56 protein-coding genes (2 of these 56 running past the window's edge) are annotated in these 56,792 nt (G+C 66.5%); 42 read left to right on the top strand and 14 right to left on the bottom strand.

Going from position 1 to position 56,792, the window contains the following annotated elements; all coding sequences use genetic code 11:
* The 7 genes in view from AU197_RS22110 to AU197_RS22080 are tightly spaced (at most 29 nt apart) and all read left to right on the top strand, a layout consistent with a single transcriptional unit that may run on beyond the window.
* Positions 1-410: the 3' end of a cytochrome P450 gene (locus tag AU197_RS22110; protein WP_064405458.1), read on the top strand. 814 nt of this gene lie to the left of the window's left edge; 410 of the gene's 1,224 nt are visible here — the last part of the coding sequence; the start codon falls outside the window, past its left edge; its stop codon occupies positions 408-410.
* Entirely contained in the window at positions 407-1,456 is a 1,050-nt protein-coding gene (locus AU197_RS22105) for an NAD(P)H-dependent amine dehydrogenase family protein (RefSeq protein WP_064405457.1), read from the top strand. The genes AU197_RS22110 and AU197_RS22105 overlap by 4 nt, the downstream gene beginning before the upstream one ends.
* Complete coding sequence (locus tag AU197_RS22100; protein WP_064405456.1) at positions 1,449-2,507, top strand: NAD(P)H-dependent amine dehydrogenase family protein; 1,059 nt, start codon at positions 1,449-1,451, stop codon at positions 2,505-2,507. The genes AU197_RS22105 and AU197_RS22100 overlap by 8 nt, the downstream gene beginning before the upstream one ends.
* A 29-nt stretch (positions 2,508-2,536) precedes the next feature.
* On the top strand, positions 2,537-2,923 hold the full coding sequence (locus AU197_RS22095) for a VOC family protein (protein WP_156434521.1): 387 nt from the start codon (positions 2,537-2,539) through the stop codon (positions 2,921-2,923).
* Entirely contained in the window at positions 2,920-4,095 is a 1,176-nt protein-coding gene (locus AU197_RS22090; protein WP_064405452.1) for a cytochrome P450, read from the top strand. The genes AU197_RS22095 and AU197_RS22090 overlap by 4 nt, the downstream gene beginning before the upstream one ends.
* Entirely contained in the window at positions 4,092-5,318 is a 1,227-nt protein-coding gene (locus AU197_RS22085; protein WP_064405611.1) for a cytochrome P450, read from the top strand. Before AU197_RS22090 ends, AU197_RS22085 begins: the two co-directional genes overlap by 4 nt.
* Positions 5,318-5,893 carry an isomerase gene (locus AU197_RS22080; RefSeq protein WP_064405450.1) on the top strand — a complete coding sequence of 192 codons (576 nt, stop codon included), beginning with the start codon at positions 5,318-5,320 and terminating at the stop codon, positions 5,891-5,893. Before AU197_RS22085 ends, AU197_RS22080 begins: the two co-directional genes overlap by 1 nt.
* Here the strand turns inward: AU197_RS22080 and AU197_RS22075 are convergent.
* The 6 genes from AU197_RS22075 to AU197_RS22050 form a co-directional block, all read right to left on the bottom strand.
* A complete protein-coding gene (locus AU197_RS22075) occupies positions 5,810-7,114 on the bottom strand; it encodes an MFS transporter (protein ID WP_064405609.1) in 1,305 nt (434 codons plus the stop codon). The genes AU197_RS22080 and AU197_RS22075 overlap by 84 nt on opposite strands.
* Before the next feature lie 85 nt (positions 7,115-7,199).
* A complete protein-coding gene (locus tag AU197_RS22070; protein WP_064405448.1) occupies positions 7,200-8,498 on the bottom strand; it encodes an MFS transporter in 1,299 nt (432 codons plus the stop codon).
* Between the two features lie 29 nt (positions 8,499-8,527).
* Entirely contained in the window at positions 8,528-9,994 is a 1,467-nt protein-coding gene (locus AU197_RS22065) for an adenylate/guanylate cyclase domain-containing protein (RefSeq protein WP_064405446.1), read from the bottom strand.
* A gap of 13 nt (positions 9,995-10,007) precedes the next feature.
* On the bottom strand, positions 10,008-10,310 hold the full coding sequence (locus AU197_RS22060) for a hypothetical protein (protein ID WP_064405444.1): 303 nt from the start codon (positions 10,308-10,310) through the stop codon (positions 10,008-10,010).
* 13 nt (positions 10,311-10,323) lie between these two features.
* Complete coding sequence (locus AU197_RS22055) at positions 10,324-11,823, bottom strand: class I adenylate-forming enzyme family protein (protein ID WP_064405442.1); 1,500 nt, start codon at positions 11,821-11,823, stop codon at positions 10,324-10,326.
* On the bottom strand, positions 11,820-12,671 hold the full coding sequence (locus AU197_RS22050) for an SDR family oxidoreductase (RefSeq protein ID WP_064405440.1): 852 nt from the start codon (positions 12,669-12,671) through the stop codon (positions 11,820-11,822). The genes AU197_RS22055 and AU197_RS22050 overlap by 4 nt, the downstream gene beginning before the upstream one ends.
* Before the next feature lie 209 nt (positions 12,672-12,880).
* Here AU197_RS22050 and AU197_RS22045 point away from each other — a divergent pair, with 209 nt between their 5' ends.
* The 4 genes from AU197_RS22045 to AU197_RS22030 are packed head-to-tail and all read left to right on the top strand — an operon-like array spanning position 12,881 to position 16,916.
* Positions 12,881-14,458: a methylmalonyl-CoA mutase family protein gene (locus AU197_RS22045; RefSeq protein ID WP_064405438.1), complete on the top strand. Its 1,578-nt coding sequence runs from the start codon at positions 12,881-12,883 to the stop codon at positions 14,456-14,458.
* Complete coding sequence (locus AU197_RS22040; RefSeq protein ID WP_064405436.1) at positions 14,458-14,874, top strand: cobalamin B12-binding domain-containing protein; 417 nt, start codon at positions 14,458-14,460, stop codon at positions 14,872-14,874. Before AU197_RS22045 ends, AU197_RS22040 begins: the two co-directional genes overlap by 1 nt.
* Before the next feature lie 36 nt (positions 14,875-14,910).
* Positions 14,911-15,867, top strand: a complete 957-nt coding sequence (locus tag AU197_RS22035) for an LLM class F420-dependent oxidoreductase (RefSeq protein WP_064405434.1) — start codon at positions 14,911-14,913, stop codon at positions 15,865-15,867.
* A complete protein-coding gene (locus AU197_RS22030; protein WP_082696800.1) occupies positions 15,864-16,916 on the top strand; it encodes a CaiB/BaiF CoA transferase family protein in 1,053 nt (350 codons plus the stop codon). The genes AU197_RS22035 and AU197_RS22030 overlap by 4 nt, the downstream gene beginning before the upstream one ends.
* On the opposite strand, the gene AU197_RS22025 is transcribed toward AU197_RS22030, so the two are convergent.
* The gene (locus AU197_RS22025; protein WP_064405432.1) at positions 16,904-17,218 is read right to left on the bottom strand and encodes a 2Fe-2S iron-sulfur cluster-binding protein; all 315 of its coding nucleotides are present in this window, start codon (positions 17,216-17,218) and stop codon (positions 16,904-16,906) included. The genes AU197_RS22030 and AU197_RS22025 overlap by 13 nt on opposite strands.
* Before the next feature lie 112 nt (positions 17,219-17,330).
* On the opposite strand from AU197_RS22025, the gene AU197_RS22020 reads away from it, so the two are divergent.
* From AU197_RS22020 to AU197_RS22005, 4 genes are read left to right on the top strand one after another with little or no spacing between them, the layout of a single operon-like run.
* Positions 17,331-18,728 carry a class I adenylate-forming enzyme family protein gene (locus AU197_RS22020; protein WP_064405429.1) on the top strand — a complete coding sequence of 466 codons (1,398 nt, stop codon included), beginning with the start codon at positions 17,331-17,333 and terminating at the stop codon, positions 18,726-18,728.
* Complete coding sequence (locus AU197_RS22015) at positions 18,713-19,525, top strand: acyl-CoA dehydrogenase family protein (protein ID WP_064405427.1); 813 nt, start codon at positions 18,713-18,715, stop codon at positions 19,523-19,525. The genes AU197_RS22020 and AU197_RS22015 overlap by 16 nt, the downstream gene beginning before the upstream one ends.
* Positions 19,512-20,609, top strand: coding sequence for an acyl-CoA dehydrogenase family protein (locus AU197_RS22010; RefSeq protein WP_064405425.1), 1,098 nt, complete (start codon positions 19,512-19,514; stop codon positions 20,607-20,609). The genes AU197_RS22015 and AU197_RS22010 overlap by 14 nt, the downstream gene beginning before the upstream one ends.
* Before the next feature lies 1 nt (position 20,610).
* A complete protein-coding gene (locus AU197_RS22005) occupies positions 20,611-21,378 on the top strand; it encodes an enoyl-CoA hydratase/isomerase family protein (protein ID WP_064346498.1) in 768 nt (255 codons plus the stop codon).
* Positions 21,379-21,640: 262 nt separating this feature from the next.
* Here the strand turns inward: AU197_RS22005 and AU197_RS22000 are convergent, their stop codons facing one another.
* A complete protein-coding gene (locus AU197_RS22000; protein ID WP_064405423.1) occupies positions 21,641-22,405 on the bottom strand; it encodes an SDR family NAD(P)-dependent oxidoreductase in 765 nt (254 codons plus the stop codon).
* A 74-nt stretch (positions 22,406-22,479) separates the two neighbouring features.
* Between AU197_RS22000 and AU197_RS21995 the strand changes: the two genes are divergently transcribed.
* Both AU197_RS21995 and AU197_RS21990 read left to right on the top strand, forming a co-directional pair.
* Positions 22,480-23,625, top strand: coding sequence for a thiolase family protein (locus AU197_RS21995; protein ID WP_064405421.1), 1,146 nt, complete (start codon positions 22,480-22,482; stop codon positions 23,623-23,625).
* Positions 23,626-23,671: 46 nt separating this feature from the next.
* Positions 23,672-24,559 carry an ArgK/MeaB family GTPase gene (locus AU197_RS21990; RefSeq protein WP_064405419.1) on the top strand — a complete coding sequence of 296 codons (888 nt, stop codon included), beginning with the start codon at positions 23,672-23,674 and terminating at the stop codon, positions 24,557-24,559.
* Here the strand turns inward: AU197_RS21990 and AU197_RS21985 are convergent.
* Entirely contained in the window at positions 24,514-25,140 is a 627-nt protein-coding gene (locus AU197_RS21985; protein ID WP_064405417.1) for a TetR/AcrR family transcriptional regulator, read from the bottom strand. The genes AU197_RS21990 and AU197_RS21985 overlap by 46 nt on opposite strands.
* Before the next feature lie 87 nt (positions 25,141-25,227).
* Here AU197_RS21985 and AU197_RS21980 point away from each other — a divergent pair, with 87 nt between their 5' ends.
* The 4 genes from AU197_RS21980 to AU197_RS21965 are packed head-to-tail and all read left to right on the top strand — an operon-like array spanning position 25,228 to position 27,661.
* Positions 25,228-25,935 (top strand): hypothetical protein, encoded by a 708-nt coding sequence (locus AU197_RS21980; protein ID WP_064405415.1) that lies wholly within the window; start codon positions 25,228-25,230, stop codon positions 25,933-25,935.
* Complete coding sequence (locus AU197_RS21975; RefSeq protein ID WP_064405413.1) at positions 25,932-26,771, top strand: hypothetical protein; 840 nt, start codon at positions 25,932-25,934, stop codon at positions 26,769-26,771. The genes AU197_RS21980 and AU197_RS21975 overlap by 4 nt, the downstream gene beginning before the upstream one ends.
* On the top strand, positions 26,768-27,364 hold the full coding sequence (locus AU197_RS21970; protein ID WP_064405410.1) for a cytochrome c oxidase subunit 3: 597 nt from the start codon (positions 26,768-26,770) through the stop codon (positions 27,362-27,364). The genes AU197_RS21975 and AU197_RS21970 overlap by 4 nt, the downstream gene beginning before the upstream one ends.
* A 3-nt stretch (positions 27,365-27,367) precedes the next feature.
* Positions 27,368-27,661 carry a cytochrome C oxidase subunit IV family protein gene (locus tag AU197_RS21965; protein ID WP_064405408.1) on the top strand — a complete coding sequence of 98 codons (294 nt, stop codon included), beginning with the start codon at positions 27,368-27,370 and terminating at the stop codon, positions 27,659-27,661.
* A 49-nt stretch (positions 27,662-27,710) separates the two neighbouring features.
* On the opposite strand, the gene AU197_RS21960 is transcribed toward AU197_RS21965, so the two are convergent.
* Both AU197_RS21960 and AU197_RS21955 read right to left on the bottom strand, forming a co-directional pair.
* Positions 27,711-29,315, bottom strand: a complete 1,605-nt coding sequence (locus tag AU197_RS21960; protein WP_064405406.1) for an FAD-dependent oxidoreductase — start codon at positions 29,313-29,315, stop codon at positions 27,711-27,713.
* Positions 29,316-29,342: 27 nt separating this feature from the next.
* A complete protein-coding gene (locus tag AU197_RS21955; protein ID WP_064405404.1) occupies positions 29,343-30,068 on the bottom strand; it encodes an IclR family transcriptional regulator in 726 nt (241 codons plus the stop codon).
* Between the two features lie 141 nt (positions 30,069-30,209).
* Here AU197_RS21955 and AU197_RS21950 point away from each other — a divergent pair, with 141 nt between their 5' ends.
* The 19 genes from AU197_RS21950 to AU197_RS21860 are packed head-to-tail and all read left to right on the top strand — an operon-like array spanning position 30,210 to position 51,014.
* Positions 30,210-31,127: an alpha/beta fold hydrolase gene (locus AU197_RS21950; protein ID WP_231745150.1), complete on the top strand. Its 918-nt coding sequence runs from the start codon at positions 30,210-30,212 to the stop codon at positions 31,125-31,127.
* Entirely contained in the window at positions 31,124-32,824 is a 1,701-nt protein-coding gene (locus tag AU197_RS21945) for a bifunctional 3-(3-hydroxy-phenyl)propionate/3-hydroxycinnamic acid hydroxylase (RefSeq protein WP_064405402.1), read from the top strand. Before AU197_RS21950 ends, AU197_RS21945 begins: the two co-directional genes overlap by 4 nt.
* A complete protein-coding gene (locus AU197_RS21940) occupies positions 32,748-33,692 on the top strand; it encodes a 3-carboxyethylcatechol 2,3-dioxygenase (protein WP_064405400.1) in 945 nt (314 codons plus the stop codon). Before AU197_RS21945 ends, AU197_RS21940 begins: the two co-directional genes overlap by 77 nt.
* Entirely contained in the window at positions 33,685-35,457 is a 1,773-nt protein-coding gene (locus AU197_RS21935) for an FAD-binding protein (RefSeq protein WP_064405398.1), read from the top strand. Before AU197_RS21940 ends, AU197_RS21935 begins: the two co-directional genes overlap by 8 nt.
* Positions 35,454-36,794, top strand: coding sequence for an LLM class flavin-dependent oxidoreductase (locus tag AU197_RS21930; RefSeq protein WP_064405396.1), 1,341 nt, complete (start codon positions 35,454-35,456; stop codon positions 36,792-36,794). Before AU197_RS21935 ends, AU197_RS21930 begins: the two co-directional genes overlap by 4 nt.
* A gap of 23 nt (positions 36,795-36,817) precedes the next feature.
* Positions 36,818-37,636, top strand: coding sequence for a coniferyl-alcohol dehydrogenase (locus AU197_RS21925; RefSeq protein ID WP_064405394.1), 819 nt, complete (start codon positions 36,818-36,820; stop codon positions 37,634-37,636).
* 30 nt (positions 37,637-37,666) lie between these two features.
* Positions 37,667-38,662, top strand: coding sequence for a cyclase family protein (locus AU197_RS21920; protein ID WP_064405392.1), 996 nt, complete (start codon positions 37,667-37,669; stop codon positions 38,660-38,662).
* An 11-nt stretch (positions 38,663-38,673) separates the two neighbouring features.
* Positions 38,674-39,264 (top strand): NADPH-dependent FMN reductase, encoded by a 591-nt coding sequence (locus tag AU197_RS21915; RefSeq protein WP_064405605.1) that lies wholly within the window; start codon positions 38,674-38,676, stop codon positions 39,262-39,264.
* Positions 39,261-40,100 carry an alpha/beta fold hydrolase gene (locus AU197_RS21910; protein ID WP_064405391.1) on the top strand — a complete coding sequence of 280 codons (840 nt, stop codon included), beginning with the start codon at positions 39,261-39,263 and terminating at the stop codon, positions 40,098-40,100. Before AU197_RS21915 ends, AU197_RS21910 begins: the two co-directional genes overlap by 4 nt.
* The gene (locus AU197_RS21905) at positions 40,097-40,906 is read left to right on the top strand and encodes an SDR family NAD(P)-dependent oxidoreductase (protein WP_064405390.1); all 810 of its coding nucleotides are present in this window, start codon (positions 40,097-40,099) and stop codon (positions 40,904-40,906) included. Before AU197_RS21910 ends, AU197_RS21905 begins: the two co-directional genes overlap by 4 nt.
* A gap of 5 nt (positions 40,907-40,911) precedes the next feature.
* Entirely contained in the window at positions 40,912-41,628 is a 717-nt protein-coding gene (locus tag AU197_RS21900) for a TetR/AcrR family transcriptional regulator (protein WP_064405603.1), read from the top strand.
* A complete protein-coding gene (locus tag AU197_RS21895; RefSeq protein ID WP_064397455.1) occupies positions 41,625-41,819 on the top strand; it encodes a ferredoxin in 195 nt (64 codons plus the stop codon). The genes AU197_RS21900 and AU197_RS21895 overlap by 4 nt, the downstream gene beginning before the upstream one ends.
* 10 nt (positions 41,820-41,829) lie before the next feature.
* A complete protein-coding gene (locus AU197_RS21890) occupies positions 41,830-43,068 on the top strand; it encodes a cytochrome P450 (protein ID WP_064405388.1) in 1,239 nt (412 codons plus the stop codon).
* A 36-nt stretch (positions 43,069-43,104) separates the two neighbouring features.
* Positions 43,105-44,274, top strand: a complete 1,170-nt coding sequence (locus AU197_RS21885) for an amidohydrolase family protein (protein WP_064405387.1) — start codon at positions 43,105-43,107, stop codon at positions 44,272-44,274.
* Between the two features lie 59 nt (positions 44,275-44,333).
* Positions 44,334-45,509, top strand: coding sequence for a M24 family metallopeptidase (locus tag AU197_RS21880; protein ID WP_197415630.1), 1,176 nt, complete (start codon positions 44,334-44,336; stop codon positions 45,507-45,509).
* 5 nt (positions 45,510-45,514) lie between these two features.
* Positions 45,515-46,657 (top strand): M24 family metallopeptidase, encoded by a 1,143-nt coding sequence (locus tag AU197_RS21875; protein WP_064405383.1) that lies wholly within the window; start codon positions 45,515-45,517, stop codon positions 46,655-46,657.
* Between the two features lie 6 nt (positions 46,658-46,663).
* A complete protein-coding gene (locus AU197_RS21870) occupies positions 46,664-47,614 on the top strand; it encodes an enoyl-CoA hydratase/isomerase family protein (RefSeq protein ID WP_064405381.1) in 951 nt (316 codons plus the stop codon).
* A complete protein-coding gene (locus AU197_RS26715; protein ID WP_064405379.1) occupies positions 47,614-50,196 on the top strand; it encodes a CaiB/BaiF CoA-transferase family protein in 2,583 nt (860 codons plus the stop codon). Before AU197_RS21870 ends, AU197_RS26715 begins: the two co-directional genes overlap by 1 nt.
* A gap of 8 nt (positions 50,197-50,204) precedes the next feature.
* A complete protein-coding gene (locus AU197_RS21860) occupies positions 50,205-51,014 on the top strand; it encodes an SDR family NAD(P)-dependent oxidoreductase (protein WP_064405377.1) in 810 nt (269 codons plus the stop codon).
* 8 nt (positions 51,015-51,022) lie between these two features.
* On the opposite strand, the gene AU197_RS21855 is transcribed toward AU197_RS21860, so the two are convergent.
* Both AU197_RS21855 and AU197_RS21850 read right to left on the bottom strand, forming a co-directional pair.
* Entirely contained in the window at positions 51,023-51,865 is an 843-nt protein-coding gene (locus AU197_RS21855; protein ID WP_064405375.1) for an SDR family NAD(P)-dependent oxidoreductase, read from the bottom strand.
* An 18-nt stretch (positions 51,866-51,883) separates the two neighbouring features.
* Positions 51,884-52,966 carry an NAD-dependent epimerase/dehydratase family protein gene (locus AU197_RS21850; RefSeq protein ID WP_064405373.1) on the bottom strand — a complete coding sequence of 361 codons (1,083 nt, stop codon included), beginning with the start codon at positions 52,964-52,966 and terminating at the stop codon, positions 51,884-51,886.
* Positions 52,967-53,060: 94 nt separating this feature from the next.
* Here AU197_RS21850 and AU197_RS21845 point away from each other — a divergent pair, with 94 nt between their 5' ends.
* On the top strand, positions 53,061-53,867 hold the full coding sequence (locus AU197_RS21845; RefSeq protein ID WP_064405372.1) for a lysophospholipid acyltransferase family protein: 807 nt from the start codon (positions 53,061-53,063) through the stop codon (positions 53,865-53,867).
* A 3-nt stretch (positions 53,868-53,870) separates the two neighbouring features.
* Positions 53,871-55,478, top strand: coding sequence for an acyl-CoA ligase FadD12 (gene fadD12, locus AU197_RS21840; RefSeq protein WP_064405370.1), 1,608 nt, complete (start codon positions 53,871-53,873; stop codon positions 55,476-55,478).
* Here fadD12 and AU197_RS21835 read toward each other — a convergent pair.
* Positions 55,475-56,792, bottom strand: partial view of a WS/DGAT/MGAT family O-acyltransferase gene (locus tag AU197_RS21835; RefSeq protein ID WP_064405368.1) — the 3' portion only. 116 nt of this gene lie beyond the right edge of the window; only the last 1,318 of its 1,434 coding nucleotides appear in the window; the start codon falls outside the window, past its right edge; the stop codon is at positions 55,475-55,477. The genes fadD12 and AU197_RS21835 overlap by 4 nt on opposite strands.

The following is a 56,792-nucleotide window of genomic DNA, read 5'->3' as shown; positions in this document are numbered from 1 at the left end:
TGGCGCGCGCGGTGGAGGAGTTCATCCGGTTCGGGGGCTCGATACACGGAATTCCGCGCACCGTCGCCCAAGAAGTCGAGATCGGAGACCGGACTTTCCGCCCCGGCGACTCGGTCATCGTCAACTACGCCTCGGCCAACCGGGACGAAGAGGCGTTCGTCGATGCGCACCGCTGCATCCTGGACCGCCGGGACAACCGCCATCTGGGCTTCGGCGCCGGCGTGCATCGCTGCCTGGGTTCCAGCCTGGCCCGGCTGGAATTGCAGGTGGGCTTGGAGCAGGTGCTGAGCCGAATGCCGAATTTCACGCTGGACCAGGCGGAATCACCTGTGTTCACCGGCAATTCCATCACTCGCGGCTTCCGCTCGCTTCCCGTTGTGTTCGACCCGGCCGAAACCTCCGCCGCATGACCTATCGCATCGTCCAGTGGACCACCGGCAACGTCGGCAAGCGATCCGTCCGCGCGGTCGCACTCAACCCGCACCTGGAACTGGTCGGGTGTTATGCGTGGTCGAAGGACAAGGTCGGCCGCGATGTGGGGGAGCTGTGCGGCATCGACGCGCTGGGCGTGGCCGCGACCGACGACGTCGATGCCCTGCTGGAATTGGAGCCCGATTGCGTTGTCTACAACCCGATGTTCGCCGACGTCGACGACATGGTGCGAATACTGAGCGCCGGCATCAACATCGTCTCCACGTCCGAGTTCATCACCGGCCATTTCTTCGGGGAAGACCGCGACCGCATCGTCGGGGCCTGTCGGGATGGCGGCTCGACCATCTTCGGCAGCGGCATCAATCCGGGGTTCATCCAGCTTTTCGCCGTCGTCTCGGCCGGGCTGTCGGAACGTGTGAACAAGGTGTCGATCGTGGAGGCCATCGACACCACCATCTACAACTCGCCCGCCACCGAAAAGCCCATGGGCTTCGGGTATCCCATCGACCTGCCGGAGCTGAAGTCGATCACCGAAAAAGGCTCGGCGATCTTCCGCGACGGCGTTCTTCTCGTGGCTGACGCGCTCGGTGTCGAACTCGACGACGTTCGTTGCGACGTCGCCTACGCCCAGACCACTGAGGACCTGCACCTGCCCGGGGACTGGCTGATTGCGAAAGGCTGTGTCGCCGGGGTGGACGTCGCCTGGAAAGGCATCGTCGGCGACAAAGAGGTCATCGAAATCCGCGGTCGGTGGCGCAAGGGGCAGACGCTCGAACCGGATTGGGAACTCGACATGGGCTACACCGTGGAGATTCAGGGCACGCCCACGATCAAGACCACCCTGAGTTTCCTCCCGCCGGAGGGTTTCGTCGGTGAGACCATCGACGACTACATCATGTTGGGTCTGTCGATCGTCGCGATGCCGGCGATCACCGCGATACCCGCCGTCGTCGCCGCACCTCCCGGCATCGCCACGTACAACGATCTGCCGCTTCTTCTTCCGAGGGGAGTGCTCAATGTCTGACAAAACGTACCGGGTCATTCAGTGGATGACGGGCGACGTCGGTCAAGTCGGGGTTCGACATTTCACGCAGTGTCCGGTATTCGACCTCGTCGGCGTCTTGGTATACAGCAAGGACAAGGTCGGCAAGGATGCCGGTGAGATCGCGGGCATCGGGCCGATCGGACTGGCCGCGACCGACGATGTGGAGGCGATGGTCTCGCTCGATGCCGACTGCGTGTTCTACACGCCGATCATCATGGACGTCGACACCGTGTGCCGGCTCCTGCAATCGGGCAAGAACGTCGTCACCACCAGTGGCTTCTTCCATCCGACCGAACGGTTTCGCGAGGGCGGCGACAAGATCCGGGCGGCATGCCAGGACGGCGGCACATCGTTCCACGCCGGTGGCATCCACCCAGGCTATGCGGGGGACATCCTGCCGCTCACGCTCGCCCGCGTCGCCAGCAGGGTCGACAAGATCGAGGTATGGGAGGTCGTCAATGTGCTGACCGATGCCCCCATGGACCACATCGACTGGATGGGGTTCGGCAAAGACAGGGACAAGTTCCTCTCGGAGCCGACGATTCTCGGTCTTGGTGTGCCCTTCTTCGCCCAGTCGATGCACATGGTCGCCGACGGCCTCGGCGTGACCATCGACGACGTGACCGCCGCAGACGTGAAGGCCGCTGTCGCCACCGAGGACATTCCGCACGACCAAGGTGCGATCTCGCGGGGAACCGTTGCCGCACAACACCACGAGTGGACCGCCTGGGTCGATGGCAGCCCGCTGATCGTGTACCACGCGATCTACCTGACCGCCGGTCCCGATCAGCTCGACCCCGCGTGGGACTGGGGTAGGACCCGCTATCGCATCGCCATCGAGGGTGATCCGCCCACCGAACTCACGATGCACGGTTTGGTGGCAGCTGACGGGGCCATGACACACCCGGGTTATACGTGGACCGCGATGGGTTCCATCAACGCCATTCCCGACGTCTGCGACGCCCCGCCCGGCTGGCTGACCCACCTGGACCTCGGCCTCGTCCAACCGCGCGGATTGGTCCGCACGTGACCCCCGAACCGCTGCAGTTGCACCACGTGGTGTTCGCGGTGGCACCGGAACGGCGGGCCGCGATGGCGTCGCTGTTCGCCGACCTCGGATTCGCATTCGAAGAAGCCGAACTGACCGAACTCGGTGTCCACGTCCACCTGGATTGGAACCGGGGGATCGAGCTGATCAGCCCGGTTCCCGGCTCGACGGCATCGGTGGCAACGTACGTCAACGACTTCCTCGAGCGCCAGGGTGACGGTGTCTACACGGTGGTGCTGAGGGTGCCCGATGCCTCGGCGGCGGAATCGGTCGCGCAGCGCTACGGTTCGACCACCCGTTTCCGCCAGGGTTTCTCCGGAGAGGGTTCGTATCTCGACGAGATCGATCTGTCGGTGCTGGGTCTTCCGCTGACCTTTCTGGCCACCAACGTGTCATGAGTGTGGGCTCGGGGTTGACGCAGGTCCTCTACGAGGACCTGCCCATGGCACGGGACCGCGGTGCGGGCTGGGCCAAGCTGCGCGACCTCGGGCCGCTGCTCTACGGCGAGGGCTGGTATTACTTCACCCGGCGCGAGGATGTGCTTGCGGCACTGCGAGATCCGGAGACGTTCTCCTCGAGGACCGACTACGACGACATGATCAGTCCGGTTCCCCTGGTACCGCTGGGGTTCGATCCTCCCGAGCACACCCGCTACCGCCGGATCCTGCATCCCTACTTCAGCCCCCAGACGCTCAGCGCCCTGCTGCCGTCGCTGCAGGCGCAGGTGATCGACATCATCGACGAGATCGCCGGCCGTTCCGAGTGTGAAGTGATGACCGAGCTCGCGATCCCCTATCCTTCGCAGGTCTTTCTCACCCTGTTCGGCCTTCCGCTCGACGACCGCGAACGGCTGATCGCATGGAAGGACGCGATCATCGCGGTCAGCCTGGCGACCGATCCGAACAGCGTGGACCTGACCCCCGCCGCCGAGCTATTCGGCTATCTCACCGAAGCTGTTCAGACACAGCGGGAGTCGCCACAGGCGGGCATACTGTCCGACGTGCTCCACGGCGAGGACGCGCTCTCCGACGCCGAAGCGACGGGGATGTCGCTGGTGTTCGTCCTCGCGGGCCTGGACACCGTCACCGCCTCGATCGGCGCCGCGATGCTGGAGCTGGCCCGTCGCCCGGATCTGCGCCGGCACCTGCGTGACAACCCCGACCACGTCGGTGCGTTCGTCGAGGAGGTGATCCGGCTGGAACCCGCGGCGCCGGTGCTCGGGCGCGTGACCACCCGGCCGGTGACCGTCGCGGGCGTCACGTTGCCGGCCGGATCACAGGTTCGACTCTGTGTCGGCGCGATCAACCGTGACGGAAGCGATCCCTACTCCGGCGACGACCTGGTGATGGACGGCAAGTTGCACAAGCACTGGGGCTTCGGCGGCGGTCCGCACCGATGCCTGGGAGCCCACCTGGCCCGGATGGAGCTGAGGCTGGTTGTAACCGAATGGCTCACGCGCATATCGGAATTCGACCTCATCGAGGGCTACGTCCCGGAGATTACGTGGCCCTCGGCGACCTGCTCGCTGCGAGAGCTCCCCCTGAGGATCCGCGCGGGGACGACGCCATGACCCGCGGAGCGGCCAAACCCAGCGTCTTCGACGCCGGACTGCCGACGCTGACCTACGACATCACAGCGACCCCCCAGGAGATCTACCCGCAGTTTCGCGCGGCGCAGCAGGAAGCGCCGATCGCGCTCGGCCCGATCGGCCCGGAGGTGCTGTCCTACGAACTGGCCAGGACCGTTCTGCGTGACCCGCGCTTCGGAATCCCGCAGGGCATACACCTGTCCGCACATGGGATCACCTCAGGGGAGTTGTGGGACAGGGTGACCCGCAGCATCCTGAACATGGACGGCGAGGAGCACCGCCGATTGCGCGGGTTGGTGTCGAAGGCATTCACGCCACGCGGGACGGCGCGCATGGACCCCACCATCCACGCCGTGGTCAACGAACTGATCGACCGCGTCGCCGCGCGCGGCCGGTGCGAGTTCGTCGACGACATCGCCAGGCCGTACCCGATCCCGGTCATCTGCGCACTGTTGGGCGCGCCCCGCCGGGACTGGCAACGGTTCTCCCGGTGGGCCGAGGACATCTTCAAAATCGTCAGCTTCGACTGCGATTTGGCCGCGGAAGAACCGGTGATCCTCGAGGCGTGGGACGAATTCGACGCCTACATCGACGAGATGATCGCCCACCGGCGCGAGGACCTCACCGACGACCTGCTCTCCGAGCTGATCCGCACCGAAGACGACGGCGACCGACTCGACGCCGGCGAGCTTCGCATGCTGGCATTCAGCATCCTGATCGCGGGCACCGACACCACCCGAAGCCAACTGGCGGCGTCCATGCAGGTGTTGTGCGAGCATCCCGAGCAATGGGAGCTGCTGCGCGACCAGCCCGGACTCGCGATGCGCGCCGTCGAAGAGACGATGCGACATTCACCGTCGATGTGCAGCACCGTGCGCAGCGCCATTCACGACGTCACCATCGGTGATTACACCTTCCCCGCGGGCACATTCATCATCGTGAACACCTACGCGGCCAACCGCGATCCGGCCATCTACGACGATCCGACCCGCTTCGACATCACCCGTGGCGATCCGCCGCCCATCCTCACCTTCGGCGGCGGCGCACACTACTGCCTGGGTGCCAACCTCGCCCGGCGTGAGCTCTGTGAGGCCCTGGCCATCATCGCGCGACGCATGCCGAACCCACGCGTCGCCGGACCGGCACCGTGGAAGCCGCTACTGGGTATGAGCGGACCGACCAGCCTGCCGATAGAGTTCGGCTGATGCGCTACCGGATCGACCCCGACGTGCTGCACGGTATCGCTGCGCAGGTCGTCGGATTGTCAGCCGACAGCGGCGAACTCACCACTCGCGCGATCGAATTGCTCGCCGAGGCGTACCCGGACCTCATCGATGCCGAACCTGGGCGGTGGGTGGCGAGCAAGGCGGGCGGAATCCTCGGCAAGGTGCGGTTCGTGTACTTCAGCCCGCGCGAGTACATCGTGATCTTCGGGTCACCGACGGGCACGCAGGGCTTCTCCGGACGCTACAAGCGGGTGCAGATCCACAAGTTCCTGATGGCCGGACGTATCGACTCCTACGACCTCGAAGCCGATGACAACGCCGCGATGACGTTGCTTCCCGGTGAGCGGACATGCCTGGACAAGGGTCAGGCGCGGGGCCTGACCATCCATCCGGGTTCGTGGCACATCGAATACGGGCGTGGCGCGGTGGCGACCACTCTGCCGTTCGCGATGGTCGACACGCTGTTGGTGTCACTCGAACTGGAGTCGGTCCGCCGTTCGTCGGTCGAGTTCGTGCGGTTGATCCGTCGGCGACTGCGTCCACGCACCCGGTAGGAAACACGCCGATATCGCCGAGACCACCGATACGGCAATGAGATAGAACACGATCGAGTCGCTCGTCTTCGTTGCCGCGTACAGGGCGGTGGCGATGGTCGGGGCGAACGCCGAGCCCACCACCTGGGACAGTGTGTAACCGATCGAGACACCGCTGTAACGAACGCCGGGATCGAACGCGAGGCTGAACAACGAGCCGGTCACGCCGGCGGCGGGCGCCATCGCGAACCCGAACACCAGCAGAAGCGCGACACCGAAAAACAGCGCACTGCCGGTGTTGATGAGCGCGAACGCCGGGCCGATGGACACGCCCATCAGGATCACACCCGCGAGGAAGACCGGCTTTCGGCCCAGGCGATCGGACAGCGCGCCGAACATCGGGTACGTGGCGACCGCGACCACCGCCGCCACGGCCACTCCGAAAAGCGCTTGCGTGCGGTCGATCCCGGCAACAGTGGTGCCGTACGACACCAGATATGCCACGCAGATGTACGCGAACACCCCTTGGGACAGGTATGCGCCGGCGACCAGCAGGATCTGCTTCCAGTGCCGGTGGAACGCGTCGGCGATCGGCATGCGCACCACTTGTTCGCGCTGCCGCAGGGCGGCAAAGTCCGGGCTCTCCGATATCGAGAGCCGGATGACCAGGCCGATGACGATGAGCAGGGCGCTGGCCACGAACGGGATGCGCCATCCCCACGCCAGGAACTGGTCGTCGGGAAGCCCCGACACCGCCCAGAAGGCCAGCGTCGCGCACGCTGTCCCGGCGGGCGCGCCCATCTGCGGGAAGGCACCGTATAGCCCCTTGCGTCGGTCCGAAGCGTGCTCGACGGCCATCAGCGTCGCGCCGCCCCACTCGCCTCCGACCGCGAAACCCTGGGCGAGCCGCAATACGGTCAACAGGATCGGCGCGGCGAGGCCGATCTGGGCGTAGGTCGGCAGAAGCCCCATGAGCACCGTCGCGATCCCCATCACGAGCAGCGAGTAAACGAGCATCTTCTTGCGGCCCACCCGGTCCCCGAAGTGACCGAACACCACACCGCCGAGGGGGCGCGCGACGAAGCCGACGCCAAAGGTGGCGAACGACAACAGCAATCCCGTGGCAGGGGACACCGCGGGAAAGAACAACTCGGGAAACACCAGCGCGGCGGCGGTGCCGTAGATGAGGAAGTCGTAGAACTCGACCGTTGTTCCGATGAAGCTGGCCAGCCCGACGCGCATCGGCGAGACCGGTGAAGACACCGTCGACATCCTTCGATTGTGTGCCATGCCCGATTTCGGTGCACCCGGTTGCCTCAAGTGTGCGTTATGTGTGCACGGTTGCTCGCAACGGCTGCCGCGCGGTCTCCCGCATCGTCAGCAGCGTCGCGATACTGACAACGGCCGCGCCCACAACGTAGTAGGCGGGGGCGATCTGGTTGCCTGTGCGGTCGACGAGCCACGTCGCCACATATGGCGCGGTTCCGCCGAATATGGCCACGGACATGTTGTATCCGATGGAGTAACCGCTGGAGCGGACCCTGGTGGCGAACAATTCGGCACCGGCGGCCAGGGATGCCGACACGAACACCGACTCCAGCGCAGCCAGCGCGGCGTGGGCGGTGACGGCAGCGGCCAACGAGCCCGAATTCAACAGCAGGAACAGCGGATAGACGAAGACGGCGAAACCGATCGCGCCCGAGTACAGCAGCGGTTTACGTCCGATCCGGTCGGACAGTGCGCCGAGTGGCGGGATCAGGATGATCGCCACGATGCTGGCGACCGCGATCGAGACGAAGGCGTCGACCTTGGTGAACTCCAGGGTCTCGGTGAAATACGTTGGCAGGTAGGTGAACACGATGTAGAAGCCGACGTTGTGGATGACGACCAGGCCGGCGATCTGCAGGATGGGCCGCCACGAGGTGCGCAGCGCCTCGCGCAGCGGCGACGTGGCGACCTCGCCCTGCTCGCGCAGGTTCTCGAACTCCGGTGTGTCGCTCAACTGCAGCCGGATGTAGAGGCCGACGACGCCGAGCAGACCGGCGATCAGGAAGGGGATTCGCCAACCATAAGAATCCATCGCCGACTCGGACAGGACGGTTTCCAGACCGGTCACCGTCAGCGCCCCGAGAAGGAAGCCGACGACCACCGACCACACCAGAAACGACACGATGAAGCCGCGGCGTTCGTCGGTGGCGTACTCGGCCAGGAAGCAGGCTCCGCTGCCGTACTCGCCACCTGCCGAGAAGCCCTGCAGGCAGCGCAGAAACAGCAACAGCAGCGGTGCCGCCACGCCGATGGCGTCGTAGCTGGGAACCAGGCCGATGGTCAGGGTCGAGGCCGACATCAGCAGGATCACCAGCGCGAGAACGCGTTGACGACCGATCCGGTCGCCGAGTGGGCCGAAGAAGAACCCGCCCAGCGGCCGCATGAAGAACGCGGCGGCGAAGACGGCGAAAGTGCTCAGCAGCGCTGCGGTCTCGTCGCCGGAGGGGAAGAACTTCTCGGCGATATAGGTCGCCAGCAACCCGTAGATGGCGAAGTCGAACCACTCGACGGCGTTGCCGATCGACGCGCCGGTAACGGCCTTGCGAACGGCCTGGGGGTCGCTGGTGCGCACAGCCATGCCGCTGTATTCCCCGACCGTCGGCGTCTTTAACCAGGATCGGTGGTGGGTGTCCACATCTGGGTGGGCGCGGATCGCCCGCGCAGGGTTTCCGACCCTTGCGCCTCCCAGCACCGTCGTTCCGCCTCGCCGGCACGTTCGAGCGCACTGCCTGAGCACAGCGCTCGCGCGGGAAACTCCTTGGCGCGGTCGGCCAGTCGGGCCGCCTCGTTCACCGCGTCCCCGACAACGGTGTATTCGTACCGGTTCTCGGCGCCGATGTTGCCTGCGAACACCGGTCCGGCCGAAACCCCGATGCCGAAGTCGAGTGGCAGACGCTGCAAGTCGGTGACCAGATCGCGTGCGGTCGTCAGCGCCGCCGACACCGGATCGTCGACGCGCAGGGGAGCGCCGAACACGGCCAGCGCCGCATCGCCTTGGAACTTGTTGATCAAGCCGTGCCGTTGATCCACCGCCGCGACGACGATACGGAAGAACTCGTTGAGCAGCTCGGCGACCTCGGCAGGCTCGTGGGTGACCGCCAACCTGGTCGACCCGACGAGATCGATGAACAGCACCGCTACGTCACGTTCGTCACCTGACAGCGACTCGTTCTCTTCGACAGCTCGCCGGACCACGTCCTCGCCGACGTGGCGACCGAACAGGTCACGCAACCTGTCGCGTTCGCGCAGCCCCGCCACCATGCTGTTGAAACCGCGCTGGAGGCGGCCGATCTCGGACCATTCATAGACCTCGACCGACCGGTCGATATGACCGCGCTCGACCTCTCCCATCGCCTGCACGACTTCTTGTACGGGGTCCGAAATCGACATCGAGGTCAGGATCAACGAGCGCAGACCGAGCACAACCGCTACCAACGCGAGCACGATCAGCGCCAACTCGATCGCGGCGGTCTCCTCGATCAGCCATCCGTTGTTGCGCATCACCAGCAGCGCGGCGATCGCCACGCCCGGCAGTGCGGTGCATACGGTCCACATCAGCAGCAGCCGTGCCCTGACCCCGGGCGCCGTCAACGTCGACGTGTCGGAATCGGTTGCCACGCTGGCCAATACGGGTCGTAACGTCCGCAGAGTGAACAGGAAGCCGGTGCACACCGTGGCGATCGTCCCGAACAGCATGGCCGATCCGATCACCGCAAGTGCCTCGGAGCCGGCGTCGAGGTTCAGCGGTACCAGGACCGCGGCGGTGAGAACCCACGGCGCCACGGTGGCCGCGGCCTGGCGGCGCATCATCGTCAGCGTCGACCGCCGTTCGGCGGCGGTGGGCTCGCGTCCCGCGCGCAGATACCGCAACGCCGGGAGCAGGATGTAGGCGGCGCTGATCCCGACCGTGGCGGTACCGACCGCGAGGAGCGCCGCCGCGGTGATCACATTGCCGAGCGTGATCACGCTGCGCCCGGCCAGCAGGCCGACGATCGCGATGACCTCGAGCGCCGTCAGCAGGTAGGCCGACGCAAGACCGGCCACGTACCGGGTGAGCAGGCGGCGTGGCCTCACCCAGTGGAAGGTATCAGTCGCTTGCCGGTAGCGGCTTGGCTTCCTTGAGAGACAGCGGCGTGGTGCCCACGCTGAGCGTTCCGGCACCGGCCTTCGTCACCAGGACTTCGGCGCCGTTGTCGTCGACATAGCGCTTACCCATCGCGTTGCCGTCGGAGAATTCCGGGTCGATCTGGGCGTCGGCACTCTTCTCGGCATCCAGGGCAACCATCGGAACGCCGCCCGCGCGCAGATCGTCGAGACTGTCCGAGCTGCGCACGACGATCACCTGGGTGTCGCACACCTGGCTCTGCAGTCGCGTGCCGTTCTTGATCATGCTGGGCTCCTTGCTATTTGGTGGCTGTCAACTCCGCGATCAGTTCTCGACGCAGCACCTTGCCGGTCGCGTTGGTCGGCAACTCGTCGCGGAACACGACGCGGTCGGGGGTTCGCGATCCGCGCAACTGGCGCCGCACATGCTCGCGCAGTTCCTCGGCATCCGGAGTGGCGGCGCCGTCCGGGGTATCGGCCGGGACCACCACCGCCACGATGATCTGACCCCATTGCGGATCCTCGGGCCCCACCACGGCGCAGTCGCGCACCGCCGGATGTTCGACGAGCACGTCCTCGATCTCAGCCGGGGCGATGTTCTCCCCGCCGCGGATGATCGTGTCATCAGAACGCCCGCCGATGAAGAGATAACCGTCCTCGTCGAGCATCGCGATGTCTTTGGTCGGGAACCATCCGTCGCCGTCGAGCACCGAGCCGATCTCGGCGTAGCGCCCGGACACCTGGTCGCCGCGCACAAACAGTTCTCCGGTCTCGCCGGGACCGAGCACCTCGCCGTCGGCGTTGCGGATCTGCACTTCGATCCCCGGCACCGGCTGGCCGACCGAGCCCAGCCTGCGCATGATGGCCTCGTCGGACGAGGCGAGCGCTTCGCGGTGATCGTCGGGCCCGAGCACCGCGATGGTCGAGCTGGTCTCGGTCAACCCGTAGGCGTTGACGAAGCCGACCCCGGGTAGCAACGAGAGCGCCTTGCGCACCAACGGAAGTGGCACCTTGGAACCGCCGTATGCCAGGCTGCGCAGGGTCGGCAGCGACGTGTTTTCGGTTTCCAGGGCGGTCACGATGCGGTCCAACATGGTCGGCACGACCGTCGCCGACGTCACGCCCTCGTCGCGGACCAGCCGGATCCATTCGCCGGCGTCGAACTGCGGCAGGTACACCATCTTTCGGCCGGCGTAGAGATTGGACAGTGCGGCGCTGACACCCGCGATGTGATAGGGCGGGACGCAGATCAACGCGGCGTCACCGGGTTCCGCGGAATCGAACTCGACCGTGCCGGTGATATAGCTGGTGAGGTTGCTGTGCGTCAGCTCAACGGCTTTCGGGCGCGATGTGGTTCCCGAGGTGAACAGCACGACGCCGACGTCTTCGGGATCAGGGAACTCAGCGGCGGGTTCTGCGGTCTGCGCGGCGGACAGGAACTCATCGGAGCCGATGACCTGCTTGCCCGCGCCCGCCACCATATCGAGGTATTCGGCGTCGGCGACGACGAGCGGTTGGGGCAGGCGATCGATGAGCTCGCGAAGCCCGTCGGCGCTGAGTCGGTAGTTCAGCGGCGTCACCGCCACCCCGGCGCGGGCCGAGGCGAACAGCAGCAGCGGCAGCATTGCGCCGCCCATGCCGACATAGGCGACGTGGGAGGCGCCGGACTCGGCGATGACACCCGCCCCGCCGTCCGCCAGGGTGCTCAACTCACCTGTGGTCAGGCGCAACTCGCCCGACACCACGGCGGTGCGGTCCGGATTGCTCGAGGCCATCTCGAGCAGCAGTGAGATGCTCATGATTTGTCGACGAAGATATCAAGGATGGGGTCATCTCCACCGCCGTAGCGCGACAGGTCTGTCACGCCCGAGTCGGCCAGCAGTTCCGAGTCGATGAAGCATTTGCCGTTCACGTCGGCCGCGGGGCGCGACAGGATCAACGCGGCCGCATCACCCATGATCTGGGGGTCGCGGGACCGCTCCAGCATTTCCTGGAAGCCGGGAGCGTTGGCCACCGCAGACGTCGCGATGTAAGTCTCGGGCCACAGGCAGCTGAATCCGATGCCGGCTTCCCCGTACTCGGCGGCCCACCCCAGCGAGAGCAGGGTCATGCCGTACTTCGACAGGGTGTAGGAGGGGTGGGCGCCCAACCAGTGCGGGTTCATGTTCAGTGGTGGCGCCAGCGTGATCACGTGCGCGCCTGACGGCTCCGCTCGCTGGGCGCGTGCCGCGGACTTGCGCAGGTAGGGCAGCGCCGCCTTGGTGAGCAGGAACGTGCCGCGCACGTTGATGTCCATCATCAGGTCGAACTTCTTGGCCGCCAGTTGCTCGGTGGGCTCGGTGGCGATGGCGCTGGCGTTGTTGACGATGACGTCCACGCCGCCGAAATGCTCGACGGCCGCATCGACCGCACGTTGCACGTCCTCTTCTTTTCGGACGTCGCCGACCACCGCCACCCCCTTGCCGCCGGCGGCCTCTACCTCGGCGACTGCGGTGTGCACCGTGCCCGGCAGCTTCGGATGCGGTTCGGCCGTCTTGGCCAGTAGCACGACATTGGCGCCCCGCCTGGCCGCGGCGAGCGCGATCGCGAGACCGATGCCGCGACTGCCGCCGGAGACGACGAGCGTGCGGTCAGTGAAGGCGGACATGGACCTCCTTTGGCTGCGACCTGCGTCGCCCCACGATGCTAGCGGACCCCGACTACAGCCGGTATTGACGTTCTCATTTTACGCAAGTGCCATATTCGCTGTGTACCGGGTCTTCGCGGGCTTTCGACGGTGGGGGACGCCCCTTCTCCGGTGCATGTTTCCGGCCTGCGGTATTGGCATTCTCATTTTTTGCAAGTACGTTATCCGTGATGAGCGAGCCAGTACAGACCCCGTCGGGGATCCCGCTCGAGCCGGTGTATGGGCCGACGGACCGGCCGACGGAACCGCCTCCGCCGGGCACGTATCCGTTCACCCGCGGAAACTTCGCCACGGGGTACCGCGGGAAGACGTGGACGTTCCGCCAGTATTCGGGGTTCGGGACGGCCGAGGAGTCCAATCGGCGTTACCGCTACCTGCTCGACCAGGGCGGCACCGGCCTGTCGGTGGCGCTGGACCTGCCCACGCAATGCGGTTACGACTCCGATGACCCCGAGTACGGCGAGGAGGTGGGCCGGGTCGGCGTCGCGGTCGACACGCTCGCCGACGCGGAGATCCTCTTCGACGGGATCCCGCTGGACAAGATCAGCACCAGCTTCACGATCAACGGCACCGCGGCCATCCTGCTGGCGTTCTACGTCGCCGCCGCAGAGAAGAAGGGCGTGCCGAGGGCCAAGCTCACCGGCACCATCCAGAACGACATCCTCAAGGAGTACGCCTCGCGCGGGACCTGGATCTGGCCGCCCGAGCCGTCGCTGCGCCTGATCGCCGACACCATCGAGTTCTGCGCGGCCGAGGTGCCCAAGTTCAACGCGATCTCGGTTGCCGGTGCGCATTTCCGCGACGCCGGGGCCAACGCGGTCCAGGAGATGGCGTTCACCCTCGCCGACGGCGTCACCTACTGCGACACCGTCGTCGAACGCGGGCGCATGACGATCGACCAGTTCGCACCGCAGATCTCGTTCTTCTTCTACACCCACGGCGACTTCTTCGAGGAGATCGCCAAGTACCGTGCCGGACGGCGGCGCTGGGCGACGATCGTGCGCGAGCGCTACGGGGCCTCGTCGGAGAAGGCGTCGATGTTCCGGTTCGGCTGTGTGGCCGGCGGGGCATCGCTGTTCGCTCCGCAGGCCCAGAACAATCTCGTCCGCGTCGCCTACGAGGCGATGGCCGCGGTGCTCGGCGGCGTGCAGTCGATGTTCACCGCGGCGTGGGACGAACCGTTCGCGCTACCCAGCGAGGAATCGGCGACGCTGGCGTTGCGCACACAGCAGATCCTGGCCTATGAGACAGGCGTGACCAAGGTCGCCGATCCGCTCGGTGGTTCGTATTTCGTCGAGGCGCTCACCGACGCGACGGAGGCGAAGATCATCGAGATCATGCACGATCTCGAGACCCACGGCGGGATGGTGCGCGCCATCGAGGACGGATACCTGCAGGGGCTGATCGCCGACGAGGCGTTCAAGATCCATCAGGAGATCGAATCGGGCGAGCGACCGGTCGTCGGGGTCAACAAGTTCGTCTCCGACGAGCCGCCGCCCGAGATCGCGACCTACGAGCTCGACGCCGAGGGCCGCGATCTGCAACTCAAGCGGCTCGCGAAAGTCAAGGCCGAGCGCGATTCCACCGCGGTCTCCGCATCACTGGCGGCGCTGGCACGCGCGGCCGAAGGTGACGACAACCTGATGCACAAGCTGATCGATTGCGCCAACGCCTACTGCACTGTGGGAGAGATGGTTTCGACGTTGAAGTCGGTCTGGGGCGAGTTCCAGCAGCCGGTGGTGTTCTGATGGCGGACTCTACGACGGCCGGCCCGGTGCGGGTCCTGGTCGCCAAACCCGGCCTCGACGGTCACGATCGCGGCGCCAAGATCGTCGCGCGCACGCTGCGCGATGCCGGCTTCGAGGTGATCTACACCGGAATCCGGCAGCGCATCGAGGACATCGTGTCGATCGCCCTGCAGGAAGACGTTGCGTTGGTGGGGCTTTCGATCCTCTCGGGCGCGCACGTGGCTCTCACCACGCGCACGGTCGAGGCGCTGCGCGCGGCCGACGCCGGCGACATCGCCGTCGTCGTCGGCGGCACCATCCCACAGGGCGATGTGCCCAAGCTCCTGTCCGCGGGCGCGGCAGCGGTGTTCCCCACTGGCACGTCGCTGGACACGCTGGTCGACGAGGTCCGCAAGCTGACAATGAGCGAACAGTGACTCGCTCGCCGCTGAACTCTCGGAGGAAGAACTGACATGCGCCTTGGCGTGATGATCGGGGCCGAACGCGGCGACATGGCGCGCAAGGTCAACAAGCTGGTCTCCGATATCGAGTGGGCCGAATCCGCGGGGATGGACACCGCATGGATGCCGCAGGTGCCCAACGACTTCGACTGTCTGACCATGGTCGCGTTGATGGCCGCGCACACCTCGAAGATCGAGCTCGGCACCGCGGTGGTGCCGCTGCAGGCGCAGCACCCGATCGCGCTCGCGCGTCAGGCGCTGTCGGTGCACGCGGTGGCCGGCGGTCGGCTCGCGCTCGGGGTGGGACCGTCGCACCACTGGATCGTGCGCGACATGCTCGGCATCCCCTATGAGAAGCCGGCCGCATACACCCGCGACTATCTCGAGGTGCTCAACGCCGCACTCGCCGGCCCCGGTGACGTTGACGTCGAGAACGACACCTTCACCGTGCACAACCCGACCGTCCTCGGAGCGGAGAACCCGCTGCCGGTGTTGGTGGCCGCGCTGGGCCCGGTGATGCTGCAGATCGCGGGGGAACGCGCCGACGGCACCGTGCTGTGGATGGCCGACGAGAAGGCCATCGGCGAGCACATCGCGCCCAAGATCAACAAGGCTGCCGCGGAGGCGGGCAGGCCCGCACCGCGCATTGTCGCCGGAATTCCGGTGTGCCTCTGCGCGAATACGGAGATCGAGACCGCGAAGGAGCGGGCGAACCGCATCCTCGCCGAGGCCGAGACGTCACCGAACTATCAGCGACTGCTGGACCGCGGCGATGCGCGTGACGTGGGGGACCTGTGCGCCGCCGGGGACGAGGAGGCGATCCTGGCGCGTTTCCGGCGGTTCGCCGACGCGGGTGTCACCGACCTGTCGGTGCGTCTGCTGCCGATCGGTGACAATCGCGACGAACTCATCGCGTCGAAGTACCGGACGCGCGAGGTGATCGCCGAATTGGCGAAGCAGGTGCGGTGAACGGCCCGCTGGCCGGTATCCGCGTCATCGAGGTCGGCGTCATGCTGGCCGGTCCATACGCCACGATGCTGTTGGCGGACCTCGGCGCGGAGGTCATCAAGGTCGAGCCCCCGGGTGGTGAGATCTCGCGTCAGGTCGGCGACAGCTACTTCGCCAGCCTCAACCGCAACAAGAAGAGCGTCGTCCTCGACCTGCGGTCGGAGGGCGGCCGACGGCGGCTGGGCGAACTCGTCGCGGATTCCCATGCGCTGCTGGTGAACATGAAGCCGTCGGCGATCAAGAAGCTCGGTCTGACGTATGACTCGCTCAAGCGGTTCAACGAGCGCATCGTCTGTGTGGCGATGACGGGATTCGGGCTCGAGGGTGGCGATGATCCCGCGTTCGACTACGTCATCCAGGCGGCAACGGGCGTCGCGGCCATGACCGGACATCCGGACGAACCCCCGACCTTGCCGGGATACTCCTCGGCCGACAACTCGACCGGGCTGGCCGCCGCACTCGGGCTGCTGGCGCAGATCGTGTCGGGCCGTGGTGGTCAGGTCGACGTGTCCCTGCGGGATGTGATGTTCTCGCAACTGAACTACCGCGCGTCGGCGTACCTGAACGACGGTGCGGCGCCGTTGCGGTATCCGTTCGGGGCGCACTCGTATTACGTTCCGGCACAACTGTTCGCGACGGCGGACGGCTATCTGGCGCTGTTCATCACCCATGATGGGTTCTGGCGGGCGTTCTCGAACGAAGCGGGCATCGAGGGCTTTCCGACGATGGCCGAACGGGCAGACAAGCGCGACGAGGTGCTCGCGGTGGTGGCCGCGGCGTTGGCCACCGACACCGCTGCGAGTTGGGAGTCCCGGTTACGTCCGCTGGGAATTCCCGTCGCCGCGGTGCGCACATTGCCCGAAGCGTTGGAGCAGACACCTGAGGTGGTCATCACCGCGGGGGATTTCCGGTTGGTGCGCAGCCCGATTCAGGTCGTCGGCTATGAGCCCGAATACCGGCCGGCGCCCCGCGTCGACGAGCACGGCGATATCGCGGCTCAGTCGTCGTAAGTCACGCTGATCGTGTCGGTCTCTGGGATCGCTTGGCAGGTGAGGATGTATCCCTCGGCCACCTCGTCCTCGTCTAGAGCGTCGTTGATGCGCATCGTGGCGCGGCCCTCGGTCAGTTTGCCCATGCAGGTGCCGCAGTTGCCGGCCTCGCACGAGAAGGGTGGCGACAGTCCGGCTCGCCTGGCGCTTTCGAGAAGTGTCTCGTTGGCGACGCGTGCCACCGCTACTTTTTTGCGGTCGAGCACGATCGTCACCTGTCCGCCGCCCTGTGCCGGCTGGTCAGGCGTCGGATCTGCCGTCATCAATAACACTCCTGGCATATCGGTTCTAACTGGGCGAGAATACGATTCTCGTTTAATGATACGCTATTCTCAAAGCGAGATCCGGCTCGGTTGACACTAGTGAGGACAGAGTGTGAGTGAGGCGATCGCGCTCGCCTTCGAGCAGCGCGAATACACGCTGTCGCAGCTGGATGCGCTGGCCGCCGGCATGGCGGCCACCTTGGAACGGCGCGGTGTGCACGCGGGGGACCGGGTCGCGCTGATGTCGTCCAACCGCCCCGAGTTCGTCGTCGCGCTGCGCGCTGTCTGGCAACTGGGGGCCTCCGCGGTACTGCTCAGCCCCGCGTGGAGGCGCACGGAGATCGAACATGCGTTGGCGCTGACCCGGCCGACGCACGCGGTCGGTGATCACCCTGTGCTCGCTGAACTCATGCCGATGCTCTCCCTCGACGATCCGATCGAGCCGGGGCGACGCGAGGTCCGCGCACCTGACCCGCAGACCGACGCGTTGTTCGTATTCAGTTCGGGCACCACCGGAATGCCGAAGGCGGTGCGTCATACGCATGCGGCGTTCGGTGTCGCGGTGCGGCACTGGCGCGAGGCGCTGCAGCTGTCGTCGTCGGACCGCATGCAGATCATGACACCGCCGTCGCACATCCTGGGCCTGCTCAACATCGTGATGGCGCTCGACACCGGTACATGGATCCGACTGCACCGGCGCTTCGACATCGAGCTCATGCTGCGGCACATCGAAAGCGATGGAATCACCATCGAGATGGCCGTGGCGCCAATCGCCTTGGCGCTCGCGGCGCATCCCGATCTGGAGTCCTACGACCTCTCGTCGCTGCGCTACATCATGTGGTGCGCGACCCCGGTCACGGCGAGCGTCGCCGACGCCGTGACCGCCAGGACCGGGGTGAAGTGGGTGACGGCATACGGTGCGAGTGAGCTGCCGGTGATCTCGTGCAACGACACCGAGGGCAGCCACCTGGACACCGTGGGCCGGCCGGTACCGGGCGTGCACGTGCGGGTGGTGTCATTGGACACCGGCGCGGTCCTCGGCACGGGCGAGGCCGGCGAGATCGAGGTCCAGTCGGATTCGGTGATGACAGGCTACCTGCCCGAGTCTGCGACCGCGGGAGCATTCCACGACGGCTGGTACCGCACCGGCGACGTCGGCTTTCTCGACGACGACGGGTGGCTCCGCATCACCGACCGGTCGAAGGAAATGATCAAGGTGCGCGGATTTCAGGTCGCGCCCGCGGAGGTCGAGGCCGTTCTGCACGGGCACCCGCAGGTCGAGGACTGTGCGGTGTTCGGAGTGCCCGATTCGGTCAACGGGGAGGCGATCATCGGGGCCGTGAAGGTGAATGCGTCTGTGCCGGAGGATGATCTGGTGTCGTGGGTGGGGCAGCGGTTGGCATCGTACAAGCGGCCCAGCCGGGTCCTCGTCGTGCCCGAGATCCCGCGCCTGCCGTCGGGCAAGGTGCTGCGTCGAGTGTTGAAGGAGCGTCTGTGGACGTCCGTCTGACCGGTGAACAACAACAGTTGAAGGCCGCCGCCGCGAGCCTGGCCGATGACCTCGGTCTTGGATCGGTGGCCGACCTCGAGGACGCCAACCGGCTCGCTCGTTTGGAGAAGGCGGTGGACGCCACCGGCTTTCGCACACTTCGCTCGGACGGGGCGTCGGGTGTCGAGGTCGCGATCGTGGCCGAGGAGTTCGCCAGAAGGCTCGTCGACGTGCCCTTCATCGGGCCGGTGCTCGCCGACGACCTTCGGATGCGAGGCGGCGGTGAGCCGGTTGCGGCAGAGGCGGCGGATTCGATTGACCTGACGAAAAGCCTTGCCGGTGTGGTCGAGTCGCCTACCGAGCTGGACGGCCTGTCCGAGGAGGACGCGGGCCGGTGGCGGGCGCTGGCGCTGACGGTGACGTGCGCCGACCTGGTCGGGGCGGCCAGGGGAGCGCAGGATCTGGCCGTCGAATACGCCAAGGTGCGTGAGCAGTACGGTTCGACGATCGGCTCCTATCAGGCGGTCGGGCATCTGCTGGCCGAGAGTCTTGCCCTGATCGAGGGTTCGGTCAGCGTGCTGCGGCACGCCGCGTGGGCGGTCGACGAGTTGCCGGCCGCCGAGGCGATCGAGGCGGCGCGGGTCGCCAAGATCTATTGTGCTCGCTCAGCTTTGACCGTCTGTGAAACCTCGATTCAGGTGCACGGCGGCATCGGTAACACCTGGGAGTGCCTGGCCCACGTCTATCTGCGCCGGGTGCTGGCCGCCACCGAGACGTGGCCCGTGAAGTTGGAGGAGCTGTCCATTGGACTTTCGTGACTCACCGGAGGAAGCCGCGTTCCGCGAGCGTCTGCGCGGTTGGCTGAGCGAGCAGAAGGGCAAGTTCCCGACGTCGGGCGACGAGTACTGGGCCGCCCAGGGCGCGTGGCACCAGGCGCTGTATGAGGCCGGGTTCTTCGGCACGTCGTGGCCGAAAGAGTATGGCGGACAGGATCTGCCGCCGGTGTACGACGTGATCGTCGACGAGGAGATCGCCAAAGCCGGAGCGCCGGCGCGGCCGAGCCTGGGCTACCTGGTCGTCGGGCTGTCGCATCACGGCAGCGAGGAGCTGCGGCAGCGCTTCCTGCCCGGCATGATCAACGGCACCGAGCGGTGGTGCCAGGGCTTTTCCGAGCCGGGCGCGGGATCCGATCTGGCGTCGCTCACGACGACGGCGACCCAGTGCGGTGACGACCCCGACACTTACGTCATCCACGGTCACAAGATCTGGACCAGCTATTCCGACGTGGCCGATTGGTGTCTGCTGCTGGCCCGCACGGACAAGGACGTCCCCAAGCACAAGGGCATCTCGGCGTTCATCGTGCCGATGCACCAACCGGGGATCGAACAGCGACCGCTGAAGATGATCAGCGGCGTCACCAAGGAGTTCGGCCAGGTACTGTTCGACGGGGCCCGGGTGCCCGCGGAGAACATGGTCGGCGCGCCGGGTGAGGGCTGGAAGTTGGCGATGACCGTGGTCAGCCATGAGCGGGAGCCGTCGACACTGGGCTTCTCGGCCCGTTACGGGAAGCTGGTGCGCCAGTTGGCATCTCGTGTAGAAGGTCCGCCTCCCGACGAGCTGGCGTGGGCGTGGGTGCAGACCGAGATGCTGCGGCTGCACGTGCGCAGGCGGCTGTCCGAGCAACTCGACGGGATCACGCACGGCCCGCAGGGCTCGCTCGACAAGTTGCTGATGACCTGGACCGAGCAGTCGGTCGGGCACGCCGCGCTGGCCACCGTCGGCACCGGTGATCCCGAGTTGTTCGGCGCCTACATGTACAGCCGCGCGCAGAGCGTGATGGGTGGTACCTCGCAGATTCAGAAGAACATCATCGCTTCGCGCATTCTCGGATTAGGAGTTTGAGTTGTACGACCTACCACCGGAGATCGACGTTCAGGCCGACGGCGCTCTGCGCATCATCACGCTGAACCGGCCGGAGTCCTTGAATTCGGTCAACGACGACCTGCACTGCGGGCTCGCCTGGTTGTGGCCGCGGCTGGCCGAGGATCGGGAGGCTCGCGCGGCGGTGATCACCGGTGCGGGACGGGCATTTTCGGCCGGCGGCGACTTCGGTTACCTCGAGGAGCTGCGCCAGGACGCCGACCTGCGCGCAAAGACGATCCTGCACGGCCGCGAGATCGTGCTGGGCATGGCGCGCTGCCGGATTCCGGTGGTGGCCGCCGTCAACGGTCCTGCGATGGGCCTGGGCTGCAGCCTGGTGGCGTTGTCCGACATCGTCTACATCAAAGATGATGCCTACCTTGCCGATCCACACGTTCAGGTCGGGTTGGTCGCCGCCGACGGTGGGCCGTTGGTGTGGCCGCTGGAGATGAGCTTGCTGCACGCCAAGGAATACGCGCTGACCGGTGCGCGGATTTCGGCCCAGCGCGCCGCCGAGCTGGGGTTGGCGAACCACGTCGTCGAAGATCCGCTGAGCGAGGCGATCGCCTGCGCGAAGAAGATCATGGAGCTGCCGCGCCAGGCGGTCGAAAGCACCAAGAGGCTGTTGAACATTCACCTCGAGCGCTCGGTGCTGGCGGTGCTCGACTACGCCAACACCGCAGAGGAGCAGTCGTTCAAGACCGACGACTTCCGTGAGATCGTCACCCGGCTGAACGCCAAGAAAAAGTAGCGCACACTCAGTTTGGCGCGAGCGTGCGTGTCTGCTGCGCGACACGCCGCTCGCGCGCGCCGCTATGCGCACCCTCGTGTGATTGCGAGTGTGCGCAACCTGTCAAACCCGACCGGTATCCGAAACGCACGGCCTCGTATGGCCCGTACTGAGCACACCTGCCAGATGCAAACGCGCACCGTCGCGATGGCGCGACGGTGCGCGAACTGCTGCAAATCCGCGGCGTGTCGTGTGCAGACACGCACGCTCGCGGAACAGGGAATTACTTGGGTGGGAAGCGGAGAGCTCCGTCGAGGCGGATGATCTCGCCGTTGAGATAGTCGTTCTCGACAATGCTCTGCGCCAACTGCGCGTACTCGGTCGACCGGCCCATCCGCTTGGGGAACGGCACCTGCGGGCCCCAGTACTGCTCGAGTTGGTCGGCGGCCTGTCCATACGCCGGGGTGTTGATCGTGCCGGGCGCGATGGTGACCACGCGAATGCCGAGCGGCGAGAGGTCGCGGGCCGCATTCAGCGTCATGCCGATCACGCCGCCCTTGGCCGCGGCATACGGCAGCTGGCCGATCTGACCTTCGTAACCGGCGATCGACGCGGTGTTGATGATCACGCCGCGGGCGCCCTCGTCGAGCGGTTCGGACTTCGCGATCGCGGCGGCCGCCAGTCGCATCACGTTGAAGACCGCCGTCAGGTAGAACTCGATCGTCGTCTTGAAGCCGTCGAGGTCCAGCGGGGAGCCGTCCTTGCCGATGAGCCGGCCACCGCTGGCCGGACCGCCGTGGGTGTCCACCGAGATCCGCAGGGGAGCCAGCGCGGTGGCCTCGGCGATCGCCGCGTTGACCGAGTCTTCCGAGGTCGCATCGGTACGGACGTAGCGAACGCCCAGTTCGCTCTCCAGTTTCTTGCCCTTGTCGTCGGCCATGTCCGCAACGACGACCTTGGCTCCCGCGCCGTGCAGACGCCGCACGGTCGCTTCGCCGAGCCCGCCGGCGCCACCGACCACGATTGCCGAGCTACCCGCGATCTGCATATGGTTCCCCTTCTTGCAACTGGCACTCTCGGCTTGAGAGAATAGCATTCTCATACGTCGAGACGGAGATACCTATGCCTGAAGCCGTGATCGTTTCTGCCCTGCGCACCCCCATCGGCACCGCGATGAAGGGCACGTTGCGAGACACTGACGCCTACGAAATGGCCGAGCATGTGGTCGGCGCGGCGGCCGGTGAGGTGGACGGACTGGCCATCGACGACGTCATCCTCGGCGAGGGGCTCTACGGCGGTGGGGTGATCGCCCGCCATGCCGCGATCACCGCGGGCCTCACCTCGGTGCCCGGGCTGTCGAACAACCGGCATTGCGCCGCCGGGCAGGCCGCGGTGCAGAGCGCCGCCGCCAGTATCCGCGCGGGCATGGATCAAGTGGTGATCGCCGGTGGCGTCAACTCCGCCTCCACGACGCCTCGCTTCACCCGCCGCGCCAGCAGCGCGAAAGACGCCGCGATGCTCGACTGGTTTCCCCCGACGCACCCCGACCGCGCCGACGCGCCGAACATGGACATGTCGATCACCGTCGGCTGGAACGCCGCCGTGCGCGCGGGCGTGAGCCGCGAGGAGATGGACGAGTGGGCGCTGGGCTCGCACCGCAAGGCGATCCGGGCGATCGACGAGGGCCGCTTCAAGGACGAGATCGTTCCGATCGAGACGCCCTACGGGCAGTTCGACACCGACGAGCATCCCCGTCGCGACACGAGCATCGAGAAGCTCGCCGCGCTCAAGCCGCTGCATCCCGAGATCGAGGGCTTCTCCATCACCGCAGGCAACGCCTGCGGAGCCAACGACGGCGCCGCCGTGCTGACCCTGGCCAGCGACCGGCTCGGGCTGCCGTCGCTGGGCACCGTCAAGGCGTGGGCGTCGGTCGGCGTCGATCCCGCCTTCACCGGGCTGGCACCCGTCGAAGCGATCCCCAAAGCCCTCAAGCGCGCCGGTATTTCGCTCGCCGACGTCGACCTGTTCGAAATCAATGAGGCCTTCGCGGCGATGTGCGTGGCGACCGTCAAACTGCTCGACATCGACCCCGACCGCGTCAATGTCAGTGGAAGCGGCTGCTCGCTGGGGCATCCGGTGGCGGCCACCGGCGCGCGCATGCTCGTCACGCTCGTTCACGAATTGCGCAGGCGCGGCGGCGGAATCGGCGTCGCCGCCATGTGCGCGGGCGGCGGCATGGGATCGGCCACGGTCATCGAGGTGGCCTGAGCCGCCCGGCGGCGACATCAGCAGATAATCCGTAGACTGCCACACGATGACCAGCTCAGACCGTCTTGCCGAACTCATCGAGGCGGCGCGCAACGGATCGGCCCGCGCGACCGGCCGATTGCTCAGCATCGTCGAAAGCCCCCGGCGCAGCGAACTTCTCGACGCGCTGGGGTCCGTCGATGCGCCCCGGGTCGTGGGAGTGACCGGGCCGCCGGGTGCGGGGAAATCGACGACGGTCGGTGCGCTCGTCGGCGCGTACCGGGAGCGGGGCGAGCGGGTTGCGGTGTTGGCGGTCGACCCGTCGTCGCCGTACAGCGGGGGAGCGCTGCTCGGCGACCGGATCCGGATGGCCGCCCACATCAACGATCCCGACGTGCTGATCCGGTCCGTCGCGGCGCGCGGGCATCTCGGCGGGTTGGCCGCTGCGGTGCCCGCGGCAATCCGTGTTCTGGCGGCGCTGTCCTACGGGCTGGTGGTGCTGGAGACCGTCGGGGTCGGTCAGTCGGAGATCGAGATCGCCGCGGTCGCCGATCCAACCGTCGTCATCCTCAATCCCGGCGCAGGTGATGCCGTGCAGGCGGCCAAGGCCGGGTTGCTGGAAGTGGCCGACATCGTGGTGGTGAACAAGGCCGACCGCGAGGGCGCCGACCAGACCGTGCGCGACCTTCGTGCGGAGACCATGGCGCCGGTGCTGAAACTGGTTGCGGCCCAGGGCGACGGCCTACCTGAACTCGTCGACGCGATCGAGGCGCATCACCGTTCCGACAGCCCGCAACGACGCGCCGCGCGGGCCAGGGCGCAGATCTTGTCGCTGGCGCAGACGCTGCTGCGCACACACCCGGAACTCGACCGGCTGGCCGCCGCCGTCGCCGAGGGCGCCGACGACCCCTACACCGCCGCCGAGCGTCTCTTCGCCGTACGGGAGGGCCCCTGAGCCCGCTCGGGTAGGTCGAGCAATCGGCGGGACATCCGAATCAATTGAGCGCGAAGCGTTTCGGCGTCGATATCGGAAACCAGTGGGTGCATGACGGCCACGCTGATCGCGCTCGACAGCACCGCGGCGTGCAGCCGGGCCTCCGGGCCCGCGTGCGTGCCCAGCAGCGCGGCATACAGGCGTTCGATGAATCGCTGGAACGGCTCGTAATCGGCCTGGAGTCGAAGGATCACCGGATCGAACTGCAGCGCACTGACGACTCCGCGCCGTTCGACGGCCTGGTCTATCATCTCCTCGAGCAGGATCTCCCGTGACTTGAGGCCGTGGCCGGCCGCCTCGGCAACCTCGAGCGCGTCCTCGAGACGGCCCATCTCCCGTTCGGTGATCGCGATGACGATCTCTTCCTTCGTCTTGAACTGGCGGTACACCGCGGCCTTGGTCACCCCGATGGAATCGGCGATCATCTGCAGGGAGGTACCGCTGACGCCGTGTTCGGCGATCAATGCCAGCGCGGCGTCCAAGACCCTGGTCTGCGCAGCGGTGCGGGTGATCGCACTGAATCTCTGCTCTGCCGTGGCCATGACGTCGAGGGTAGCCCAGCATTGACCGCTAGGTTGCCGATCGGCTACCGTTCGAGTAGCCGATCGGCAACCTACTTTGGAGCGCACATGAGACGAACTGATGGCGAGTTGATCATGCTGTGGGCCCTGCCCGCCATGGTGATCATCTGGGCGTCCGCGTTCTTCCTGTTTCCCGGTTTCCTGCATCCGATGTCGCCGACGATGTCCGCCGACGAGGTCGCGGCTTTCTACCGCGACGAGACGGCCCGGATTCGGTACAGCATGATTTTGTTCAACTGGTTCGGGGTCGGTTTGATCCCGACGGTGATTCTGCTGGCGATGCAAGTGCGCAAGATGGCACACCGCACGCCGATCCTGACCTACTGCCTGATCGCCTGCGCGGGCGGTCCGCCGACGCTGTTTCTGATCGCCAACATGTTCTGGCTGTTGGGGTCCTTCCGGCCCGAACGTTCCCCCGAACTCACCCAACTGCTCAACGATCTGGCCTGGGTCACGTTCACCGTGTTGGTGCCCTATCTGATCGCCCAATGCCTGGTGCTGGCCCTGGCGATCTATTGGGATCGTCAGGACAAGCCGGTCTTCCGGTCGTGGGTGGCGCACTTCAATCTGCTCATCGCCGTCGCCCTGATGCCGGCGGCGTTCGGGGCGGTGACCTTCGAGGGCCCGTTGGCGTGGGACGGCGTGCTGTCCTTCTGGGTCAAGAACATCGCGATCGCCGTCTGGATCGTGGTGATGGGAGTGGTTCTGGCCCAGAATATCCGCCGCCAACGCGCCGAAGTCGTGGTCGCCGCATGAGCGCGCTGAGCGCAGAACCGGTGGCGGCGCCCGATCCGCCCAACGATTCCCGGCTGGGTCGCCTGGTCTGGAACTTCCGCTACCACCCCAAGCGTGAGCTGTGGTTCGCGTGGTGGGTGATGGTGATCTTCTACCAGTTGTACGGCGTGCTGTTCTTCCTCGTCACGCGGGTGCAACCGCCGCCGAGCCCCGACTGGGACACGCCGTTGATCGTGCAGTGGTTCGCCGACCGCCACCTGGGCCTGCTCACCGGATTCGGCGTCGTGTTCCTCATCTCGGGTATGTGCGCACCGATGAATGCTCTTCTCGCATACTCGATGTGGCGGATGTCGGTGAGTCGCGTCTTCGCCTATTCGTACCTGATCATGTATTCGCTCGCCGCCCTGCCCGGCATGCTGGTGATGGCCATCGCGATGACCGTCGGAGCGCTCCGGCCGGATCGTGACCCCGAATTGATCCTGTGGATGTATGACTTCGCATTCCTGTCGTTCAGCGGAACGATGGGGGTGTTCCTGGTCGGTTCGGTGGTCTGGCTGGTGGCGATCCTGCTCGACAAGAACAACGTGTTCCCGAAGTGGTTCGCGTACCTGGGGCTGTGCAACGCGCTGACCGAAGTCGTCGTCGCACCGGCCTGGATCTTTCAACGCGGCGCATTCGCGTGGAACGGTGCGATCGCATGGTGGATCAACATGGTCGTGTTCATCCTCTACACCGCGGCGTTCATCATGTTGTTGCGCAAGATGATCGAACGCGAGGATTTCGGTACCGGACCGCTGCCTGAGCTACCGCCGAAAGGTGTAACCGAACCCTCGGCCTCGGTGGGGGCGGTGCGATGACCGACGTCGTCACCGGTGAGTCGAAACGACTCGACGACGAGCCGCAACGGCGCGTGCCCGGCCAGCCGGACATGTGGTTGTTCGTGTTGTTCGAGGCCATGCTGTTCACCGGCTACTTCTCCGTCTACCTGGCGCTGCGCACGCAGAACGCCGATCTCTTCCTGCAATCTCAGGCAGACCTGGACCTGCGGATCGGAGTTTTCAACACCGTTGTGCTGCTCACGAGTTCGTGGGCGATCGCGGGGTGTGTCCGTGCCGCGCGCGCGGGTTCATACCGCTCGGCGATGACCTACGCCTATGTGACCGCTGGTCTCGGCGTGACGTTCGTGATCTCGAAAGTCGTCGAGTGGATCCTGGAGATCCGCATGGGGAACACGTTCACCAGCGACGAGTTCTTCCAGCACTACTTCTTTCTCACGTCATTGCACTGCATCCACGTCCTGATCGGATTCATCGTGTTGGGCGTCATCGTCTACCAACTGCGGAGCCCGGCGCGACGCTCGCAGGAGCTTGTAGAAACCGGGGCAACGTACTGGCACACGGTCGATTTCCTGTGGGTGCTGATTTTCGCGATGCTCTACGTGGTGAGGTGATCGGTGACCAACGCCTTGAACAAGAGACTGGTGATCGCCTGGGCGATCCTGACGTTGTTGACCTTGGTCTACGTCTGGCTGGACGAGGCGGTCGACCAGAACGGCACGCTGAAGGCCAGCACCGTGGTCACCGTCAGCGCGATCGTCATCTCTTTGATCAAGGTGCGCATCATCTTCCGGGAATTCATGGAAGTGCGTCATGCCCCCGTCTGGCTGTGCCGCCTGACCGACGGCTGGGTGGTCCTCGTCGCCACGTGTCTGCTGAGCAGTTACTTCATCGGAATGGCGGTGGCCTAGCCGCGGGCTGAATGCGTCGTCCTGCCGGCGCTGAAGCGGGCCCGGCGAACTAGATGCGCGCGGAGGCCGCACGCCCCGCGCGGTAACCGAACACCATTGCGGGACCGATCGTTCCACCGGCACCGCCGTAGGCCTTGCCGGTGGCCCCGGCCATCGCATTGCCCGCGGCGAACAAACCCGGGATCGCCGATCCGTTGACGTGCAGCACGCGGCCGTCGCCGTCGGTGCGGGGGCCGCCCTTGGTGCCCATCGCACCGATCGACACCGGCACGGCGTAATAGGGCGGCGTATCGATCGGGCCGAGGGTGCGGCCGGCGGGCGTCGGCGCCTTATCGTCGCCCCAGTAGCCGTCATAGGCGCTCGCGCCGCGCTCGAACTCCGGATCGCGGTCATGGGCGACGCTGTCGTTCCAGGACCGCAGTGTGCGAGCCAACCCGTCGGGGTCGATACCGGTCTTCTCGCCGAGCTCCGTCAGGTCTTTCGACGGCGAGAACCATTCCGGCGCAGGGCCATCCGGTTTGATGCCGAGGAAGCCGTACTTCTTCAGGTGTAGCGAGTCGAAGACGATCCACGCCGGGTCGTTGGCATACCCGAGCTTGGGGTCGAGGTAGTGGAACGGCCCCGCCATCGAGTTGTACTCGCCGGCCTCGTTGAGGAACCGCTTGCCCGCGCGGTTGACGATGATGCTGCGTGGTCGGGTTCGTTCCAGCCGGACGCTGCGGCTGCGCGGCCGGCCGGCGAACGTGTCGCCGGGAAGCTGCACGATCGGCACCCACCACGCCTCGCCCATGTTGGCCAGATCGGCGCCGTGCGCCATCGCCATTCGCAGGCCGTCACCTGTGTTGTTGGGCGGTGAGACGGGTCCGCGCATCGGGCCTCGCAGGTACGCCTCGACCAGCTTGCGGTCCCACTCGAACCCGCCGGTTCCCAGGATCACTCCTCGACGCGCCCGCACGGTGAAGTCGTTGCCGTCTTGCGAGATTCGCACGCCGGTGATGCCGAGGGGGTCGGCGAGCAGTTCGACCGCGCGCGCGTTGGTTCGCGGTGTCACGCCGAGGTTCAGCAGCCCCTTCAGCAGACCGGCGATGAGGGCCGTGCCCGCGACGCAGTAATCGCCGGACTCATCGTCGACCGAGGCGTGGATGCGCGCGCGGGTCTCGGCGTCGATGCCGACGTTGCTGAAATCCGCAGGGAACGATGTGATTTTGTCGCGCCACTCACCGAGCTGGCTCAGGTCGAAAGGCTTGGCGTTGAGCGAACGCCCGCCGGACGGTCGCCCCCCGGGCAGCTCGGGCTTGTAGTCGGGGAACCCCTCGGCGACCTCGAAACGCAGATCACTGTGTGCCTCGACAAAATCGAGCATCTCGGGACCGGTGCGCACGAACGTCTCGACGAGGTCGTCGTCCATGTATCCCAGCGATTGGGCGCGCAGGTAGGCCATCGCATCATCGACGGAAAGCTCGCCGTCTGCGGCCCGCTCGTGTGCCGGGATCCAGATGATGCCACCGGATACCGCTGTCGTCCCGCCCACGGTCGCGGCCTTTTCGTAGATCTCGACCGAAGCGCCGTTGGCCGCGGCGGTGAGTGCCGCGGTCAGACCGGCCCCGCCGCTACCGAGTACGACCACGTCGACGTCATGATCCCAGTCCGTCACGTGCTGCTCCTTCCGGCTGGAGTGCCCTTAGTTGAGGATCGCGGACAACTCGTCGGCCGCCCTGATGACCGCGTCTCGGCCGCGCGTCAGGACGTCCTCGCGATGCGAGATGAGGTTGATGCAGGTTGGCGGCGCCGGTGGCCGTCGGCGCACCGGGACCGCGAGGCCGTACGTGTTCGGTTCGATCTCGCCGTGAGTGATCACCCACCCCTGCTCCCGGGTCAGCGGCACCAGATCACGTTCGCCGGGGCGCGGCGGCATGCTTGCCAACAGCGCGATGCCCGCGGCGCCCCGGTCCAGCGGATAACGGCTGCCCTCATGAAAGGACAGCTGATAAAAGACGTTGGTCGGCACGACGACGGCGATCGCCACCTGCTGATCACCCTCGGCGACGAGGAGGGACACCGTGCTGGCGAGTTCGTCGGCGAGCCCCCGCAGGGTGGGCAAGCTCAACTGGCGCACGTTGTTGTCGAACGACGCCCCGAGCACCGCGAGCGCCGCCGCCGAGCGGTAGCGACCGTCCTCGCCCTTGGCCACCAACCGGAATTGCGACAGCGTCGACAACAACCGATAGGCGATGGTCCGGTGCACACCGATGTCGTCGGCGACCTGCTGAGCGGTGAGGCCGGAAGGGGAGCTGGCCACCAGCTGCAAGGCGGCCAAACCCCTTGCCAGCGTCTGCGAGCCCGGCGCCCCGTTGGGTACGACACTGATCGGCTCCGTCCCCTGCTGGGCTCCGCCCTCCGAACGCATGGGGTCCCTTCCTCGACTTCCCTTGACATCACGCTGTCGCGAGAGTGATGCTCTGACTATAGTGCACGTGGGTGTGCGATAAATGAGCAGAGTGCTTACAAAATACGAGAATTCGATTCTCGCGGTCAAGAGAGGGTAAGCGTGTCTGAGCCGGATTCGCTGGTGGCTTCCGTGGCGGATGAACAGGCCGCGTCAGCGGAGTTCGAGAGCGTCTGGAGCGATCTACAGGGCGTTCCGTTCTCTCAGGGCTACCTCGACGCCGGTGGAACCCGCACCCGATACCTGCACGCCGGTGACTCCGATAAGCCGGTGCTCGTCTTCCTGCACGGCTCCGGTGGGCATGCGGAGGCGTACGTGCGCAACCTGGAGGCGCACGCCGAACACTTCTCGGTCTGGTCGATCGACATGCTCGGCCACGGCTACACCGACAAACCGGGGCATCCGCTCGAAGTCCGCCACTATGTGGACCACCTGCTGGCGGTCCTCGACGCGGTCGGGGCCGACCGCGCCCACATCAGCGGCGAGTCGCTCGGTGGATGGGTCGCCGCTCGATTCGCGGTCGACCACCCCGATCGGCTGGACCGGCTGGTGCTCAACACGGCGGGCGGCTCGCAGGCCGATCCCGAGGTGATGAAGCGGATCATCACCTTGTCCATGGCCGCCGCCGAGAACCCGACCTGGGAGACGGTCCAGGCCCGCATCAAATGGCTGATGGCCGACAAATCAAAGGATTACGACGACATCGTCGCGAGCAGGCAGCGGGTCTACCGGCAACCCGGGTTCGTCGCGGCCATGCGCGACATCATGGCGTTGCAGGACCCGGAGATCCGCGCACGCAATCTCCTCGGGCCCAACGAGTACGGCTCGATCACCGCGCCGACCCTGGTGGTGTGGACCAGTGACGATCCCACGGCCGACGTGGCCGAGGGGCAACGCATCGCCTCGATGATCCCGGGTGCGCGCTTCGAGGTGATGCCCGGATGCGGTCACTGGCCCCAGTACGAGGATCCCAAATCGTTCAATCGCCTGCACCTGGACTTCCTGTTGGGGCGGTTATGACGACGACGGACGTCGACGTCGTCGTTGTCGGCGCAGGCCCTTCGGGTCTGACGCTGGCCAACATCCTTGGGCTGCACCGGGTTCGGACACTGGTCGTCGAGGAGCGCGACACACTCATCGACTACCCCCGCGGTGTCGGTCTCGACGACGAGGCACTGCGAACCTTCCAGTCGATCGGCCTGGTCGACCGGGTGTTGCCGCACACCGTGCCCAACCAGATCCTGAGATTCTTCGACGCCAACCGGCGGCTGCTCGCCGAGATGGCGCCACCGGACGCCCGGTTCGGCTGGCCCAAACGCAACGGCTTCGTACAGCCGATGGTCGATGCCGAATTGTTCGGCGGCTTGGACCGATTCGACCACGTGGAGGTCCGGTTCGGGTGCCGGATGGAGGCGTGCGCCGAAACCGAGGACGCGGTGACGGTCCACTTCGCCGGCGACAAGCCGTCGGTCACGGCCCGATACGTCATCGGGTGCGACGGCGGCCGCAGCGCCACCCGCCGGTTGATGGGGGTGTCGTTCGACGGCACCACATCGTCGACCCGCTGGTTGGTGGTCGACGTTGCCAACGACCCGCTCGGCCATCCGAACAGCGAGGTGGGCGCCGACCCGGCGCGCCCCTATGTGTCGATCTCGATCGCCCATGGCATCCGCCGCTTCGAATTCCTGATCCATCCTCACGAGACCGATGCGGAAGCAGACGATCCGGCGTTCGTCAGAAGAATGTTGGCGCAACGAGTCCCGTATCCCGAGCAGGTCGACATGATCAGGCATCGGGTCTACACGCACCACTCCCGCATCGCCGGTTCATTCCGCAAGGGCCGGATGCTGCTGGCCGGTGACGCCGCGCATCTGATGCCGGTGTGGCAGGGGCAGGGATACAACAGCGGTATTCGCGACGCAGCCAACCTGGGCTGGAAACTCGCCGCGGTGGTGACCGGGCAGGCCGATGACGCCCTGCTGGACACCTACGACGTCGAGCGCCGCAAACATGCCCGCGCCATGATCGACCTGTCCACCATGGTCGGCCGCGTGATCTCGCCGACCAACCGCAGGGTCGCCGCATTGCGCGACCGGGTCATCCACGCCGCGTCCGTGGTGCCGTCGCTGAAGCGCTACGTGCTCGAGATGCGTTTCAAGCCGATGCCGCGCTATCAACAAGGCGCCGTGGTCCATTCCGAGCCGGGTGCCGGTGCGGCAGGGGCGGTCTCGCCGACGGGCACGTTGTTCATCCAGCCGCGCGTCGACACCCGCGCCGAACAGAACGTGTTGCTCGACGATGTGCTCGGACCGGGATTTGCGGTGCTGTGCTGGAGCAACAACCTGCGAGCGATTCTCGGCGACAACGCGTTCCACCGGTGGAAGGCGTTGGGTGCGGAGTTCATCGAGGCGCGACCGATGACACAGCTGCACTGGCCTGGCCACGACGACGACGAGGTGACGGTGGTCGGTGACAGAACCGGTGCGCTCAAGGCGTGGTTCGACACCTACACCGACTCGGTGCTGTTCCTTCGCCCCGATCGCTGCATCGCCGGCGCCTGCATCGCCCAGCGTGCCGCCGAACTCAGCGAATCGCTCTTCGACGTTCTCTGTCTGACCCAGGGAGGAGGCTCCGGTTCTCATGGGCACACTGGCCCTGTGCTGCACGTCGCACAGCCCGCTACTGAACCTTCCGGGACCGTCACGGGATCTCCTTGACGACATCGAGGCGGCGATTTCGGACGCACGGCGGTTCGTCACCGCCTACGACCCCGACCTCGTCGTCATCTTCTCCCCGGACCACTACAACGGGTTCTTCTACCGGACGATGCCGCCGTTCTGCATCGGTACGGCCGCCCAGGGCGTCGGTGACTACGGCTCGCATGCCGGTCCGTTGAATGTGCCCGAGGACGTCGCGACCGACTGCGCCCGAGCGGTTCTCGAATCAGGGATCGACGTGGCGATCTCGGCGAGTATGGACGTCGACCACGGAACGGTCCAGCCACTGCAGAGCCTGTTCGGGGATGCGACGTCGGTGCCGGTGATCCCGGTCTTCATCAACTCGGTGGCCACCCCGCTCGGCCCGGTGCGCCGGGTGCGCGTTCTCGGAGCGGCGCTCGGCACCTTCCTCGCGACCCTCGACAAGCGTGTGCTCGTCGTGGGATCCGGTGGACTGTCTCACGATCCGCCGGTGCCCACGCTGGCCACCGCGCCCCCCGCCGCACTGGAGCGGATCGTGCACGGCATGCCGATGACCCCCGAGCAGCGGCAGGCCCGGCAGGTCGCGGTGATGGAGGCCGCCCAGGCATTCGCGCATGGCGAGAGCCCGTTGCAGCCGCTGAACCCGGACTGGGACGCGGCTTTTCTGGAGCTGGTCGACAACAACCGACTCGCCGAGGTGGACGGCTGGTCCAACGACTGGATCGAACGCGAAGCCGGCCATTCGGCACACGAAGTACGCACGTGGATCGCGGCTTTCGCCGCGCTTGCCGCGCACGGTCCCTACCGCACCGAACAGCGGTTCTACCGGGCGGCACCGGAATTGATCGCAGGGTTCGCAATCAGGACGGCGGTTCTGGATGTCTGACAGCAAGTTCGACCACACCGTCGATGTGCTCGTCGTCGGCTCAGGTGGCGGCGGAATGATCGCGGCACTGGCCGCCGACGCGTTCGGTCTGGACACGCTCATCGTCGAGAAGTCGGCGCACTTCGGCGGGTCCACCGCGCTGTCGGGTGGCGGTATCTGGGTGCCCGGCGCACCGGCGCAGCGCAAGGCGGGCTACGTGCCGGATCCCGACGGTGTCGTGGAGTACCTACGCCAGATCACCGGCGGCCTGGTGAGCGACGCGCGCCTGCGCCAGTACGTCGACACCGCTCCAGAGATGATGGAGTTCCTCGAAAAGCGCAGCCCGTGGTTCGAATTCGTGTGGAAGCCCGGCTACGCGGACTACTACCCGGAGCTGCCCGGAGGATCCGCACAGGGCAGCACCATCAACGTACCCGCCATCGACTTGCGCAAGCTGGGCGACGAGGAGCAACACCTGCTGCAGCCGCTGGCGCTGGCTCCGAAGGGAATCTGGTTCGCACCCAAAGACCTTCGGCTGTTCTACCAGGTCCGCCAGAACTGGCGCGGCAAGGCGGTTCTCGTCAAGCTGATCTGGCGGATGTTTCGAGCCCGCGTCCTCGGCGACCGGATGGCGGCCATCGGCCAATCGCTGGCCGCTCGCATGCGGCTGGCGCTCAAACAACACAACGTCCCGCTGTGGCTCAACTCGCCGATGAGCGAACTGATCACCGATGTCGACGGAGCGGTGATCGGGGCGGTGGTCGAGCGCGACGGCCGCCAGCAGCGCATCGAGGCCCGGCACGGTGTGATCCTTGCCGCGGGCGGCTTCGACCACGACATGCAGTGGCGCAGACAGCACCTCCCGCTGCTCGAAAAGGACTGGAGCTTCGGCAATCCCGCGTCCATGGGTGATGCCATCCGGGCGGGGGAGAAGGTGGGCGGCTCGACCGACCTGCTTGATGAGGCCTGGTGGTTTCCCGCGATCTGTTGGCCCGACGGGCGGTTGCAGTTCATGCTCAACGAACGCATGATGCCGTCGCAGTTCGTCGTGAACGGCGAGGGGAAGCGGTTCATCAACGAGGCCGCCCCCTACATGGACTTCGCGCACGCGATGATCGAGGGGCAGAACCGCGGGGTCACCCACATTCCGTGCTGGCTGATCACCGACATCCGGTCCTTCCACCGGTACGTGGTCGCCGGGCATCTGCCAATTCCGAAAATCCCGTTCGCGCCCGTGCCGACCGGCTGGAAGGTGCCCAAGGCGTGGCTGGAATCCGGTGTCGTACACGAGGCAAGCAGCTTCGAGGAGCTCGCCGGCAAGATCGGTGTTCCGCCGGCCCAACTGCGCCAGACCGCCGAGCGGTTCAACGAACTGGCGCGCAACGGGCACGACGACGACTTCAACCGCGGCGACTCTGCCTATGACAACTACTACGGGGACCCCACGCTGCCGAACCCGAACCTGCATCCGTTGGGTAAGCCGCCGTACTACGCCTTCCAGATCATCCTCGGCGACCTGGGCACCTCCGGGGGTCTGCGCACCGACGAGTACGCCCGGGTGCTGCGCGCCGACGACGGCGTGATCGAGGGCCTCTACGCGGTCGGCAACACGTCGGCCGCGGTGATGGGCCGCAGTTACGCGGGCGCCGGCGCCACCATCGGCCCGGCGATGACCTTCGGCTATGTCGCGGCCAAGCACATCGCCGAACAGCTGTCCGGCTCTGGAATTCAGACCGGCACTAGTACCGATTCGACACTCGATACACATCGGAAGGTAACGAAATGAAGATCTCGCTGTTCTACGAATTCCCACTGCCGCGGCCGTGGAGCGAAGACGACGAGCACAAGCTTTTCCAGGACGGTCTCGACGAGGTGGAGCTCGCCGACAAGGCCGGCTTCTCCACGGTGTGGCTGACCGAGCACCACTTCCTGGAGGAGTACTGCCACTCCACCGCACCCGAGATCTTCCTGTCCGCGGCGAGCCAGCGGACCGAAAACATCCGCCTGGGCTTCGGCATCATGCACCTACCGCCGGTCGTCAACCACCCGGCCCGCGTCGCCGAACGGGTTGCGACACTGGACCTGATCTCCAACGGGCGCGTGGAGTTCGGCACCGGCGAGTCGTCGTCGGTCGGCGAGCTGGGCGGTTTCGGTGTTGACCCCGCCGACAAACGCGCGATGTGGGAAGAGGCGCTGGAAGTTTCGATCCGCTGTATGACCGAGGAGCCGTTCACCGGTTTCAAGGGAGAGCACATCGAGATGCCGCCGCGCAACGTCGTGCCCAAACCGCTGCAGAAGCCGCATCCGCCCGTCTGGGTGGCGTGCACCCGGCCCGCGTCGGTGGCCATGGCGGCCCAGAAGGGCCTCGGCGCACTGAGTTTCGCCTACACAGGCCCGGGTCCTCTGACGGAGCGGGTGAACGGCTACTACAAGGAGTTCGAGGAGAACGGCGCGCCGGTCACTCCGCAGATGAACCCGAACATCCTGGCCATCGGCGGTGACCTGTCGATGATGGTGGCCCCCACCGACGAACAGGCCATCGAACGGCTCGGCAAGGGCGGCGGCTTCTTCGCGTTCGGCATCATGCACTACTACATGACCGGTATGCACACGCCGGGCCGTACCGGGGTGTGGAAGCGCCACCTCGAAGAGATCGAGAAGGACCCGAGCATCGTCTACGGTCCCGACCGCGGCCCGATCGGCAGCCCGGAAACCGTGCGCAACTTCCTGCGCGGCTACGAGGAAAGCGGTGTCGATGAGCTGATCTTGCTGCTGACCCCGCGCAGGCACGAAGAGACGATGGAGTCCATCGAGCTGATGGGCAAGGAGGTGCTGCCCGAGTTCATCGAACGCGACGAGAAGGCGCGCGCGGAGAAAGCCAAACGACTCGAGCCGATCATCGAGAAGGTCGAAGCGCGGCGGCAGCCGTCGCAGGCTCCGGTCTTCGACGAGAGCTATGCGTTCGGCGGACTGCCTACGGGCCGCCAGAACTACACGGCCAACGAGGTGTCGCTGGCGATGGACGAGATGAACGCCGGTATCGAGGCGGCGGCCGCCAAACTCAAGTCAGGAGAAGGATGGGCCAGCCGCAACCCCGATGCGGACGCCAAGAGCGCCCAGTGACGGGCGCCGGCCAGAGATGAGTCATGGGCGCAACTGACGAACTGTGGCGTTACGACGGGCGTCGTGTGGTCGTCACCGGATGTGCCTCGGGCATCGGTGCCCACGTCGCCCGTCAGGTCGCCGACCTCGGCGGCGAGGTGATCGGACTCGACATCAAACCGCCGACCACGTCGTTCGGCGAGTTCGTCGAACTCGACCTGTCGGATCAGGGGTCGATCGAGCGGGCGACCGACGCCGTCGGCGAGCCGGTCGACGCGCTGTTCAACGTCGCCGGGGTGTCGTCGGGGATCAAGGACCCGCTGCGGGTCGTGACGATCAACTTCCTGGGCACCCGGCGGTTCACCGAGGCGCTGGTACCACGGATGCGCGCCGGGTCAGCGATCGCGAACGTGTCATCGCTTGCCGCATCGGCATACCGCGAGAATGCGCCGGTCACCGCGGGCCTGGTCGACACCGACTCGGTCGAGGCGGGCATCGAGTGGTGTCGACGCAATCCGGAGGCGCTGGCCGACGGCGGCGGTTACCGGTTGTCCAAGGAGGCGATCATCCTCTACGGCATGGCGCAGGTGAGCGCATTGGGCGCCAGGGGGATTCGCATCAACTGCACCGCACCCGGGGTCACCGACACACCGATCCTCGACCAGTTGCGCAGCGCCTACGGGCAGGAGTTCCTCGACTCCTTCCGAACACCGCTGGGCCGGGCCGCGCAACCGCAGGAGCAGGCCAGCGTCCTGACCTTCCTCAACAGCGGGGCGGCCAGTTATCTGACCGGCCAGGTGATCTGGGTGGACGGCGGCACCACGGGAGAGACGGACCTCGCGGGATCGGTTCGGCGGCGGTGAAGTGAAAGTCGGTACGGTGAAAGGCAATCCATGGCCAGCATGAGCGAGTTCCGTCGCGTCGCCGACGACGTGCGCAACTGGGGCCGCTGGGGTGACGACGACGAGTTGGGCACGCTGAACTTCATCACGCCCGACAAGGTGGCCGAAGCCGCCTCACTCGTGAAGAAGGGGACGGTGATCCCGCTCGGGGGCGACTTCGGATCGAACGGCCCGCAGGGCGCGTTCCAGTTCCGGCCCAACCCCACCCATGTGATGACGGTGGACGGCGGCGACGCGAACACCTTGGCGCAGTACGGTCCCCAGTGGCTGCGCAACTCGGTGGCTCACCAGGTCAGCGAGTTCTTCGTGGACAACCCGTTCCGCTTCAACGACGACATGATCGTGATGCCGCTGCAGGCGGCCACGCAGTGGGACGCCATCTCGCACGTCTACTACGAGGACAAGCTGTACAACGGTTTCCCTGCGGATTCGGTGACCAGCTTCGGAGCGTTCCGACTGGGCATCGAGAAGGTCGACGTGAAGGGCATCACCTCACGGGGTGTGTTGCTCGACGTGGTCAAGCACCGCGGCGCCGAGGTCTTTCTCGAGCCCGGGAATCCCGTGACACCGGCAGAACTCGACGACATCGCCAAAGCCCAGGGCGTGACGATCACCCCCGGGGACATCGTCGTCGTGCACACCGGGTGGTGGACGCGGTTCCTGTCGACCGGCGACGGCGCCGAGCCGGGTTCCGGGTTGGACTGGACGTGTGCTCGATGGCTGCACGACCACGACGTCGCCGCGGTCGCCGCCGACAATCTCATGGTCGAGGATCCCGATCCGGCCAACGGAGTGGAGGGCACGTTCCTGCCCATGCACATGATCTGCCTGCGCGACATGGGCCTGATGTTCGGCGAGTACTGGGACCTCACCGGCCTGGCGGCCGACTGTGCCGCCGACGGTGTCTACGAGTTCCAGTTGATCGCACCACCGTTGAAAGTCGTTGGCGCGGTGGGCGCACCCGTCAGCCCGATCGCAATCAAGTAGTGGGTGAGGATATGACTGCAAGCACCAGAACCGGCGGTGCGCCGTTCGTCGTGGGACTCGGCGGCACGCTACGGGCGAATTCGTCGACCGAACGCGCGCTGCGGTACTGCCTGGGTGCGGTCGAGCAGCACGGCGGGCGGACCCGGTTGTTCGCGGGGCCCGATCTGGACTTACCGATGTATGCCCCGCACTCGCTGGAGCGCACGCCTGCGGCCCTCGAACTGGTCAGCGCGCTGCGGGATGCGGACGCCGTGGTCGTCGGCTCGCCCGGATACCACGGAGCGATCTCGGGGTTGGTCAAGAACGCGCTCGACTACATCGAAGACCTGCGGGAGGACCCGCGCGTCTACCTGGACAACACGCCGTGGGGCTGTATCAGTTGCGCCTACGGTTGGCAGGCGGCGGTCAACACGCTCGGGCAGTTGAGATCCATCGGGCACGCGCTGCGGGCGTGGCCGACCCCGCTGGGCGTGGCGATCAACTCCGCCGACGAGATCTGGGACGCGGCAGGGGAGTTGATCCATGACGCCACCCAGAGCCAGCTGGACATGCTCGCGACCCAGGTGCTGTTCTTCGCCAAGACCGCCCGGGAGACGGCGTGACGCCGCCCCAACGCAAGTCGGTGCTGGTCGACGGGCTCGTGACCGGCTATCTCGAAGCCGGACAAGGCGATCCGATCGTCCTGCTGCACGGCGGCGAGTTCGGCGCCGGCGCCGAACTCGGCTGGGAACACAACATCGCCGCGCTCGCCACGCGCTATCGCGTACTCGCGCTGGACATGCTCGGGTTCGGTGAGTCGGCGAAGGTCATCGACTTCAACGACGGCCGCGGAATGCGGATCCGCCACATCGCCCGGTTCTGCGAGGTCGTCGGTGTCGAATCCGCGCACTTCGTGGGGAACTCGATGGGGGCGGTGAACCTGTTCGTCGACGCCACCTCCGAGGCGCCCGTGCTGCCCGCCCGCAGCCTGGTCACCATCTGCGGAGGCGGCGAGATTCAGCGCAACGAGCACTCGGCGGCGTTGTACGACTACGACGCGACGCTCGCCGGGATGCGCCGGATCGTCACGGCGCTGTTCTACGACGCCTCCTACCCCGCCGACGAGGCATACGTCCAGCGCCGCTACGAAGCCAGCATCGCGCCCGGCGCGTGGGAAGCGTTGGCGGCCGCGCGGTTTCGGCGACCCGGCCTGGAGCCCCCGCCACTGCCGTCGAGCACGCGCGCTTATGAGCGCATCACCATCCCGACTCTGGTGGTCGAGGGGGGCGGTGACAAGCTGCTGCCCCGTGGCTGGGCGGCCGAGATCGCGGGACAGATCCGCGGCGGGCAGTCGGCGGTGATCGACGCGGCCGGGCACTGCCCGCAGATCGAACAACCCGATGCGGTCAACGAACTACTGCTCGGCTTTCTGGCCGACCTACACGAAGGGGCGGCATGACCGGCGAACTCCAGGGCAAGGTCGCGGTCGTCACCGGCGGCGCGTCGGGACTCGGTGAAGGACTGGTGCGGCGGTTCTGCGCCGAAGGCGCCAAGGTGATCGTCGGCGACATCGACCGCGGGGGCGGCGCCCAACTCGTCGCCGACCTCGGCGACTCCGTCCGCTTCATCGAGACCGATGTGGCCGAGGTCGAACAGGTGACCCGACTGGTGACGACGGCGGTCGAGGAGTTCGGCGGCCTGCACGTGATGGTCAACAACGCGGGCGTGTCGGGCAAGATGTTTCCGAAGTTCCTCGACGACGACCTCGCCGACTTCCACCAGGTGATGGCCATCAACGTGCTCGCGGTAATGGCCGGTACACGCGATGCGGCCCGGCACATGTCGAAACACGGCGGCGGATCGATCATCAACTTGACCTCGATCGGCGGCATCCAGGCCGGCGGCGGGGTGATGACGTACCGGGCGTCGAAGGCCGCCGTCATCCAGTTCACCAAGTCGGCGGCGATCGACCTGGCCCACTACGAGATTCGCGTCAACGCGCTCGCCCCGGGCAACATTCGGACCGCGATCGTGCGTAAATCGGCGACGGGAGAGGACCTCGAACGCCTCGAGGCATTCGAGGCCAAGATCCGCGAACAGATGCGCAACGACCGGCCACTCAAACGCGAGGGCACCGTCGACGACGTCGCCGAGGCCGCGCTGTACCTCGCCGGGGACCGTTCCCGGTACGTCACCGGAACCGTCCTTCCCATCGACGGCGGCACCAGTGCCGGGAAGGTGATCGTCCGCAAACCGAAGTCATGACCGCCATGACATCTTTAAATCAGTCGCTTGACTTAACGGGCTGGGAGCGGTTGACTGTGACGGTGACCACTGCCAGAAGCGTGCGCACCGAACGAGCCAGCACCACCCGCGAAGCGATCCTGGCCGCCGCCGAGCGCCTGTTCGCCGAGCACGGCGTCTATGCGGTATCGAACCGTCAGGTCAGTGAGGCCGCAGGGCAGGGCAACAATGCCGCGGTCGGCTACCACTTCGGCACGAAGGCCGACCTGGTGCGGGCCATCGAGCAGAAGCACCGCGTCTCGACCGAGCGCCTGCTGTCGCGGATGGTCGCCGAAATCGGCGACTCGACCGATCTGCGTGACTGGGTCGCGTGTCTGGTGCGTTCGCTCACCGAACACCTAGCCCAGATCGGGACCCCGACGTGGTACGCGCGCTTCGCCGCGCAAGCGCTCGCCGACCCCGAGTATCACAAGATCGTGGTGAAGGGCGCTCTGGAGTCGCCGTCGGTGCAACGCGTCGTCGTCGGCATCACCCGCTGCCTGCCGGACCTGCCGCCCGCGGTGGTCACCGAACGAAACATCATGGCTCGCAACCTGATGATGCACACCTGCGCCGACTTCGAACGTGCCTTCGCCGAGGGGGCCGACATGCCGCGGACCACCTGGAACTCCGCGGCGTCCGGGCTCATCGACGCGATCGTCGGGTTGTGGCAGGCGCCGATCACGGAGCACCCGGCGTCATGAAACTGACTGTCGATCAAGACAAGTGTGTGTCATCGGGCCAGTGCGTGCTCAACGCGAGCGACATCTTCGACCAGCGCGACGACGACGGTGTCGTGGTCCTGCTCAACGACAGCCCCGCGGACGACCAGGCCGACGACGCCCGCAAGGCGGCGGCGGCCTGCCCCGCACTCGCCATCCACATCGAGGAATGAGAAAGTCCGTATGTCTGACACCTTGACCGGAACCCCCGACGTCTCCGCGGATATCCCCGAATACCCGATGGAGCGCGACACCCGCTGCCCGTTCGCCCCGCCACCGCAGATGCTCAGAATGGGTGAGGTCAAACCGCTTTCGCGGGTACGGATCTGGAACGGCACCACTCCGTGGCTGATCACCGGGCACGCGGTGGCCCGCGAGTTATTCGCCGACTCCCGGGTCAGTGTCGACGACCGGATCGAAGGCTTCCCGCACTGGAACGAGCACATGCTGTCCACGGTGTACAAGCGGCCGCGCTCGGTCTTCACCTCCGACGCCGAGGAGCACACCCGGTTCCGCCGGATGCTGTCCAAGCCGTTCACCTTCAAGCGGGTCGAGGGTCTGCGGCCCGCCATCCAAGAGGTGACCGACGAGTGCATCGACAACATCCTCGCCGGTCCGCAGCCCGCCGACATCGTCAGCAAGCTGGCACTGCCGGTGCCCACAAGGGTCATCAGCGAAATGCTCGGCGTGCCTTACGAAGACCACGAGTTCTTCCAGCACCACGCCAACGTCGGCCTGGCCCGCTACGCCTCGGCCGAGGACGGGCAGAAGGGTGCGATGAGCCTGGCCAAGTATCTCAGCGATCTGGTCAAGACCAAGATGGAGAACCCGTCGGAAGACGCGGTGTCCGACCTCGCCGAGCGAGTGAACGCCGGGGAGATCAGCGTCAAGGAGGCCGCACAGTTGGGCACCGGCCTGCTCATCGCCGGGCACGAGACCACCGCCAACATGATCGGCATCGGCGTGCTCGCGCTGCTCGAGAACCCCGAACAAGCAGCGCAGCTGCGCGATTCGGATGATCCCAAGTTCATCGCCAACGCGGTCGAGGAGCTGATGCGCTACCTGTCGATCATCCAGAACGGCCAGCGCCGCGTCGCGATCGAGGACATCGAGATCGCCGGTGAGACCATCCGCGCGGGCGAGGGCATCATCCTCGACCTGGCGCCTGCAAACTGGGATGCCACCGCTTATCCCGAACCCGACAAGCTCGACCTGGGCCGCGATGCCGGCCAGCAGCTCGGCTTCGGCTACGGCAGGCATCAATGCGTCGGCCAGCAGCTCGCCCGCGCCGAACTGCAGATCGTGTTCCACACGTTGCTACGGCGCATACCGACGCTGAAGCTGGCCGTGCCGTTCGAGGATGTGCCCTTCAAGCATGATCGCCTCGCCTACGGCGTCTACGAACTTCCGGTGACCTGGTAGCCAGGTCCGTCCTTCAGCCCGATTGGAGTGTCAACGATGTCAGCACCAACTACCGCCACCCTGTATCCCCCCGAGGGCTTCGGCGCCCCCAAGCACCGCAAGGGCCACGCCACAGGCGATTTCGGGTTACCCACCGGCACCGAGATCTTCTCCGCCGACAATCACATCTCGGTGGCCGACGACATCTTCTACGACCGCTTCCCCGAGGAACTCAAGGGCGCCGCGCCACGCATCTGGTACGAGGACGGCGCCTACATGGTCGGCATGAAGGGCAAGGCCTGGACCGGCGGCGACTTCGGCCGGGTCCTGATGCAGTACGACGACCTCGCCGGTGCGGCGTCGAACAACATCGAGGCCCGCGTCCGTGAGCTCAAAGAGGACGGCATCGACAAGGAGCTGGCCTTCCCGAACGCGGTGCTGGCGTTGTTCCACTACCCGGACAAGGCTCTGCGGGAGCGCGTTTTCCGGATCTACAACGAGCACATCGCCGATCTGCAGGAACGCAGCAAGGGCCACTTCTACGGTGTCGGGCTGATCAATTGGTGGGATCCCAAGGGGACCAGGAGCACGCTGGAGGAACTGAAGTCGCTGGGGCTGCGGACGTTCCTGCTGCCGCTCAATCCCGGCAAGGACGACGACGGCAACATCTACGACTACGGCAGCTCCGACATGGACGCGGTGTGGGACGAGATCGAGGCCGCGGGCGTGCCGGTCAGCCACCACATCGGTGAAACACCGCCCAAGACGCCGTGCCAGCACAACAGCGTCGTGGTCGGGATGATGGTCAACGTCGACTCGTTCCGCGAGCAGTTCGCCAAGTACGTGTTCTCCGGCATCCTCGACCGTCATCCATCGCTGAAGATCGGCTGGTTCGAGGGCGGTATCGCCTGGGTGCCAACGGCTTTACAGGATGCCGAGCACATGCTCGCGTCGTACCGGCACATGTTCAACCATCAGCTCGAGCATCCCGTGCGGCACTACTGGGACAACCACATGAGCGCGTCGTTCATGGTCGACCCACTCGGCCTGGAGCTCATCGACAAGATCGGCGTCGACAACGTGATGTGGTCGTCGGACTATCCGCACAACGAATCCACCTTCGGATACTCGGAGAAATCGTTGAAGACGGTCGTCGACGCGGTCGGACCCGAGAACGCGGTGAAGATCGTATCCACCAACATCAAGAATTTCCTGGGGATCTCGTGACCACATTCGCTCCGCAATCGGCGTCGATCGACATCCCGGAGGTTCCCGACCTCGCCCGGATGTACCGGGAATGCGGTGTGCGGCTGCGCGACTCGATGAAGGACAAGGGTGTCGACGCACTCGTCCTGCTCGGCAACGGCAATGTCGTGTATGCGACCGGCGTCAGCTGGCCGCTGCTCGACGCCGGGCTCTCACACGTGGAACGCCCGGTCGCGATCGTGCTCGTCGACGACCCGCACCCACACCTGTTCATGCCGCTGCGGGAGGGGTCGTCATCGCAGACCGATGTGCCCGACGATCATGTGCACGGGCCGCTGTACCTCGAATTCGACGAGGGCGTCGAACAATTCGCCAAGGTGCTGGCCGATCTGGTTCCTGCCGGAGGCAAGATCGCGGTCGACGAGCTCACCGGCGCCATGCGTCGCGCGTCGGCCGCGTTGTTCCCGTCGGGTCCGCCGTCGGACGCCGCGCAGGTCGTCGGGCCGGCCAAGCTGGTCAAGACGCCCGACCAGATTTCGTGCGTCCGAACCGCCTGCCGCATCACCGAAGAGGCGATGGTCGACGTACAGAAGGCCCTTGCCCCCGGCGTTCGGCAAGTCGACCTCTCGGCGGCGTTCGTCCGGCGCGCGTTCGAACTCGGCGCGACCGCCAACATGCTCGAGGCCATCTGGCAGGTGATGCCCACGACCAAGACCAGCGGTTCGGTCTGGACCACCACCGGAGACCTGGCGCTGCCCTTGCTGACCACCGAACGTGAACTCGAACGCGGCGACGTGTTGTGGACCGACGTCAGCATCACCTACAAGGGATACTGCTCCGACTTCGGCCGCACCTGGTTGGTCGGCGAGGAACCGGACGACCGTCAGCAGGCGCAGTACGAGAAGTGGCGCGAAATCCTGTCCGCCGTGCTGTCGGTCACCAAGGCCGGCGCCACGAGCGGTGACCTGGCCCGCGCGGGGATCGCCGCCAACGGCGGCGCCAAGCCGTGGCTACCGCACTTCTACCTCGGTCACGGCATCGGCACCAACGCCGCCGAAATGCCGATGATCGGAACGGATCTGGGTGAGGAATTCGACGACAACTTCGTGTTCCCGGCCGGGATGCTGCTCGTGCTCGAACCCGTGGTGTGGGAGGACGGCACCGGTGGCTATCGAAGCGAGGAGATCGTGGTCATCACCGACGATGGTTATCAGTCCATCACCGATTACCCCTACGCCCCCTACGGACGGAACTGAACTGAATGGCACTCGAGATTCTGCCTGACGCAGCCGATCTGCGGCGTGGTCGCCGTGAGCGCGCGCTGGCCCAGATGGAAGAACGCGACATTGACATCCTGGTGCTGGGCCGGCAGGCCAATGTGCGCTATGTGACCGGTGCCCCGCAGTTGTGGGTGGCGGGCACGCGGCCGTTCGGACCGATCTGCGAGGTCGTCCGCTCGACCGGTGAGATCCACCTCAACAGCACCTGGGACGAGGGCATCCCCGACGAGATCCCCCACGACCACCTCTACGGGCTGGCGTGGAATCCGATGACACTCGTCGAGGTGCTCAAGGCGCTGCCCGGGGCCGCCACCGCCAAACGGGTGGGAACCGATTCGCTGACACCGACATTCGCGCAACTGCTGCCGATGGCGTTTCCCAACGCCGAACTCGTCGACGCCGAGCCGGCGCTGCGGGCGGCACGGCGGATCAAGACGCCCGACGAGATCGCGGTGCTCCGCGGCGCGCTCAGCGTGGCCGAAGCGGCGCTGGACGCCGCACGAGCCGAGTTGGCGGCCGGAACGACCGAGAAGTCGCTGACCGGTGCGCTGATGGAGGCGATGGCCGCCGGCGGGGTGACCACGCCCGCCACCCAGGACGGCGCCTGGGTGACCAGCAAGGAACACCCGTGGCGGCGTGCCCGCAGCGACGGCCGTATCGAAGACGGCGATCTGGTGGCGTTCTCTGCCGGTGCCCTGGCCGACGGGTACGTCGGTGAAGTCGGCCGCACATGGCCCGTCGGTGAGGTGGAAGGATCGGCGGTCCCGCGGCTTTATGATCGCTGGAACCGACTGTGGGACAACCTGTTGGACGCGTGCCGGCCGGGTCGGCCTGCGAGCGGGCTGCTGACCGCCTACGAGGCGGCCGGCGAGCCGCTACCGTCGATGCCTGTCGCCCACGGCCTCGGCCTGGGCTACGACTCGCCCGTCGTGACCCCGGCCCTGCGGTCCACCATCGCCGACGAACTGCTCGAACCCGGCATGGTGCTCGCGGTCAGCGGCTACGTCTGGCAGCAGGGGGTGGGGGCGGTCTTCAGCCGCGATGCCGTGCACGTCACCGCCGACGGGGCCGAGGTGTTGACCTCCAGCCCGCTCTGGAGTGGTGCGGGCGTCGGAATCGGTTGACGCGACATGTCGGATTCCGGGAGTCGGCCCGCCCCTGAGGAGATCGTCCTCTACGAGAAGGACCCGGCGACCAAGATCGCGACCATCACGTTCAACCGGCCGGAGTACCTGAACGCACCGACGTCGGCTGCGCGGTTACGCTACGCCGACCTGCTGCGCGGCGCCACCGTCGACGACGACGTGAAGGTCGTGGTGATCCGCGGTGTCGGGGAGAACCTCGGCAGCGGTGCAGACCTGCCGGAGTTCATGGACGGTGACGACGAGGCGCGGCTGGCCGAGCTGCGGGTGGACGATCCGAGCGTCGTCTATCCCCCGAAAGGGTCGTTCCGGCACGGCGCGACGATGGGGCAGTGGTACGCCAACGTCGCGGCGGGCAACCGAGCGTTGCAGGAACTCAAGAAGATCAGCATCGTCGAGGCCAAGGGATACTGCTACGGCTGGCACTTCTACCAGTGCGCGGACGCGGACCTGGTGATCTCCAGCGACGACGCGTTGTTCGGTCATCCGTCGTTCCGGTACTTCGGCTGGGGACCGCGGATGTGGACGTGGGTGATGACCATGGGGCTGCGGCCATTCCAGGAGATGGTGTACACCGGTCGCCCGTTCACCGCCTCGGAGATGAAGGAGTGCAACTTTCTCAACATGGTGGTGCCGCGCGACCAGCTCGAGGCCGAGGTCGCCAAGTACGCCCACGCATGTGCACGGAACCGTCCGGTGGACAGCGTCTTTCAGCAGAAGATGTTCTTCGAGGTGGTCAAGCAGTTCCAAGGTGAGTACCTCGGCAGCCTGCTGTCGGCGATGTTCGAGTCGATGGGCGGCGCGGCACGACCGGACGGCGACGACTTCATGCTCGCCGACGCGATCGATGTGGGCCTCGCTGACGCCGTCAACGACAACGACGACAAGTTCCCGCCCGAGTTCCGGTTGAGCAAGGCCAACCGCAGAAAGAAGGATTAGTGCCGGCGCTGGACGAGTACACCGTCGTTGACCTGTCGAGCGGCATCGCCGGTGCCTACGCCACCAAACTACTTGCCGACGGTGGCGCCACGGTGATCAAAGTCGAGTCACCGCAGGGTGATCCGCTACGAAACTGGTCCGCGTCCGGTGCGCGCATCGAGCCGGGCTGCGACGGGGCGCTGTTCAGTTTCCTGGCCTGCTCGAAACACAGCGTCGTCGTCGACCCGGACAGCGCCGACGACCTCGAACTGCTGCGCGCACTGATGCATTCGGCCGATGCGGTGGTGTGGTCGCGCGGATCTCAGGTGGCCGAGCTCGAGGAGTTCACCCCCGCCGCGCTGGCCGATACGTACGGTCATCTGACGGTTACCGCGATCACCCCGTTCGGGCTCGAGGGGCCGTGGGCCGACAGACCCGCCACCGAGTTCACGCTGCAGGCGTGGTCGGGCGGCATGATCGGGCTGGGCCGGGGCGCCCCGGATCGCGCGCCGGTGTTCGTGGCGGGTCAGATCGGGGAGTGGCTCGCGGGAGCATATGCGGCCGCGGGCACCACGGCGGCTGCGGTCGGTCTGGTCGACGTCTCGATCCTCGAAGCCCAGATCCTCTGCCTGACTTACTATTCGGTGTCGTTCAACGACGCTCTCGGGCGGCCGTTCCGGGACCGTCGCCGGCTGACCGTGCCCGGTGTCGCGTCCGCGGCCGACGGCCTGGTGGCGCTGGGGTGCGGCACTGCGCAGCAGTGGTTCGACCTGTGCGCGATGGTCGGCCACGACGAGTGGATCGACGAGGGCGGCGACCTGTCGATCACCGAACAGGCCAACATTCACGCCGAGCAGATCTACGAGTGGGTGAGGGAGAACCGCGTCGAGGACATTCTCGAGCTGTCCAGCGCGTTTCGGATCCCGAATGCGCCGGTCGGAAACGGCGCCACTGTGACGGGTTTCGACCAGTTCGTCGAACGTGGCACGTTCGTCACCAATCCGCGTGACGGCTTCACACAGCCCGGGGCGCCGTACCGCACCACACCGTCGCTGCTGCGCGAGCCGCAGCCGGCACCACGCCTCGGCGAGCACACCGATCTATATCGTTCGCGAACGGTACAACAGGGTCGTGATTCCGCCGGGGATGCGACTCTGAGGTTGGGTTCGCGAACGGTACAACAGGGTCGCGATTCCGCTGGGGATGCGACCCTGGGGTTGGGTTCGCGAACGGTACAACAGGGTCGCGATTCCGCCGGGGATGCGACCCTGGGGTTAGTTTCGCGAACGGTACAACAGGGTCGTGATTCCGCCGGGGATACGACCCTGGGGTTAGTTTCGCGAACACCGTTTGAGGGGCTACGGGTGCTCGATATGACGAGCTTCTGGGCCGGTCCGTCGTGCACCCACATGCTGGCGCTACTCGGCGCCGAGGTGATCCACATCGAGTCGGCGGCGCGGCCCGACGGCACGCGGCTGATCGCCGGGGTGCCGATCACCGAGGAGCAGTGGTGGGAACGCTCGCCGATCTTCTCCGGCCTGAACACCAACAAGAAAAGTGTCACGCTCGACATCCGGACGGAGCGCGGCGTCGAACTGCTGCGCCGGCTGATCACGACCTGCGACGTCGTCGTCGAGAACTACACCCCGCGCGTGCTCGATCAGATCGGTCTGGACTTCGATGCCGTGCACCGGCTGCGCCCCGACGCGATCGTGATGCGCATGCCGGGCTTCGGGCTCGACGGGCCGTGGCGCGACAAGCCGGCGTTCGCCTACGTGATCGAGGACTGTTCCGGAATCACCTGGCTGACCGGATATCCCGATCAGAACCCGGTCGAGCCGTATTCGGTCGGCGACCCCAACGCCGGTGTGCACGGCCTCAACGCTCTGCTACTCGCGCTGGCGCACCGGCGACGGACGGGGCAGGGAGTACGGATCGAGGCCGCGATGGTCGACGCGGCGCTCAACGTCGCCGCCGAGCAGGTCATCGAATACTCGGCCTACGGGAATCTGCTGCAGCGGCAGGGCAACCGGGGTCCGGCCGCCGCGCCGCAGAACCTGTACCGCACCAGTGAACTCGACGAATTCGGTCGCCCGGACGACTGGGTCGCCATCGCGGTGGCCACCGACGAGCAGTGGGCCGGCCTGGTCGACGCCCTCGGCTGTCCGGCGTGGGCGACCGACGAGATGACCACGGTCGACGGGCGGCGCCGCAACCACGACACCATCGACGAGCACCTCGGCGCATGGTGCGCCGCGCGCACCGGAGACGAGATCGTCGAAACGCTCTGGGCGACAGGTGTTCCGGTGGCCAAGGTGATGCAACCGCACCGTGTCGGCGACCTTCCGCAGCTGGTGCACCGCGGCTTCTACGAGGAGGTCGACCATCCGGTCAACCCTCCCGCACGACACAGCACGCTGCCCATGCGCCTCGGGTCCGTGCGCAGCTTCCACCACAGCCCCGCACCGCTGCTGGGACAGCACAACCGCGAGGTCCTCACCGGTCTCGGGCTCAGCGAGGACGAGATCGCGGCACTGGAGGAGCAGGGGGTCATCGGATCGGCTCCCGCGGGTCTCACCATTCGCACGACCAAAACTGGTTGACTCGACCCGTGGCAATCGATCCGTCGGACATCCTGCTGACCGGGCGCGTCGCGGTCGTCACGGGCGGCGGCGCCGGTATCGGCAAGGGAATCGCCGAAGGGCTCACCGCCTTCGGGGCGTCCGTCGCGATCTGGGAGCGCGACCCCGACACCTGCTCCGCGACCGCCGAAAGTATCGGCGCGCTGGGTCTCGTCACCGATGTGCGGGACAGCGCCCAGGTCGACGCCGCGCTCGAGTCCACCGTCGGCGAGCTCGGCGAGGTGTCGATTCTGGTCAACAACGCCGGTGGCACCTTTTTCTCCCCGATGCTCGAGACCACCGAGAACGGCTGGGATGCGCTGTACAAGGCCAACCTCCGTCACGTGCTGCTGTGCACCCAGCGGGTGGCACGCCGTCTCGCGGCGGCGGGCAGCCCCGGCAGCGTGATCAACGTGACGTCCATCGAAGGTGTGCGCGCCGCACCGGGATACGCCGCATACGCCGCGGCCAAAGCCGGCGTCATCAACTACACGCAGACCGCGGCGTTCGAGCTTTCAACGCACGGCATCCGGGTCAACGCGCTCGCCCCGGACCTCACCCTGACCGAGGGGCTGATGCAGATCTCCGGCGGGACGTTGAACTCCGACATCGCCCCCGGCATACCGATGGGCCGACCGGGTCATGTCGACGAAGTCGCTAGCGCCGCAGTGTTTCTGGCCTCCGATATGGCCAGCTACATCACCGGCCAGACCATCCACGTCGACGGCGGGACCCACGCCGCGGGCGGCTGGTATCACCACCCGCAGACGGGCAGGCCGACGCTCGGCCCGCCGGGGTGATTTCGGTGTCAGTGGGTCCAGCCGGCGGCAGCTTGGTCGTCGAATGTGCGGTCGATGCGCTCGAAGCGACGGCGAATCGAGCCGCGAGCCGCGCTGTGCGGTAGCACGTAGAGCCGGTTGGCTTCGATCGCGTCGGCAGTCAAGCGGGCCACCTCGTCGACATTGAGCACGGAGTCGTCGCTCGGATTCGACGCCAACTGCTGAACCGAGTCCGCGCCCGACGCGGTGGCTGGACCGTAGTCCTCACTGCGCACGCGTTCGGTGTTGGCCAGCAGATTGGTGTCGACGATCATCGGGCACAACACCGTCACACCGATGCCGTTGGCGCGCACCTCGCGCGACAACGTCTCCGCGAGCGCGACAACGCCGTACTTGGCGACGCAGTAGGGGCCGAGCCCGACGTTGGGGATCAGCCCGGCGAACGACGATGTGAACGCGATGTGGCTGTCGGCTTCCTGCGCGAGCAGCCGCGGCAGGAATGCCTCGACACCGTGGATCGGTCCCCACAGGTCGACGTCGATGACGAACCGCCAGTCGTCATGGCTGGTCTGCGCGATCGGGCCGGCGTAGGCGATACCGGCATTGTTGAAGACCAGGTGCACGTCGCCGAACACGCCGAATGCCTCGTCGGCCAACCGGTTGACGTCGTCGAACTTCCGCACGTCGCACACCACGCCGTGGGCCTCGACGCCGTCGGCGCGCAGGTCGGCCACGGCACGGTCGAGCGCGGCCGAGTCGATGTCGCTGAGCATGATGCGCGCCCCGCGCCGGGCGAACTCCTGCGCGGCGGCGAAACCGATGCCGCTTGCACCGCCGGTGATGACCGCTGCGCGGCCGTTGAACGTCTCCACCCGCCGAAGACTAGGCGGTCAGGTCAGATCGCGGGGTCGATCCCACGCCGGCTCGCCCAGCCGGGCGCGGATCGCCGCCCACGGGTCCGCGTACTTGCCGGGTGTATTGCGGTATGCGCCCCGTCGCGCGAGCAATGCGCGCGCAAGCGGCGCAAGCGGTGTCAGCAACCGCATCGCGTACCGCGTCCAGCCCGCGTTGGCGGCGGCCTCGGCTTTCATGTCGGGCCACGAGTAATGCTGGAACCGCAACGCTTCCTGCGCGCGCGTCGTGTCCATCCAATCGGTGACGAACCACGTGTCGTCGCGCCCGGGGTCGCCGGGTCTGCCGGGCGGCAGTACCCCGGGCAGGCCTCGGGCCGCCGCCAGCGCCGCGCCCACGTCGCCCTGGCGGATCCGGTGCGAGTCGTCGCCGGCGATCAGCAGGATCTCCCCGACGACGTCGGCGGTGGTCGCCGCGGCGAAGGCCCACGCGACATCGCGGACATCGACGGTGTGCAATCGGCCGTCGGTCGGAAGGAGGCTCTCGAAGTACAGGGCGTCGGCGCTCATCGGCATCGCGTTGGGATCGGTGCTCAGCACACCACCGAGACGCAGAACCACCCACGGCAGTTTCGAGGCCCGCACGATCGCCTCGGCCTCCGCCTTGGTGCCGCTGTACAGATCGCACGGCCGCATCGGGTCATCGGCCCGCACGGGCGCGCTCGCCGTGTGTGGGTTGCGCGCACCGTAGACCGCGTTGCTCGACGCCTGCACGAAGCGCGGCGGGGTCGGTTGTTGTTCGGCGATGCGCACCAGCGTGGCGGTGGCTTCGACGTTGACGCGCCGGGCGAGGTTGGGGTTCTTGTAGATCGGCGGCGGGATCACGGCGGCCAGATGGATGATCGCCTCGGGCGCGGTGTCGGCGACAAGTCGCTGCACCTGAGCCTCGTCGGTCAGGTCGGTCCATCGCACCGAGGCGCCCCGCGGGAGTTTCGCCTGTGCTTTCCTGTTCGCGGGGGTCTCCAGGTCGGCCACCACCACCGAGCGTCCGAGTTCCGCGAGCCTGCGCACGGTCGCCGACCCCACCAGGCCGAAGCCGCCGGTCACCAATACCGCCGCCATCCTGCCTCCCACCTGCGAATATGACATTCTCTTTTTACGAAAGTACCATGTTCAGGTCTAGGGGAGGGGCGGCGCGGGGTATGACAGGTACGCCATGAACAGCAATGGGGCACAGAAGCCGGAAGTCGCCAAGTGGGACCCCGCGTTCACCCGCGGCATCGTCAACACGGTCGGCCCACTCATCCGGCGATACTTCCGGGCCGAGGTGCGCGACGTGGACGCCATGCCGGCTGCCGGTGGGGCGCTGTTGGTGTCCAATCACTCGGGCGGCATGCTGACCCCGGACGTGCTCATCTTCGCGCCCGCCTTCTACGAGAAGTTCGGCTTCGACCGCCCCGTGTACACGCTTGGGCACGACGCCATATTCGTTGGGCCGGTCGGCACGTTGCTGCGCCGCGCGGGCGTCATCGGGGCCAATCGGGAGAACGCGGCGAAGGCCTTGCGTGAAGGCGCGGTGGTCCTGGTGTTCCCCGGCGGGGATTACGACTCCTACCGGCCGACGTTCAGCGAGAACGTGATCGACTTCGCCGGCCGCACGGGATATGTCCGGACCGCGATCGAGGCCGGTGTCCCGATCGTGCCGATGGTTTCGGTCGGCGCTCAGGAGACGCAGCTGTTTCTCGCGCGGGGCGACTCGATCGCCCGGCGCATCGGCCTCAAGCGGCTGCGTGCCGAGATCCTGCCGATCAGTGTCGGATTCCCGTTCGGGGTGTCGGTGTTCTTCCCGCCGAACCTTCCGTTGCCCGCCAAGATCACCACGCGGGTGTTGCCGCCGATCAACGTGGTCGAGCAGTTCGGGGACGACCCGGACGTGAAGGAGGTCGACGAGCACGTGCGCTCGGTGATGCAGGCCGCGCTCGACGAGCTGGCCGCCGAACGCCGATTCCCGGTGTTGGGCTGAGAAATGGCCGACGTTGTGGGACTCGTGCAGACGCTGTGGCGGGCGGGCCTGATCGCTCCGCTGCGCCCCGACAAATACCTGCGGATGGGTGCGGCGATGCGCCGCGTGGGCATGACGGCGACGGTCGGTTTCGCCGCGGCCGCGCAGCGCTGCCCCGACCGTCCCGGGCTCGTCGATGAACGCGGCACCCTGACCTTCAAGCAGATCGACGACCGCTGCGACGCGGTGGCCACAGCGCTGCAGAACCTTCCCGGCGGCGCCCCGAAAACCGTTGCCGTCATGTGCCGCAACCACCGCGGCTTCATCGAGTCCCTGGTGGCATCGAACCGGATGGGCGCCGACGTCTTGTTGCTGAACACCTCGTTCGCGGGACCGGCGCTGGCCGAGGTGGTCGATCGGGAAGGCGCCGACGTCGTCATCTACGACGAGGAGTTCTCCGAGATCGTCGACCGGGCCATGGCCGACAAGCCCGACGCGACGCGCATTCTCGCCTGGACCGGTGAAGCCGCCGACGGGCTGACGCTCGATCAACTCATCGAGTCCAATATCGGCAAGCGGCCCGCCCCGGCCGAACGCAAGAGCGACATCATCTTGCTGACGTCCGGCACCACCGGGACCCCGAAGGGCGCCAAGCGCGGCGAAGGCAGCGGCGGCGCAGGCGATCTCAAGGCGGTGCTGGACCGGACGCCGTGGCGCGCCGAAGAGGCGACCGTGATCGTCGCGCCGATGTTCCACGCGTGGGGCTTTTCGCAGTTGCTGTTCTCCGCGCTGCTGGCCTGCACCATCGTCACTCGGCGCAAATTCGACCCTGAGGCGACGCTGGAGTTGATCGACCGATACAAGGCGACGGGCCTGGTGGTGGTGCCGGTGATGTTCGACCGGATCATGGACCTTCCGGACGAGGTGTTGAACCGCTACAGCGGCAAGTCACTTCGCTTCGCGACGGCATCGGGTTCCCGGATGCGTCCCGATGTCGTCATCAAGTTCATGGACCGGTTCGGCGACGTGATCTACAACAACTACAACGCCACCGAAGCGGGGATGATCGCCACCGCGACGCCGGCCGACCTGCGAGCCGCTCCCGACACGGCCGGGACCGCCGCCGACGGCACCGAGATCCGCATCTATGACGCGGATTTCAACCAACTCCCAGCGGGGGAGACGGGTCAGATCTTCGTCCGCAGCGGCACGCTGTTCGACGGATACACCTCCGGCAAGACCAAGGACTTTCACGACGGTTTCATGGCCTCCGGGGATGTCGGTTACCTCGACGAGGCGGGGCGGTTGTTCGTGGTCGGCCGCGACGACGAGATGATCGTCTCCGGCGGCGAGAACGTGTACCCGATCGAGGTCGAGAAGACACTGGCCCAACACTCCGATGTCAAGGAGGCGGTGGTGCTGGGCGTCGACGACGAGCAGTACGGTCAGCGCCTCGTGGCCTTCGTCGTGCTCAACGACGGTGGAAGTGCCGGCCCCGACGACCTCAAACAACACGTCCGCGACAACCTCGCCAACTACAAGGTGCCGCGGCAGATCACCGTCCTCGACGAACTGCCGCGCGGCAGCACCGGAAAGGTGGCGCGAAAGGACCTGCTCGATCGGGTCGACTAACGGGCCGCCGGGGCGGGAGCCATCGCCGTACCCACCACGGAAAGTGCGGGAAGCCCTGCCGCGGAACGGATTTCGTCGAGTCCGTGCACCATGGCGTCGGTGGCCTCGTGGATGTCGTCGAAGGTTCTGTCGTCGGACAGGATCGAGATGTCCACCTGGTCGACGTAGCTCCACACGGTCATGTTGAACGCGCTGCCGGCCGACAGCACGCCGATCGAATAGATCTCGCTCACCGGGGCGCCACCGATGTGGCCGCGACGGCGTGGTCCGGGCACGCTCGATACCGCGACGTTCATCAGCGGATTGTGCTTGGCGCGCTGGCTCTGCCAGCGCAGTAGCGCCGGTGTCAGCGGGGGAGGCAGGTATTCCATCAGCTGGCCCTGCAGTTTGGGGCCGAGCAGTTCGTAGTTCTCTTTGGCCCGTCCCGTCGCCAGGGAGGTCAACCGGACCCGTTCGAGCGGATCGTCGATGTGGACGGGCAGAGACACCGACAGGCCGCCGATCTCGTTGCCGGTGATCCGGTCGGGGGACAGGTCCGTGCTGACCGGGACCGACGCCATCAACGGACGGTCCGCGCGCCCGTCGTAACGCAACAACAGTTCTCGCAGCCCGCCCGCCGCAGTGGCCAGCACAAGATCGTTGAACGTCACCTCGAGCTGCTTGGCCGTCTCCTTGACCTCGGCCAGCGACAGCGAGGCGGTGGCGAACGTGCGTCCCGGTGAGACCACGTGGTTGAGGAAGGTCTGCGGGGTGCGGAACATCTTCGCCAGGTCCGGCAATTCGGCGCGCTCCTTGGCGCGGCGCCGCAACTTGGTGAACCCCCGGACGGCGTCACGGGCGAGAGTGGGCAGCGCGGCGACGTTCGTGGCGTGGTCGCGCATCGCGAACTTCATCAGCTCGGAGCGGCCCGGTGTGTCACAGACGGCGTAGTCCTCGTGCTCGTGCTGCGTGCCGTCCGCGAGATCCATCAGCCGCGCAAGCAGATTCGCCGACGCCACACCGTCGGCCAGGGTGTGGTGCACCTTGCCGATGAGCGCGAACCGGTCGTCTGCCATTCCCTCGGCGAAGTGGAACTCCCACAGCGGCCGGCTGCGGTCGAGCGGCGTGCTGGCGATCCGGCCGATGACCTCGTCGAGCTCGCGGCGACCGCCTGGGCTCGGCACGTGCACACGGCGCAGGTGGTAGTCGAGATCCACCGGGCAGTCCTCGAGCCACATCGGATGGTGCAACTTCCAGGGAATGTCGACGAGCCGATAGCGCAGCGGGTCGAGCAGGTGCAGTCGCCGGGCGATGGTTCGCCGGAAGTGATCGAAG

The sequence above is a fragment of the Mycobacterium sp. IS-1590 genome, from assembly GCF_001500025.1.
Lineage (GTDB): Bacteria > Actinomycetota > Actinomycetes > Mycobacteriales > Mycobacteriaceae > Mycobacterium.
Note: the sequence above shows the minus strand (reverse complement) of the source record. Positions and strands in the feature narration are given on the sequence as shown.

Excerpts from the sequence above, each read along its gene's own strand:
- AU197_RS22105 (WP_064405457.1), top strand. The coding sequence starts at position 407 with ATGACCTATCGCATCGTCCAGTGGACCACCGGCAACGTCGGCAAGCGA.
- AU197_RS22100 (WP_064405456.1), top strand. The coding sequence starts at position 1,449 with ATGTCTGACAAAACGTACCGGGTCATTCAGTGGATGACGGGCGACGTC.
- AU197_RS22090 (WP_064405452.1), top strand. The coding sequence starts at position 2,920 with ATGAGTGTGGGCTCGGGGTTGACGCAGGTCCTCTACGAGGACCTGCCC.
- AU197_RS22085 (WP_064405611.1), top strand. The coding sequence starts at position 4,092 with ATGACCCGCGGAGCGGCCAAACCCAGCGTCTTCGACGCCGGACTGCCG.
- AU197_RS22080 (WP_064405450.1), top strand. The coding sequence starts at position 5,318 with ATGCGCTACCGGATCGACCCCGACGTGCTGCACGGTATCGCTGCGCAG.
- AU197_RS22075 (WP_064405609.1), bottom strand. The coding sequence starts at position 7,114 with ATGCGCGTCGGGCTGGCCAGCTTCATCGGAACAACGGTCGAGTTCTAC.
- AU197_RS22070 (WP_064405448.1), bottom strand. The coding sequence starts at position 8,498 with ATGGCTGTGCGCACCAGCGACCCCCAGGCCGTTCGCAAGGCCGTTACC.
- AU197_RS22060 (WP_064405444.1), bottom strand. The coding sequence starts at position 10,310 with ATGATCAAGAACGGCACGCGACTGCAGAGCCAGGTGTGCGACACCCAG.
- AU197_RS22055 (WP_064405442.1), bottom strand. The coding sequence starts at position 11,823 with ATGAGCATCTCACTGCTGCTCGAGATGGCCTCGAGCAATCCGGACCGC.
- AU197_RS22050 (WP_064405440.1), bottom strand. The coding sequence starts at position 12,671 with ATGTCCGCCTTCACTGACCGCACGCTCGTCGTCTCCGGCGGCAGTCGC.
- AU197_RS22045 (WP_064405438.1), top strand. The coding sequence starts at position 12,881 with ATGAGCGAGCCAGTACAGACCCCGTCGGGGATCCCGCTCGAGCCGGTG.
- AU197_RS22040 (WP_064405436.1), top strand. The coding sequence starts at position 14,458 with ATGGCGGACTCTACGACGGCCGGCCCGGTGCGGGTCCTGGTCGCCAAA.
- AU197_RS22035 (WP_064405434.1), top strand. The coding sequence starts at position 14,911 with ATGCGCCTTGGCGTGATGATCGGGGCCGAACGCGGCGACATGGCGCGC.
- AU197_RS22025 (WP_064405432.1), bottom strand. The coding sequence starts at position 17,218 with ATGACGGCAGATCCGACGCCTGACCAGCCGGCACAGGGCGGCGGACAG.
- AU197_RS22000 (WP_064405423.1), bottom strand. The coding sequence starts at position 22,405 with ATGCAGATCGCGGGTAGCTCGGCAATCGTGGTCGGTGGCGCCGGCGGG.
- AU197_RS21995 (WP_064405421.1), top strand. The coding sequence starts at position 22,480 with ATGCCTGAAGCCGTGATCGTTTCTGCCCTGCGCACCCCCATCGGCACC.
- AU197_RS21990 (WP_064405419.1), top strand. The coding sequence starts at position 23,672 with ATGACCAGCTCAGACCGTCTTGCCGAACTCATCGAGGCGGCGCGCAAC.
- AU197_RS21985 (WP_064405417.1), bottom strand. The coding sequence starts at position 25,140 with ATGGCCACGGCAGAGCAGAGATTCAGTGCGATCACCCGCACCGCTGCG.
- AU197_RS21980 (WP_064405415.1), top strand. The coding sequence starts at position 25,228 with ATGAGACGAACTGATGGCGAGTTGATCATGCTGTGGGCCCTGCCCGCC.
- AU197_RS21975 (WP_064405413.1), top strand. The coding sequence starts at position 25,932 with ATGAGCGCGCTGAGCGCAGAACCGGTGGCGGCGCCCGATCCGCCCAAC.
- AU197_RS21970 (WP_064405410.1), top strand. The coding sequence starts at position 26,768 with ATGACCGACGTCGTCACCGGTGAGTCGAAACGACTCGACGACGAGCCG.
- AU197_RS21955 (WP_064405404.1), bottom strand. The coding sequence starts at position 30,068 with ATGCGTTCGGAGGGCGGAGCCCAGCAGGGGACGGAGCCGATCAGTGTC.
- AU197_RS21945 (WP_064405402.1), top strand. The coding sequence starts at position 31,124 with ATGACGACGACGGACGTCGACGTCGTCGTTGTCGGCGCAGGCCCTTCG.
- AU197_RS21940 (WP_064405400.1), top strand. The coding sequence starts at position 32,748 with ATGGGCACACTGGCCCTGTGCTGCACGTCGCACAGCCCGCTACTGAAC.
- AU197_RS21935 (WP_064405398.1), top strand. The coding sequence starts at position 33,685 with ATGTCTGACAGCAAGTTCGACCACACCGTCGATGTGCTCGTCGTCGGC.
- AU197_RS21930 (WP_064405396.1), top strand. The coding sequence starts at position 35,454 with ATGAAGATCTCGCTGTTCTACGAATTCCCACTGCCGCGGCCGTGGAGC.
- AU197_RS21925 (WP_064405394.1), top strand. The coding sequence starts at position 36,818 with ATGGGCGCAACTGACGAACTGTGGCGTTACGACGGGCGTCGTGTGGTC.
- AU197_RS21920 (WP_064405392.1), top strand. The coding sequence starts at position 37,667 with ATGGCCAGCATGAGCGAGTTCCGTCGCGTCGCCGACGACGTGCGCAAC.
- AU197_RS21915 (WP_064405605.1), top strand. The coding sequence starts at position 38,674 with ATGACTGCAAGCACCAGAACCGGCGGTGCGCCGTTCGTCGTGGGACTC.
- AU197_RS21905 (WP_064405390.1), top strand. The coding sequence starts at position 40,097 with ATGACCGGCGAACTCCAGGGCAAGGTCGCGGTCGTCACCGGCGGCGCG.
- AU197_RS21900 (WP_064405603.1), top strand. The coding sequence starts at position 40,912 with ATGACATCTTTAAATCAGTCGCTTGACTTAACGGGCTGGGAGCGGTTG.
- AU197_RS21895 (WP_064397455.1), top strand. The coding sequence starts at position 41,625 with ATGAAACTGACTGTCGATCAAGACAAGTGTGTGTCATCGGGCCAGTGC.
- AU197_RS21890 (WP_064405388.1), top strand. The coding sequence starts at position 41,830 with ATGTCTGACACCTTGACCGGAACCCCCGACGTCTCCGCGGATATCCCC.
- AU197_RS21885 (WP_064405387.1), top strand. The coding sequence starts at position 43,105 with ATGTCAGCACCAACTACCGCCACCCTGTATCCCCCCGAGGGCTTCGGC.
- AU197_RS21880 (WP_197415630.1), top strand. The coding sequence starts at position 44,334 with ATGTACCGGGAATGCGGTGTGCGGCTGCGCGACTCGATGAAGGACAAG.
- AU197_RS21875 (WP_064405383.1), top strand. The coding sequence starts at position 45,515 with ATGGCACTCGAGATTCTGCCTGACGCAGCCGATCTGCGGCGTGGTCGC.
- AU197_RS21870 (WP_064405381.1), top strand. The coding sequence starts at position 46,664 with ATGTCGGATTCCGGGAGTCGGCCCGCCCCTGAGGAGATCGTCCTCTAC.
- AU197_RS21850 (WP_064405373.1), bottom strand. The coding sequence starts at position 52,966 with ATGGCGGCGGTATTGGTGACCGGCGGCTTCGGCCTGGTGGGGTCGGCG.
- AU197_RS21845 (WP_064405372.1), top strand. The coding sequence starts at position 53,061 with ATGAACAGCAATGGGGCACAGAAGCCGGAAGTCGCCAAGTGGGACCCC.
- fadD12 (WP_064405370.1), top strand. The coding sequence starts at position 53,871 with ATGGCCGACGTTGTGGGACTCGTGCAGACGCTGTGGCGGGCGGGCCTG.